Below are 57671 nucleotides of genomic sequence, written 5' to 3' on the forward strand. Positions count from 1 at the left end.
GGAAGATGGCCCCCGAAAACAGAGTAGTAGTACACCCTGGCTGGTTAGCCTGTTGTTGTTACTCAGTATTTTAGCCGCAGCAGGACCCAGCTTTGAAAAACACACCGTACCCGTTTTTAAAAGCAAACAAGCCCGGGTACTGGTCATGGATATGTCGTACTCAATGTATGCCACAGATATTCAGCCTAACAGACTTACCCAGGCCCGTTTCAAAACCCTGGATATGATTGGTCAATTTACCGAAGGTGATACTGCACTGGTTGCCTATGCAGGGGATGCCTTTGTGGTGTCGCCATTAACGGATGATATTAAAACACTAGAAAACCTTGTGCCCAGCCTGAGTCCTGAAATTATGCCCAGCAAAGGCGCTAACGTGCTGGCAGGCCTGGATCAGGCCAAGATCTTACTCGACCAGGCCGGTTACGCTGACGGTGAAATTATCCTGATCAGCGATGAGGTAGAGCAAGACGAACTGGCGGATATCTCAGATTTATTTAATGGCACAAATTATACCCTGCACGTGTATGGTATTGGCACATTGGAAGGTGCACCAATCGGCCTGCCCGAGGGGGGCTTTTTGAAAGACCGCTATGGACAAATTGTAGTTCCTAAACTCTACCCTGAGCGTCTGTCAGCCCTCGCCTCGCGTCAGGGAGGCCGCTATGCCACTTACACACACAGCGACAGTGACATCAAAACATTTGCATCGAATAAAGTGACAGACTTGGATAGCAATGAGCAACCAGGCGAGGCCCTGTGGCACCTGGATGCAGGTAAATACCTGCTATTTATCATAGTGCCGTTGGCGCTGTGGTTAATGCGCTCTCAGCCACTTACGCTGGCAATTTTAGTCGTGGCACTGATACAGCCGCAAGTCGGATATAGTGCTGACTGGAGCAACTGGTTTAAAAATCAGGACCAGCAAGCACTTGAATCATACCAACAAGGTGACTTCAAACAAGCGCAGAGTGCTCAGGATCCCGTTTTAAAAGGGAGCGCTTTATACAAGGCCGGTGAGTACGAGCAGGCAGCGGAACAACTTAAACACGCGACTTCAGCCATTGGCCAGTACAACTATGGCAATGCGCTGGCCAAATCAGGGCAACTGGACGAGGCCATTGCGGCCTATGAACACGCTTTGCAACTGGACCCTGATTTCACACAAGCACAGGACAATAAGAAGCTTGTTGAAGATCTAAAAGCCCAGCAACAAGAGTCACAACAGCAAAATGGCGATCAGTCTGACAACAAGGAACAATCTGGCAAGCAAGAGGATCAGTCTGGCGATCAGCAACAAGGTAGCGAACAACAACAAGATGGCCAGCAGCAAGGTGATGATCAACAAAGCGACCAGCAACAGGAAGGCGGGCAGCAACAAGGTGGTGAACAACAAAAGAGTAACCAGCAAGGTGGCGAGCAAATTGACAGTGACGCGCAAGACCAGCAAAGTTCGAACTCAGATCGCGCTGGACAATCAGACAACGAGAATGCACCTGAACTGGCGCAATCTGCAGCACAGAATGAGCAACAGGCTGAGCAGGCCGCTCAGTCTGTACAACAAGCTCAGCAACAGGCTGCTGACGGTGAGGAACAGTCTGAGCGTACACAGCAACTGCTGCAAAGTCGCCCACTGACACCAGAAGAGAAAGAAAAAGCGCAGCAACTCGACCAGTTACTTCGCAAAGTGCCGGACGATCCGGCCATCTTGCTACGCAACAAAATGTTATTAGAATCACAACAACGGGTGCGCCAGCGTCACCCGCGAGGAGTCGAAAAATCATGGTAACGCGATTACTGGGATCCGTGATCTTACTTATTACAATGATGCCTGTCTGGGCCGTAGACCAACTCAGCGCAAGTGTAGATAAAAACCCGGTGTTGGTCGGTGAATATTTTACACTGACCATAGAAGCCAACGGCAAGGTCTCGGGCCAGATCCCTGACACTAGCGCGCTGAGTGGCCAGTTTGTCACCAGCCCAATCAGCACCAGCTCCAGAACCAGCATCATTAATGGCAGCATGAGCAGCACTACCAGTTGGCAAATGCAGCTGTTGTCACGCAAAGCAGGCGAATTTACCATTCCCAGCTTTGAGGTGGCGGGCCAACAGTCCCGTCCTATCAAACTCAAAGTGCTTGCCCGCGAACAAGATGGCGAAGCGCAGCAAAATCTCTTTATTAAAACGACCCTCAAGCCAGACACATTGCATGTGCAGCAAGCTGCGCTGTACACAGTGAAACTCTATATAGGTCAGGATCTGCTTGATGGCCAGCTCAGTGCGCCACAGATGCAAGAGGCACAAATTGCACAGCTGGGCAAACAAAGTGAAGACTATGAAATCGTTAATGGTCGACGTTATATGGTGGTGACTCGAGAGTATCTAGTCCAACCACAAAAAAGCGGTACCTTTACACTTGAGCCGCCCATCTTTAATGGCCAAATACGCGAAGGCTACCGTCGTCTGGCTGTATCGGCGATGGGCGAAAGCATTGAGGTAGAGGTCAAGCCAATCCCTGACAACTACTCAGGCACCTGGCTACCCAGTGAACTGGTCAACCTCAGCGAAGAATGGCAGCCAAGCGACCAAGCCGTTGTGGTTGGCACACCAATCACACGTACTCTGACACTCACAGCACTCGGAGTAACTAAAGAACAACTGCCTGACATAGAGGTGCCCGATGTGGATGGTTTCAGGACTTATCCAGATGAGACTGATCGCAAACAGATGACCCGTGATGGTCGGGTGATCTCTCAATTGATCGCCTCCTACGCCCTGCTCCCTCAAACGCCGGGAACGTACACTCTGCCAGAGATCAAAGTGCCGTGGTTTAATACCGTCATTAACAAAGTGCAATATGCAACCTTGCCATCACGCACCATTGAGGTGAAAGCCGATCCAAACCAGATATCCGTTGCACCAGCACCCGTTTTCGAAGCCCCCAGACAAGCAGACATCGACCCCGAGCCAAAGGTTGTTGTCCAGAATGCAGAAAAAACCTGGCTTGACTGGGCACTGCTTGCGTCGGGCTATCTATTGTGGCTCGTTACCTTAGTGATTTGGTTTCTGACTCGACAGTCAAAGCCAGCCAAGGTGAAGGCACCCGAACAGACAACAGCAACACCGGACGAAACACAAGCAATGCAGCAGATCAAGCGTGCTGTCCAAGCCGCTGATTTGGCCGCCTGCTATCAGGGGCTAAAAGCCCTTGCCCATGCGCAAGGCCATATGCAACTTCATACCTGGCGTCACCAACTTAGCCAGGAGTTGCAAAACGAAATTGCAAAGTTGCAAGGCGCGCTCTATAGTGCCAAGCAGGAGAATGTCGATCTGGTGTTGTTGCATCGCCTTTTGGCGGCACAACATAAGCAGATTAAAAGCTCTAAAAAACAGCATCTTGAACCGTTGTATTAATTTTTATTCGGTTTGATGAAATAACTTTGCTAGAGACAAGGTCTTATTAGCATGACCACAAAACAAAAACGTTACGAAAGTCTGGTCCAGGTCTACAATAAAGAGCTTTATCGCTTTGCTTATTGGTTGTGCCAGGACCCGACCATTGCTGAAGATTTGGTACAGGAAACCTTTTTGCGCGCCTGGCGTTCACTTGACGCTTTGCAAGATGATAGCGCCGCCAAGTCCTGGTTATTAACCATATTGCGGCGTGAGAATGCGCGTCGCTTTGAGCGCAAACAATTTGATTATGCCGATGTTGAGCAGGACACGCTGATTGATACCAGCAGTGCTTCTCCCGACTCACAGACTGAGCAAATGATGATCCAAAAACAGATCAGCTTATTGTCATCTGAGTACCGTGAACCACTGCTATTACAAGTTGTGATGGGCTGCTCCGGCGAAGAAATCGCACAGATCCTGGAACTCAACAAGAATACTGTGATGACCAGGCTATACCGTGCCAGAAACCAATTGAAAGAGGCTTTAACACAAGTGACCGAAACAGCAAAAGGGGCATCAAACTGATGGATGAACTCGAATTTCGCCGCCGCTTGTTTGCCGATCCCAATGATAAGGATGTAGTTGCTCAGGCAGACACCGATCCGGCCAAACAGCGTCTCGTTAAAGAAATGCAAGACTTTGACGCGACACTGCATAATGCGTTAGATATTTCTGTGCCTGATGATTTAGCACAGAAAATTCTGGCCAAACAGCAGGCAGATACAGAGACCTCGATGCAGCAAACCGCCGAGGTCAAACAACTAGCCTGGTATAGACGCTTCAAAGCGCCGCTTGCCACGGCAGCATCGGCTTTACTGGCAGTATCCTTATACTTCGCCACGTCAGTCCATGCTCCCTTGCACGCAGGCGAACACGCCCTGGAACACGTTTATTATGAAGCAGAGGCGCTTGCACTGACTCGGGAGGTGAAACTTCAGGAGGTCAACGAGAAACTGGCAATGTTTGGTGGCAAGCTTGAAGCTATGCCAGGCAAAGTGACCTACGCGACATTTTGTAATTTTAAAGGACAGCGTAGTTTGCACCTGATCTTCCAATCAGATCATGGGCCAGTCACTGTTTTTATTGTGCCAACCGATAGCAATGATGCAAAGAGCAACAACGAACGTTTTGCTGATGAACGCTTTAGTGGCAGCATCAAACCCGGAGATCGCGCTGACACCATTTTAGTGGCAAATCTCGACACCCCACTGGAGCAATACCAAGCCGCCGTGACTGAATCATTGCGCTGGTTGTAAGCACCACTTACAGATTAATCCCTCAGCCCCAAGCAGGTTATGGGTGCTGAGGTTTTGTCATTTTCCAATTTTTGCGAACAAATAGCTGACAATAAATTCAGTTAACGCAGATATTTTCGAGCAATTAGCAAGAATATTTCGACGCTAATCAAAAGCTCTGAAAACCCATTGTATTTCATAGCCTTACAAGTTCCTTAAACCATGTTGCTGGAGTAGGCTCTTGAAATCGCTTCGCTTCACCGCATTGATTAACTACAATGCGTTCAGAACTAAAACTCAGAGGAACACCATGAAACAGTTTGTTGTTTTAATGACACTCATTGCCGTTCTGGTATCTACCAGCTTCAGTGCAGAAGCACGGAAAAAATTCGGCAGCAAGAAAAGCGCAGGTAAAACCCACGCAACCAGCACCACAGCACAAAAAAAACAAGTCGATACTAAGACTCTGGCACCTAATACCGCTAAACCTAAGTCCAATAAAAAAGGCATCATGGCAGGTGTACTGGGTGGCTTGCTTGCCGGAGGCTTGATCGCCGCCATGATGGGCGATGATTTTGAAGGCTTCCAGTTTATGGAAATGATCTTGTTTGCCATCCTGGCTTTTGTGTTGTTCAAAGTGATCAAATCCTTTATGGCCAAACGCCAACAACCCCATATGGCGGGTATGCCGCAAGGTGGTAATTTTGGTGGTGGCAACTTTGGCCAAAACAATGGTGGGCAACCGCAAAACCAACAGCCACAATTTCGTCAGCAACCACAATCAGCCCCGGTGAGCGGTGGATTTGGTCAGCAGCAGGAACAGGTTCCCTTTAATCTACCTGCCGATTTTGATGTGAATGGCTTCTTGCAAGGCGCGCGTGATCACTACCACACAGTTCAGAATGCTTGGAACCAGAGTGATTTTGCAACCCTAGCCGAATACCTGAGCCCGGAGCTGGTTGAAGAATTCAAGCAGGACCGCGCACAACACGGTGACGTAGCAACCGAAGTGATGTTTGTTGATGCTCAGTTGGTACGTGCAGAAACCACACCGGTCGCCTGGGAAGTAAGTGTCATGTTCAAAGGTAAATATCGTGACCTTGGCGATAAGCAGGAAGAGCCAATTCACGAAGTTTGGCACCTGGAAAGAAAGACACAAGGCGATGCGCCTTGGGTTATCGTCGGCGTGGAAGATTTAATCGACTAATTCGACATCTGTGCTACCAGCACCGCCTGGTAGCACTCTTTATTTCACTCAATAGCTCCCCTCACCTGACCTAGCAAACGCCGACTGACAGGCACCCGATTACCGTCACTAAGATAAAGAAACGCGTATCCAGATTCCGCTTTATCCTTATTCAACGCAATTCGCCTGACATTATCTAAGTCAACCAGGTAAGATCTGTGGACCTGCATAAATGTGCCAGGTAGTTTATCAATCAGGCTTTTCAGTGATCCAGAATACAAGCGCTCACCACCTCCATCCAGATGTAACTCAACATAATCGCCAGCAGCGCGGCACCATAACACCTGTCCGACATCAATACGTTCAGTTGCACTACCAAAAGTCAGCATGAGATACTGCTGCGTGCCCGTTTTATTCAGTTGGGCAAGTTTCACCTGCAACTTGACAATGGCCTGTTGATCCGCCATGGCCTGTATCTGAAGTTCGCCCAGTTGGCAAATATGCACCCCCAATAGTACGCCCAACAACAGGGTTACCATAACGTAGAAAAGCAGACTGTGGAACGATTGCAAGCTCAACATTGCTGCCATAACAAAAACACACAAAGCAGCAGCAAATAATAAGGCTTTGCCGGTACGATGCCGATAATAGTACCAGCACACAACCCCCACCCCGGCAAGCGCAGGAATAGTCACGGCCAGAGTCGTTTTTAGGTCAAACCCGGGACTAAAAAATACCAATATAGAGGTGAGACTCATACCCGCCGCCAGAACGCTCAGCTTTGCTTTGATATCGAACTGACACAGACGCAGTAAATATACCAGTAGCCCAAAGCCAAAGGTCATGGCACAAACTAAGATCAGCACTAATCTGACGTCATGCAAAGGATACAGGTAACTGAACCAGCCACGCAGTTGTTCAACGGCTAGCTGAACCACTGCGATACCAATTAACCAAATCAAGCCGGAGGGGATCTTTGCCCGCAAAGGGCTTAACCTCAGTATCAGTAAATACAGTCCCCCAAGGAACAGGATACACAACACACTGAGTTGCATATACGGCTCAATGCCAAAGTAATCCGTGCTGTTTTGATACTTGCCAAGCGCCGCCAGATGTAAAGGGGAAGATAGACGCAAGATACTCTGGTGGGAAGACAAATGTATGACCACCCGGTTTTCGCCGGCTTTCATTAAACCCGGGGGCACATAAAAGCGGGTGTCCATGCGCCCGGCAAGCTCATGTTCGCCATCCAGCGAAACACGACCATTAGTGCCCAGCAGCCTGCCATTGAGGTAGACCTTACTGGAAGCTTTCGCAAACAAGTAAAATGCAAGTGGTTCAGCGCCTTCTTGCCAGCGTTCAGACAAATGCAGCGAAGCTTCTATCCAGATAGTCCGCCCCTGTGGGTCAGCACTAAAAAACGACTGTGTTGTGCACGCATCATCTTCAAAATTTGGTATTACGTCACCACCCGGACAGACACGTACCTGTTGATAATTTATGTGTGCCCAGTCTAGTGCTAGCGAATTCGCTGATACTAATAATAGCAGCGTACAAAACACGACTCGTAAATGCTGGTAACCACAATACTGCACACTTCCCCCACCTCGACCTTTGGCCGTCTGAATTCAACCGTTTATCGATATTACTATTAAAATCAATATATTTGATAGAATATCGCATGATAGTTCAAATGCAACAAGGTTAACTGGAGGCACAATTAACAAACAAGAACAGCACTATGATAGACTTCAAATACAAGCACTTTCGCAGTTACTTCATGCGCGTACTGCTATTCCTTAGCACAATAATGACCTTAGGTACTTTCGCTCAGGAGCAGCCCCCTCTGATGTATGACAACGAGCAGGCTATTACTTTCAAAACCCAGGACAACCAGCAAGTGGCAGCCTTTTCAGGGTTTATCACAGTTCCGGAAAACCGGAACCAGGCTGACAGCCGGGATATACGCATTCATTACGTACGCTTTCCTGCCACTACTAAAACACCTGGCAGCCCTATCATCTACCTAGCCGGTGGGCCTGGTGGCTCTGGCATCAAAACGGCTGAATATGCCAACTTTCGCTTTCCTTTGTTTATGGCCCTGCGTGAATTTGGGGATGTGATTGCACTGGATCAGCGTGGTACCGGTAAATCCGATGCTCTACCAGCATGCCAATCGAGCATTTCCACTCATTCAGCTAAGCAACAAACAGATGTGGAAGTGGCGCACTTGTACCAACGCGCTGCGCTTGAGTGTGCCACATTCTGGCAACAGCAGGGAATTGACATTAAAGGCTATACGACAGAGCAAAGTGCCAAAGACCTGAATGACCTCAGACGTCATCTAAAAGCTGAAAAACTGACTTTATGGGGGATCAGTTATGGTACTCACCTGGCATTGGCCGCAACCAAAACCATGCCTAACAATCTGGATAAGCTGGTCCTGGCCAGTGTCGAGGGACTCGAGCAGACAGTTAAACTCCCGGCTCAGACAGACGCTTACTTTGCCCGCGTTCAAAAGGCAATTAACACGCAACCCAAAAGCAAAGAACTCTATCCGGATGTTGCAGGGCTAATCCGAAGAGTCCATAAGCGCCTCGAAACGGCACCAATAACCTTGCATATCTCTGACGATAAAGGAAAGAAAACAGATTTTCTGTTTCAGCGCTGGCATATGCAGCGTCTGGCATCAGCAATGATAGCCGATCCACATCGAGGCCTGAAACGCCTGTTGGCACTTTACCAGGCTTTGGATATGGAGGTCATTGAGCCACTGCAGCACATCGCCAACAGAGGTTATTTTAGCGAAGCGCAAATTAACTTCAGACTGATGCCATTAGCCATGGACATTGCTTCAGGGATTACACAACAACGACTGGAACAAGTGAATCACCAAAGCGGTTCAGCTTTGCTTGGCCCGTATCTAAACTTTCCAATGCCACAACTTCAGGGCGTGCTCGACAGACTTGACTTAGGTGATGGGTTTAGAACCTCTCCAGTATCTGATGTACCAACATTAGTACTCTCAGGTTCACTAGATGGGCGCACTTACCCGCAAAGCCAGCGTGAGGCTGTCAAACACTTCAGCCGTGTTACGCAGGTAATTATAGAAAACGCAGGTCACAATTTGTTTATGCGCTCACCAGAGGTCACACAAACCATCCGCAGGTTTCTGGCCGGCGAGTCTGTGAATGAACAAAAGATTAGTGTGCCGCTACCGGATTTACTGATTAAACGCTAAACCATTAGTTTACATTTGGAAGGCCATTTTAATCTGCTTATCAATGCAGCTGCTTTGATAAGCCAACACCTCAGCGTCACAATAAGGCGCTGAGGCTAGCAATTGTGGGCTATCAATCCCGACACGCACCGCCTGTGCAACCCCAGTTAGGCTCACTGGCAACACACTGCCTGTAGTTAGTAATTTCAATATGCTTACCACCTGCCACCTGAGGTGTCTGATTAGCAAATAAACGGTTATTGCCAGACAGGTTTTTCAGTTTATTTATTTTAACTTTCATTTTTTGTTTCCTTGTTCATTTAATCGCCACATTTACGTTAGCCCTTAAATCCAAGGAGCACAACACATTAAATAAACCAAAATGCAACAAAGTTTATATACTGAAATATCTACCTGCTGGCACGTGCCGTTTTTTTATATTCACCCGGTGTCATTCCTGTATGTGCTTTAAATGCCTTATAAAAAGACGAGCGCGCGTTAAAGCCGACCGCCATAGCAATGTCCAGTACTGTCTTATCATCAGCCAGCAACAGCTTAATCGCTGCGTCAATCCGTGCCTTATTGATATAGTCAAAAAACGATTGCCCCAAGGTCTGATTCAGGGTTTGAGACACATAATTGGCTGATACTCCGATAGACTCAGCCAGCCTGTAGAGAGTCAGATCGGGATCCAGGTGAAGTTGCTCAGCCACCACCGCGCGATGGATCTTCTGTGCAATGCGCTTTGACTGCTCATCGCTCAGCGCTGAGTGCTGGTATTTAACATCGCTGCGATCCTTAGCCACAACACCATGCTCATCGCCTGTCACATCAAACTGCTCGGTGAAACCATAGATTTTGTCAAAACCTGGTTTTTGCCGTAATGACCAAAACAGCACAAACCAGATGCTGATAGTACTCAGCACTGCGACGCCCCCTTCACGCAGTAACGTGGGTTGCGCACTTAAATCCTGAAAGAGTGTCAGTGCCAGCCAGCACCAGGTAAATAACATCAATATTAGTACCACAATCAACCAGTTCAGTTCGCGTTCCTGGGTATTTGAAAATACCGCTTGCAACTTACGCCTGTAGTTCATCACCTTGCGCCAGGCCTTGAGTACATAAAACAAACTTTGCACCGGCCAAAACAGCATCAAGGTAATGATCAGCCAGACTGTAAAACGTGCATCGGCCGTCAGCTCGACATCACCCTCTGCAAAGAAAATGGCAAATAACTCGGATTCAGGCAATTTCATCAGACTCATTGACAGAACACATGAAAGGCAGGCAGGGATAAAATGCCACATACTGGCGCGATTAAATTGCCAGGGAACGGGTGATGTTAAAGCTTGCGTGTATAAATAAAAGCAAGGAAACAGCAGCAACCAGGCAGGAACGATAGCTGAAATATAAATATATTGGGCTGACGGATAATGTGTAAAGACAAACGGACCCGACAAAATAATAAACAGCGAAAAAAGAAACAGTACCAACGCCCGATAGCAATGCCTGCGCCTAGCCCTGTCAATTAACACAGTTAAAACCAGTCCCACAGCACCGAGTAAAAAGGTGTACAAAAACGCTAATTCAGCCTCAAACAAAACCACTCAACCCCATGAATTAAATACTTATAATTATTATTCATGTCCTAACCTTTAGTATCGGACGACAATCTTTGACTAGTCAGTATAAAGTGCAACTCAACCACATCGCAATATACAGGATCATAAGATGGAACAGATTACATTCACCATGCTAGCGCACATAATCACTGGAAGTTTGGCCATTGCCGCCGGTGCAACCGCTATCGCGGTAGCAAAAGGAAAGTCATTACATGCTTTAGCAGGTACCTGGTTTGTCTACACTATGCTGGTAATGGCTGTCAGCGGCACAGTGATCGCGATATTACAGCCTATGATCATCACCGCCATCGCAGGCACCTTTACAACCTACCTGGTTCTGTCAGGATGGCTGGCTGTCAAATCTGCACCTAGTACAAAGGGAAGGTTTGACTACACATTACCTGTTTGCTCGTTGCTGATTGTGATTGCCTGTGTTTACTTCAGCAATCAGGCGGGCACCAGCCACGCTGAAATAAAACATGGCATCAGCACCTATGACTACTACTTTTTTGCACTACTCGCCGCACTGTCGTTTATTGGCGACATGCGCCTGGTGTATGCGCAAGGGCTTGGCTCCACAGCGCGATTGATGCGCCATTTATGGAGAATGTGCTTTGCCTTGTTTATATCGGTCGGCTCATTTGTATCGCAAGGTGCCGCCAAGATACTACCACAGTCCTTAGTCGGCTCTGGCGTGTTAGAGCTACCAGGGCTGGTCATTTTGCTTATGATTGTTTACTGGCGCCTCAAGCTCAGTTTTGGCAACAAAATACGCCAGTGGCGTGCCAGTCGCGCTGCTCAATCGTCCACCTGAAGCATGTGCTGTCGGCATAGTTCAGTGGCCGTTATGCTTTGCCGACAGTGTTGCGTGATAACCTGGTTTTCTGCTTTTCTTATTAACTCTGTCAGTTCACCGCTTTGCTTCATGCCACGCAATACGGCGTCCACTTCTTCGACCCAATGTTGCTGATCCTTATGAATATAGTGGTAGAGTGCGAGTTCACGAAAACTGCGCTGATGGGGTATGACATTTTCAATCCCCGCCTGCGCCAGCATCACCAAACCATCAATGCGATTGGTCAGTGCAACGTCAGCTAATCCCTTGGATACCAGATTAAGCGCCTGGATAGTAGTGTCTGTGTCCTCGACTCGGGGCATCCCCTCAGTGATGTTATTGGTGTGTTTTACACCACGTACTTTTGCAATTCGGTACTGGCTTAAGTCTTGTTCACTTTGGATGTTAACTTTGCCATCATTGCGAATAAATGCCATTGTCTCTAACGTATAATACGGCGTAGGAACACGGATGGTGTGAGGGTTTTCGTTACCGTAGCTAAAAATGCGCATGATTTCACCATGTCTTTTTCCGCTGCGTACCAGCTGCTGTGCACGCTTGCCCGGATAAGGTGTAATGACAATTGACACGTTCAGCTTTTGATAGATTTCAGGTAAAACCTGTCGGCCCACTTCCTGCTCAATCAGATAATTAATTGACACAAACTGCAAGGACCCGGCAAACGTGTTGTTGCATAACAACAGCAACAATAACAGGGACTTCTTCATCTACCTATCGAGCTTTTAAGGTTATGTTTATTAAATTATTTTAGTATCACTAAGGTAAATATCAATGGTTAGTTGTACAAGTATCCGAATTTCCTTTATTGCAATAATGAAAATCCAAAAAGTAGTGGGATTGAGCAGGTACAGTCCTCTGCATAATAAATTGATGCAGAAGCTCAGCACCAAGGCGTCCCATTTCAAAGGGCTTCTGTCCGATATTGGTCACTGATAACCCTCATTGTAGCGCCTTGAGCTGGCTGTTTTCAGTATCAGCGGAAATAATCACCCGCTTCTTATCGGCAATAAGGGATTTGAACTGTGCCATGCGAGTGATGTAATCAGGATTAAACTGCGCAAACCCGGCAACAGCCAGAAAAATCGGGGGTTCGGGGTATTTCATCATAGTGACGAGCTGATCCAATGCATCAGCCCGTCTGCCAAATGTAAACAATGGACAGCGATGGTGTTCAACCCAGCCGTTTTCACCTGATAGTCTCTTGGTGCTTTGACCGGACAACGCATAGCGAACACCCGCAATACGTTGGTTCAGGTTTGGGGTCGTCTGGTGCCCTGATTGCAGGCATATGTGCTGCTGTGGTTTGACTTTAAAACGCTTAGCCTCTTCACCCAGCGCTTTACCGAAATCAAAATTATTAGTGCCGACGTACGCAAGCCGATAGGACTCGTGCTCTGAAAGCAGATCGGAGTCAAAAGTGATAACCGGGATGGCATGTTTTGCTGCCAATTTGAGCGCGCCATCAACAAGAAACTGAGAATCCGTGGTGGAGATAAGTAATCCGTGAATGCCTTTTCGGATCAGCTCTTTGACGATCAATACCTGTGTTCTGACGTCCTGATAATCATCCGCACCATCATAAATGCAATGCACATTTGGATAGTCCCGGGCAAAGCGCTGACAGCCTTTGTGAGATTGCTGATAAAAGCTGTCGTTTTTGGTCTTGCCCACAACGGCAATATTGATTGGCTCCTGCGCTTCGGCGGCACCATAAGACAGCCCCTGCCAGCACAGCAAGATAACCAATAGAAGTGAAAAATGAGCAACCTGACTGAGCATGCAAGTGCCTGGTCCAATATCTAACGACTTGTTAATAGTGTACTCAAATCGCTCTAAAAAACAACAACCTTTGGACTCCTGTCAGACTCAGAGCGGGTGATAAATCAGCGTAAGAACTGAGTATCAAAGACCCGCTTTTAGCTCTGACATTAGATTACTTACAGCTGAATGCCAGAGTAATTTGATAAGGTTCACCCATTGAATCTTCTGCAATACCACCACCAATGCTCATGGCTGCGCCCACATCATCAACGGCATTTTCACCCAAAATCCACATCGCCGTACCAGCTGTTTCAACCGCCGTTGCGATATTACGCTTTTGCAGATATTCCTGCTCGGGCATAGACCCCATGTAGGTAATATCCTCATTTTGAATATAAGCGTAACCACGCTCTTGCTCATCGCAATAATGGTTTGCCTGTTCAAGCGCTTCCTTGCCCGCAGCCTCTCTGGTTTCTGCGGTCAAGTTCACATAGTGCTTGCCATCCGCTGAAGGACGGACGTTATTGTGATGCGCGCAGCCGCTTGCAAATACAGCGACCAAAGAGAATGCTATCCAGTTTTTCATAATATTTACCCTGACTGTGTTTATTTTATTCGGGTAAAGTGTATAAAGTCTTTGCGTACCTTTCAGTGAGAGAGTGTTTGAAAGTGTTAAGCCTGAACAATACCATGACCATCAGCCAGCACCTGACATGGCTGGCCTGACTTGAATCGCTCAAGCAAAATCGGGTCATACAGTAAGGTATCGCTCCTGGATTGCCCACCGTATTGATAAGTCACCAGCATATGAGCCTGATGGCAAACCAGCGGATTAAGCAACCGTTTATCATTAACAACCACAAGCCCAATGATTGGACACATACGACAACGCTGTTTATACCTCCTTGTCGATTTCCACATCTTAGCTTTGCTCCAGCACCAGTTTCGCGGCCAGCAAATCACTGAGCGCTGTACCAACCGATTTAAACAACGTAATTTCACCGCCATCCTGCCTCAGGAAACAGTTTTTCCGAGCCATGTCGGCCAGCTCTCCTGCAACTTGATCTGCACTAAACACCCCTTCCGCAATAGGAATAAGCAACTCTCCAGCCTCATTCAGAACATTGGTTTTACTGTCAACATATACCCGGCTGGCAAGCAATGTCGCAGTATCAATCTCCCGTGCATCTTTATGATGATTCCCAATCAGGTCTATATGTGTTCCCGGACTCAACCAACGCCCGTCAAACAACGGGATGTGGCTACCAGTCGCAGCACAAATCACATCTGCTGAACCTATAAGCTCGGCATTACTCTGTCCGAGCACGAAGTTAACCTCAGGAAAGGCCTGTGACAGAGTCGCTTTAAGGGTTGCCCCTTTATCTGGGTTTCGGGCAACCAGCGTCACTTTTTCGTAGTTCCTCACAGCCAGATGGGCACGCACCATGTAGGGTGCCAGATTCCCTGCACCAAATATCACCAGATGCCTCGCATCTTCTCTGGCTAAATAAGATGCCGCGAGCGCAGAAACAGCAGCAGTGCGCCATAAAGTCACCTGAGTGCCATCCACCAGCGCCAGAGGCTCACCATGCTCACGATCAAACAACATTATTTTTGAATACAGGCTGGCTTTACCATGTGCTTCATTGCCCGGAAAGTAGGTAAACGCCTTAACACCTATCACTGAGTCATTCCATGCTGGCAGCACAGCAAAAGCGTCATGATTAGTTGCTTGTGCATCCAGCTCAAAAACGCTACGTCTGGGCATGATATGGGCGCTCGCAAACCCTCGTTGCAGTGCAGCAATCAAAGTGGGAAAACTGAGTGCCTGCTGCACCTGCTCTCGCTCTATCATTTTCATAGTGCCTCCTTTATAACTCAAAATCTTGGGGAGCATGAGTCAACAACTCATAGCCAGAGTGCGTAATCACAATATCTTCTTCCAGTCTTACCCCACCAACACCCGGAATATAAATCCCTGGCTCAATAGTGATCACATTGCCAGGTTCCAAGCGGTAATCGACTCCCGGTTTAATGAAGGGCTGTTCATGCAGAAAAAGTCCAAGACCGTGGCCCAGCCCTTCTCCCGCATACTGAGCAAAATCACTGTTTATCATAACCGCGTGCGCTGCTGCGTTGAGTACCTGACAATCCTCGCCTGCACAGGCCCTTGTCAGTGCTGCCTGCTGGGCGCTTTGTACCGTATCAAATATGCTGCGCTGCTCCGCACTGGGTTTTCCGTACACATAAGTACGCGTCATATCGGAACGATAACCATCAACAACGGCGCCAAAATCAACCAAGATCAAGTCGCCATGCTGGAGCTTCTGTGTCGAGGGGTTGCCATGGGGCAAGGCACTACGTGAGCCAAATAGGAGAATGGTGTCAAAAGATACTCCCTCAGACCCCAGCTTTTTCATACGATAATCCAGTTCCAGGGCCAGGTCGCGCTCACTGACCCCTTCTTTTACGAGTGGCAAGGTATCGGCCAATGCCTGATCAGCGATTTGAGCGGCCTGACGAATGCTAGAAATCTCCTGCTCAGTTTTAACTTGCCGTAATTGTTCTATAAAGCCTGTGCTGGGCGTTAACACACGACCACAAAGCTCACAGCTGATCTCTTGCCACTGGCTTACATCAATGTGTGCAGCATCAAATGTCAGCGCCTTAAGCTCTGCGGATAGGCGGTTAAGGCACTGACCCAGGCTTTCAGTGTCTCTGCGCCTTAATATGACATCGGCTTGCTGCGCTTCTGCCTGCGCGCGCTCATAGTAGCGATAGTCTGTGATCAGCTGACACTGCTCATGGCTGATCAATAGCGTTGCAGCATGCCCGCTGAACCCACACAGGTAACGAATATTTTCATAGCCGAATACCACCATAGCCTGGTACTCGGATGACCTAAGCAAATTACGTAAATTGGTTTGTCTTTGTAGATACTGATTCATCGTAGAATAAACCCTTGTTGAATTGGATCCTCGGGATCCAAGCAAAATCTATGTTCTGCGGTAACATATGCCTCGCCTGTTACTTTTGGCCGCACCGCATCCCGGCCGTCATATTGGCAAAACGCATCGATACTGACATCAAACCCAGATGCCAGTATCCCTTCAATATGGATAGTCTCGCCCAAGGCAAGTGCTCCCTGCGCGGCCAGTAATGCGGCTCTGCCGCTAACACCTGTACCTGTGGGGCTGCGATCTAGCGAACCATCAGCAAAAATACACACATGACGACTATGGCAATGTGGCCCGCTCACCTGAGAGTTGGAATAGAACACGACACCATATAAGAAACTCAAGGACGTATCTTCGGGGTGTTCAAGTTGAATCTTGCCTGTTAATGCACGTTTTATTTTCCTACCCAGACAAATGATCTCTTCACTATTTTTCAGGCTCAGAGCCAGATCAAGTTGATCGGCGTCGATATAGGCATAATAAGCACCACCAAATGCAATATCACAGTACACAGTGCCCAATCCGGCCAGTGTTACCGGCACATTCAGCTGACAAACGAAAGACGCGACGTTGTAAAACCCCACCTGTTTTTTGTCACCAGAATAAAACGCGCAGATCTGCCCCGCAGGCGTATCCATCTTCAACTGTTGCTCACCCACAGTCTCTGGGCTCTGGGTTCTTACCAGCTCAGTCAGTGCAATCACCGCATGACCACACATGGTGGAATACCCCTCATTGTGCATAAACAAGACACCAAAGGCGCTGTCTGCACGCTGCGGCTCAGTCAGCAACGCACCATACATATCTGCATGTCCTCGTGGCTCAAACATCAGCATTTTGCGCATGTCCTCATAGTGCGTCAGGCAATACAAGCGTTTGTCGACCATGTTATTCCCTTTTGGCTCAGGCAAACCTGAGGTAATAATACGCAGCGGTTCGCCAGCCGTGTGCATATCCAATGCTGTTATTTGCGTCCAGTGTCGTGGCATCTGCCACCGGTTAAAATCTAGTTTCATCACTTCTCCATAAAGAAAAGCCGGGCACGAAGCCCGACTAACCAGGGAAACAAACGATCAGAAAGTAAAACGAGCAACCAGGGAAATGTATCGCTCCTCCTGACGACGGGTCACCAGACCATAATCTGGGTTCAACTCCAGCTCCTGACCTTCTACCGAGCTATTTCGAGTTCTCGTTTCGGTGATGTCCAACGCGGCATCGTTATTCAGCAAGTTGTATACTGTGGCTTTGAGCATCAAATCATGACCTGAAACCTCAGTGTTATAAGTCATTGATAAGTCAACATTAGTCAACCAAGGTAAGGTATCAATGCTGCCACGGGGTGCCGGGTTTCCGTGCTCGTCGTAATGGCTAACATGACCGTAATCCCGGCTCACACACGTATCCCAGGGACTGCCGCTTTTACAGCTATCAACATTACGGGGGTGCAAAGATAGGTAATTGGTCGGGCGACCTGAAATGGCGCGCGCAACCATTCCCAGTGTAAACTCATCAGTCAGCTCATATGCACCGGCAAACTTAAACGCATGGCGGTGATCATTAGGCAAATTGCCGTAACCATTGTCCATTAGATCTGCGTAATCATAAGACGTTGTCCAGCCGGGGTCTGCTTGGTTATTGTCGGTTTTGACCAACCCCTCGGTGTTACCATAACTATGTGACCAGGTATAAGATGAGTTGATCCTCAAACGATCTGTGATGCTGCCTTCAAGTGTAAACTCCAGCGCCAGATACTTACGCTTAGCTTGCTGTAATGCCAGCTCCTCTGCACTCAGGCTAATTTCATCCACCTGACCATCGCCGTCGAAGTCGTAGCTCATAGTAATGGCTTCGCCCGGGTTATTCAGCACATAGTAGGAACTTTGCCCGACATTGTCTGAAATACCCATTTCAGCCAACTTTTTAGCTAGTACAGGACCCACATCGGTATCTTCTACGCTACGACCCAAATCCCGATAAATGGCACGAATACCAAGTGCCATATCGCCGAACACTTCTTGCTGATAACCCAGCGTGAATTCATCTGAGTACATAGGCTTTAGGCTTGATGAAGCAATCAACCCGGGTTCCGTAATGCCGCGCTGACGCCAGTAACGATCACGAAGCTGTGCACCTCGGCTGGGAGAGCCATCTGCGCCCAGTACTGGCAGTCCATTGGCATCCACTTCGTCCAATGCATAATACTCAAACCATTCAATGGAAGAAGACCCTTGTGTCACGTTCATATTGACCGAGACGGGCTGGAAATAACGACCATAAGTTGCAAAGATTTTTGCACTGCCATCACCATGTAAGTCATAAATGGCCTGCAACCGGGGTGCAAACTGATCTTTCATATCAATGAAAGCACGTCCATCGGAGACCGTGTTTTCAAATTCACTGTATCTGAAGCCCAGATTCAGTACCAGATTATCCGTCGCCTGCCAGCTGTCGTTTACATAGAATGCCAGTGCAGTCGAATCAGAATCCACCTCTCTGGTGCGCACCCGACGCTCAATATAATCCGTGCCCTGTGGCGCACCAGAAATATCGTCTTCTGATGCGGTTAAGATAGTCCACCACCCCTGTGCCTCACCTAAGCCATTTTGACCTTCATAATAGTCAACCGTGATCTTGCTGTAATCCAGACCAAATGACACCGAGTGCATTTCGAGATCCCAGGTAAAGTCGAGTTTAAACTGATCGCGCACGAACTCTTCTTCTGTGACACTGCTCGCGGTATGAGACGACACCGTGACAAAACCATCACGCTCATCCCACACACCCGGCTCTGTGGATGCGACCACGTTTTCGACATTTTCCGATACCCGACCCAATACAGCAGAGACTGAGAAAAAGTCATTGATATACCCGTTGTAATTAAGACTGTATACTTTGCCGCCGTCTTCACCGGGGGCAGCAACACCACGTTGCTCCCCTATTACATTGGTTTCCCAGTCATATCCATAGGATGTAGTATCCCAGGTCCGTTTATTGTTCATCGCTGAAAAGCCCAGGGAGTGGTCTTCACTGATAAACCAGTCTAACTTAGCAAACCAGCGATCTTCTTCGCGATCACGGTCGTTGTAGACAGTTTGTCTTGCCCAGGTATGGTTTTCTCTGCGTGGAGCTAGTAATCCATAGAAGAACAGAGAGTCTTCAATCAACGCGCCGCTGGCCCATACCTGAATTTCCTTAAAAGATTCGTCGGACTGCTGGGTATTGGTGTCATAACCCACAACACCATTACTCTGGTAAATAGAGTCATGCTGGTCTCGCAAACTATTGGGGTCATAACGCATTTCGACACCCAGTTTGAAATCGTTATCACCGGATTTAGATACCGCATTTACAATACCACCGAGGGCCCCGCCAAATTCGGGGCTGACACCCCCTGTTTTAACCTGAGTTTGCGCAATGGCTTCCCAAGGCAAACGAATGGAGCCCAAGCCAGTGCGAATACTGGTGACATTCAGACCATTAAAATAATAGCCATTTTCAGCAGAAGAGGAGCCGCCAAAGCTAGACGCACCTTTAAAGTCTGAACCTCCAGGTTCTGCAGTGCCGGGAGCCAGCAATGCGATACTTTCAAAACCAGTATTAACGGGCATGGCTTTGATTTCTTCATCTGTGTAAGTGACACCCGCAGTTGATGAAGCCATATCGACCCGGCGAATGGCAGTACCTGACACAGCGATACGCTCAATATCCGTGGCACCGACGCGATAGAGTTGCGCATCCAGTAGCACTGACTGGCCAATGTTTACTTGGATCTGTTCTTCCATAACCGACTCAAAGCCATCTTTGCTAATCGTTACCTGATACTGACCAACAGGCAAATTACGCAGGATATATTCGCCCTGAGCATTGGTTGTTGCGCTGAAGGTCAATCCCTTCGCTTTATGTGTAAACACCAGCTCGACTTCATTGAGCTCACTGCCCTGCCCACTGACGATATTACCTCTGACCAGACTGTTACCGTCCGCTGCAAATACAGGCACCGCGCTCCCTATTGCGAGCGCTATTGCACTCGCAGCCAGAGTATGACGGATCGCCTGCGTTTTATTTTTATTGTTACGCATTTCTAATTCCTGTTGAGTTCCCATTGATGATTTGCCTGTAATAGGCCTATTCACCCTACAATGAATTTATATTGTATACAATATTTTTTATTCCAAAATACTTGAACTTGTCATCTTCAATATTTTTAACCACACAGCTATACAGAGGCTTGCCAAATACAAGACTCGGCTCAGAGTCGACTTCACACCCTGTTATCCGTCGCACAGCTAGGATTCTGTGATAACGAGTATCGAGGAAGTACTTGAGTAATTGGAACAACGAATAGAATTGGAAAGTTACGATGTGTCTAACAGTAGCCAAGCGGCATAGTTCTGTGTTTATACCGACTTCGTAAGCAAATATTGAGGGGTTATTGCTTTGTAGTCATGATTTTTGAGAGATTTAGTGAGTATTCACTTTGGAGATTCAGGCAGGTACTTTTAATTTTGGTGAAGTAATAATTTGTCAGTACACAACCAACACTGTTCAAAAATAGCAGTGCTGGTTGAAGTTTAAATCAATAGGTAGTCTTTATTAGTGTTTGTGTCCTTCAGCACCCTGACATTCAGTATCGGAGTTTGTGAGTCCTCCTCCCGCCACATTTGGTGTCAAACCTCTTTCCAAGCCTTTGTTTTCACTTGCTAATTTTTTTACTGGCTTTTTCTTTAAGTTAAGAATCATTTTAAGTCTCCTTGTATTTAACTCAAAACCACACTAAACAAAAGTAAACATAAAGGAGTCGCTATATGAATTAATTAATAAGGTAAAAACTTCCTCATCACCTAAAAATAAGGTGGCAAATAGCCACCTCAATAATTTAAATTTGTGATGCCACCCAGCGGTCAACATCATCTTCTACAATGGCCAGTGGCCTTGCGCCTTTAAGCAAAATGACATCATGGAACGCTTTTACATCAAACTTATCACCCAGCGCCTTACGGGCTTTATCACGTAATTCAACGAGTTTGATCATACCCAGTTTATAACCAAGCGCCTGTCCTGGCCAGGCAATATAGCGGTCAATGGCCGACGTCACATCGCTCATTGCCGAGCCTGTTGCCTCCGCAAAATACTCTATCGCCTGCTGACGCGTCCACTGTTTATAATGCAGACCCGTATCAACCACCAAGCGCGCGGCGCGATAGGCTTCAGCCTGTAAACGACCCAGATCACCGAACGGATCGCCTTCGTACATGCCCATTTCGTAGGCAACGAGTTCAGAATACAGCGCCCAGCCCTCAATATAGCCATTGAATGACGCATTTTGACGCATCAGACCTATGTCCGTTTGCAACATATTCAGGGCAATCTGGAAGTGATGACCGGGAACCGCTTCATGATAGGTCAACGTTTTCATGCCAAAGCTGGGTACCGCTTTCATGTCTTTAAGGTTGATGGCAAACACTCCCGGTCGGCTACCATCTAAAGAAGGTGCACTGTAATAGCCACCCGGTGCACCGGCTTCAACTTCTTTGGGAATACGACGAACCTCAACTTTTTGGGGCGGCAATGTCGAGAAGTATTGCGGTGCCTTTTTATTGATGGTCTCAATTTCACCCCTTAAAAAGGCTAACAGGGCTTCTCTTCCAGCATCACTGTCTTCGTATAAAAAACGTGGCTCATCGTTGAGCTGCTTCATACGATCGCCCACAGAGCCCGTAGTATAGCCATTTTCGCGTAGGATCTGATCCATACGCTCGGTGATCCGTTTAACTTCGGCCAGACCAATATCATGGATCTGCTGCGCGCTGAGATCTGAGTCAGCCAGATAGGTAATTTCATGCTGATAGAAAGCTTCCCCGCCTGGCTGAGCCCAGATCCCGACTTTTTCAGGCGCTTTTGCTTGTAACACTTCCAGATCAGCAATCACACGGCGATATGCTGGATAAACCTTCTGGTCAATTAATACTGTAGCTGCACTAATGAGCTCGGCTCTTTGTGCTTCAGAGATTGACTTAACCTCGGATAACTTGGACTCGAATGAGGTAACCAACGGGTGTTTCTTGCCTGAATGTGCGGTGAAGTTATTCAGGTAACCGAATGTATTCGGGAACAGGACCTTGGGCAGGATAATGCCTTTTTCCGCATCGTCTGCCAATTTATTCCGGACTTGATCTGTCAATGTTGCAAACGCTTCTAGCCTGCTCAGGTAATTTTGTGCATCCTGCAGGTTTTCAACGCTGTGCTGATCTTTAAGTAGATTCGGAATGTCTACCAGAGGTCCGGAAAGCTGGTTAACGATATAAGGGAGGTGCCCGCCCCAGGTATCAATATAGCCGCCACTAAATTGTGCATCACCAGCATAGTAGCGCGCCAGCACCTCGTTCACACGCAGGTGCAGGCGATCATCTTCGCTCATGCTATGTGATTGCAGCCGTTGTAACTTTTGTGCGGCGTTATTCATATCAATTTGCAGTGCCTGCATGCCAGATGCTGAGTAATCAGGTAACCTGTCGGCATAACTACCGTATTGCTCAGCAGGCAACTTTAACGAGGTTGCCAGCGCGGGCTGATGATTAATAAAGGTTTGTGTATATGCGTTAACTTGCTTGTCGATGTCGGCACGGGATAATGGTGCAGCGGCAGTGGCTGCTGAATCGGTCTGATTGACCCGGCTATCCTGAGCACAGCCCGTCAGAGCCATCGCTATGGCGAGCGTGAGCGCGTTCAACTTATTCATTTCAGAGCTCCAGTTTTTTATTCTGTATAGTGTCGTGATGCTGGTATACCATATTTGTCTACAATATACAGCTGATTGAGATCAGAGATTAAGGGCACTCACTTATTTTCAAGTACTTAGCCCTTATGTTTGTTCAATATATAACGCTGTACCGCCTGATTATGCTCTTTTAGAGACTTGGAAAAATAATGGCTTCCGTCACCTTTGGATACAAAATAAAGGTAATCGGTCTGTGCGGGCTGCGTTGCCGCTATAATGGCGTCAAATGACGGCATTGCGATGGGTGTTGGAGGTAAACCTTTAATTCTGTACGTATTATAGGGCGTATACTCGCGCAAATGACGACGTTTAATGTCACCGTCAAAACTATCTCCCAGCCCATATATCACTGTTGGATCAGTTTGCAATCGCATTTTACGGTTCAGACGATTTACAAAAACAGACGCTATCAATGGCCGCTCCTGTGCTTGACCGGTCTCTTTTTCAATGATGGACGCCAGGATCAATGCTTCATAGGCTGAACTTATGGGCAGATCCTGTGCACGTTGCTGCCAGGCCAAAGCCAGCTGGGTTTGCATACGTTCACTAGCATGCCTGAGCAAGGTGGACGCTTTATTATAAGCATGATAATGATAGGTCTCGGGATACAGCCAACCTTCCGGGTGAGGGCCCGGAGTACCAAACAAGCCGTCTACATCTTCCCCTACGTTCGGAACAAAATCCATGTCAGTCAGGTCAAAATCGATAAAAGGGGCCGCTTTGAGGTTTGCCAATACCTGCTTAAAGGTTTGCCCCTCTATAATCGTGAACATAAAATCGGCCTGTGCACCGGTGGATAACTTTGACAGCGCGCCCAGCACGCTCAAGCCTTGTAATTCATATACACCCGCTTTAACGTTAACCCGCTCAGGGAACAATTTCCCGTAAACTTGGTAAGGCAGGCAACGCTCAATCCAGTGCACTTCTTGCCAGCGCTGACAAATTGCCGCAAAAGTATCACCCCGTTTAACCTCAAAATAGCGAGTATCACTCAGCAAAGGCGCATCGCGAACTTGCGACACATACTGTGCGCCTGTCAGCATAACAACGACCAAGCCAGACAACAAAAGTAAAATCAGTTTTCTCATCATGCTTTAACAACAAGCTCCGCAGCCAATGCCTGTGCCTGACTCAGACTAAATTGCCGATGCGCTATCTGACGCACTGGTACAAGGCCCATCAGGCTGTTACACAGATAAACAGCATCCGCTGCACATACAGAAGTTAAGTCCAACGTAGCCGTTTTTATGGTGTTATGCTGTTGCAGGCTTGAGAGAAACACGCCCTGGATCCCACAACGAGACAAATCCGGGGTATACCAACGCTTATCTTTACAGATCAGAATATTAGCGGCGGAGCTTTCAATCACCTCCCCCTGTAAATCCATGACCAATACGTCATCAGCGTGTTTGGTTGCGGCATTTTGCTTAATGAGGACCTGTTCAAGGCGATTCAGTGTTTTTAACCCGGCTAACAAAGGTTGGTGGCCCAGGCGAACATCAGACAAGGCAAGACACACGCCGTTTTCACGCCAATCGGCATAGTGAGCAGGATAAACCGATGAAGAGACCAAAGTAGTTGGTCTTGGTTCGTCAGGTAATCCGTAGCCTCTGCCGCCCTCGCCTCGGGTGATCACCACCTTAAGCACCCCATCATTTAGCTTCGTCGCAACGCTTTCGCAGTGTTCTGACAACGCACTCAGATCAAGCGCCGGGAAATACAACGCGTTTGCACACCGCTCCAGACGTTGTAAGTGTCCTTCCCACCTGTCCAGCTTGCCTTCATACACTCTGACCGTTGTAAAAAAACCATCGCCGTAATTTAATCCCCGATCCCGGCTGTATACCTGCTGCATCACTCTTTACCACCTCAAAAATATTAGCCCAACTGTACCATATTCATTGTTGAGACAACGTCAAAAAGGCATAAAAAAACCCGGCTCTGCCGGGCTTTTATGATTTATCTACTATCAGACTTTCTTAAATAGCAAAGAGCCATTTGTTCCGCCGAACCCAAATGAGTTACATAGCGCATAGTCCAACTTGGCATCACGTGCAGTATGTGGCACATAATCTAAGTCACACCCTTCGTCTGGGTTGTCCAGGTTAATAGTCGGTGTCACTTTTTGGTGCTGTAGTGATAAAATACTGATAATAGACTCTACAGAGCCTGCAGCCCCCAACAAATGACCCATCATTGATTTAGACGAGCTCACCATCACATCTTTTGCAGCATCACCGAACACAGACTTAACCGCAGAGGTTTCAGCTTTGTCACCCGCTGACGTAGACGTACCATGTGCATTGATGTAGCCAACTTGCTGAGCATTGACACCCGCGTCTTGTAAGGCATTTTCCATCGCCAATGCAGCACCAGCACCGTCTTCAGGCGGCGATGTCATATGGTATGCATCACCACTCATGCCAAAACCAACCAGTTCTGCATAAATCTTAGCGCCACGCGCCTTAGCATGTTCATACTCTTCCAGTACAATCACACCTGCACCATCAGCCAGCACAAAACCGTCACGATCTTTATCCCAGGGGCGAGACGCGGCTTGTGGGTCGTCATTACGTGTAGACAGAGCGCGGGCTGCGCTAAAACCACTCATACCAATTGGCGTTGATGCTTTCTCGGCACCACCGGCAACCATGGCATCTGCATCACCGTAGGCAATCATACGCGCCGCATGACCAATATTATGCAGACCTGTCGTACATGCCGTAACGATAGAGATATTAGGACCTCTAAGACCGTGCATAATCGACAAATGACCCGATATCATATTGATAATGGTCGAAGGTACATAAAATGGAGACAGCTTTCGTGGACCACTGTTAAGCAACTTAACATGGTTCTCTTCAATCAGTGTCAGGCCCCCGATCCCAGAACCCACAGCAACACCAACACGATTGGCATTGTCTTCTGTGATTTCCAATCCGGAATCTTTAAGCGCCTGTACGCCCGCAGCAACACCGTACTGAATGAACAAGTCCATTTTCTTGGCGTCTTTCTTTGACATGAATTGAGTCTCGTCAAAATCATTGACCAGACCCGCAAATTTAGTACCGAACTGAGTAGTGTCAAAGTGCGTGATATTGCGAATACCACTTCGGCCTTCTAACAAGCCCTGCCAGGTTGACTCAACGTCATTACCTAACGGCGTCAACATACCTAAGCCAGTTACTACGACTCGACGTTTAGCCACGGTTTCCTCCAAAAGGGATTTTCGAAATGATGGGGGGTATAAAGAATCAGGGCAGCGAACGCTGCCCCAATTTAAAGCCGTTAATTACTCAGCGTGAGCAGTAACGTAGTCGATCGCTGCCTGAACAGTAGTGATTTTCTCAGCTTCTTCGTCAGGAATCTCAGTGTCGAACTCTTCTTCAAGAGCCATTACCAGCTCAACAGTGTCAAGAGAATCAGCACCCAGATCGTCTACGAAAGACGCTTCTGATTTTACTTCTTCTTCTTTAACACCTAGTTGCTCAACGATGATTTTTTTTACGCGTTCTTGGATGTCGCTCATTCTTCTTTCCTTTATTTAAACGCTATCGCGTTAATTTCAGATTGCGGCGTAGTTTACGGCGCATCATACTGTGATTCAAGGATTGACCATGACTTTTTTTTCTGGTCAAACCTGTTACTAAATATTTTTTACTTTTATCGCCTATTTTACTAGCAATTTCAAGTAAGATTGCAGCAAGATCACAAAAACTTCAATCTCGCTGACAATTGTTACACCATGTACATAGCGCCGTTTACGTGTAAAGTTTCGCCTGAAACATAAGCACCAGCGTCTGATGCGAGGTAAACAGCTGCTGCTGCGATCTCTTCTGGCTTACCAAGACGTCCTGCCGGCACGTTCGCGAGTGTTGCCGCTTTTTGCTCGTCAGTTAGCTCATCAGTCATGTCAGTTTGGATAAAACCAGGTGCGATCACATTCACAGTAATACCCCGTGATGCGACTTCACGAGCCATCGATTTCGAGAAACCAATAACACCCGCTTTCGCAGCGGCGTAGTTTGCCTGACCTGCGTTGCCCATAGTGCCCACTACTGAGCCGATATTGATGATACGACCCGATTTTTTCTTCATCATAGGACGCAAAACAGCCTTAGACAATCGGAAAATTGAGCTCAGATTGGTATCAAGAATCTCATCCCACTCTTGATCTTTCATCCGCATCAATAGGTTATCACGGGTAATGCCGGCATTGTTTACCAGCACATCTACATCACCCAAGTCTTGTTTAATCGCCTGTAGTGTTGCTTCAATTGAATCTGCATCGGTTACATTTAGTTTGTAGCCTTTACCATTATCACCCAGGTACTCAGAGATTCTGTCTGCACCTGACTCACTTGTTGCAGTACCAGCTACTTTTGCACCCTGTGCAACCATCGCGTTCGCGATTGCTTTACCAATGCCTCGGCTTGCGCCCGTGACAAGTACAACTTTACCTGTCAAATCAAATAAGTTTGTCATATATAATTCCGTCAATTACTTTGCAGACGTGATTGCGGCCGCATCATTGACGGCGCTGCACGCTACAGATTTATCAATTCGCTTGGCCAGACCGGTCAGTACTTTACCTGGACCAAATTCGTAAGCCTGTGTGATCCCTTCTTTCGCCAATTGCTGAACAGTCTCGGTCCAACGAACCGGGCTGTATAACTGACGAACAAGTGCATCTTTAATTGCTTCACCACTTTGCTGCTGCGCAACATCAACATTATTGATGACAGGGAATGTCGGCGCCGAGAACTCAATCTCTGCCAGATCTGCAGCCAGTTGCTCTGCAGCCGGCTTCATCAGCGCACAGTGAGAAGGCACGCTTACAGCCAATGGCAATGCGCGTTTAGCGCCCGCTTCTTTACAAGCAACAGATGCACGCTCAACCGCTTCTTTATGGCCGGCAATGACCACCTGACCCGGTGAATTATAGTTAACCGGGGCTACCACTTGCTGATCAGCCTGCTCTTCACAGATTGTCGCAATGACATCATCGTCCAGACCAATAATTGCCGCCATAGAACCCGTACCTGCCGGTACTGCCTGCTGCATGTACAGGCCGCGTTTTTCTACCAACTTAACTGCCGTGGCCAGATCAAGCACACCTGCACACACCAGCGCTGAATATTCACCCAGGCTGTGACCAGCCAATACCAGCTCAGCGTCGACCTGTTCAGTCTGCCACTGGCGGAAAATCGCGACACTGGCAGTCAACAATGCCGGCTGAGTGCGATGTGTTTCGTTCAATTCGCTTTCAGGACCATCAACGACTAATTTAGCTAAGTCGTAACCCAGTGCCGCAGAGGCTTCTGCAAACGTGTCCTGAACAACCTGAGAAGTTTCTAATAATTCCGCCAGCATACCAACGCTCTGAGAGCCCTGGCCTGGGAATAGTAAAGCAATCTTTTGTGACATAGTGTGCTCTTTTGATTTCTATATCCTGCCGTTTCCTTAGCAACACTATTTGGATGAAACTAGGATCTGGCAGATGTCTCTTCAATCGGCGCCATTTCTTCAAAGGTCGCCTGGATCTTATCTGGAATACGTCTGTCGATCTCTCTGGCCGCTTCTTCGATAGCAGCCATAAATGCCTTCTTCGACGCATTTCCGTGACTTTTCACTACAATACCGCGCAATCCTACCAGACTTGCGCCATTATACTGGTCGGGGTTCACACGTTTATACAGTTTTTTTATGACGGGTCTAAGTAAAAATGCCAGACAGCGGTAAAAAAGGTGCTTTTTCAACGCTTTTGTAAACCTAAACATGATAAGTTTGGCAATTCCTTCACAGGTTTTCAATGCGACATTGCCAACAAACCCTTCACAGACAATGACGTCTGACTTACCCGAAAATATATCACTGCCTTCACAATAACCCTGATAGTTAATGACTGGACAGTCCTGCATTAATTTAGCAGCTTGCTTGATACCATCATGCCCTTTGATATCTTCCAGTCCAATGTTGAGCAAATGTACCTTGGGTCTGTCCAGTTTAAGCGCCGCACCCGCAACAATGGATCCCATAATTGAGAACTGTAATAAAGTTTCAGGATCACACTGAACATTAGCACCTAAGTCTAACAGGTATACGGGTTGTTTCTTTTCTGTGGGTACAGACGTAATAAGAGCTGGTCGTTTGATGCCCGGTAGCATCTTCAATACATAATGGGCCATGCTGAGTAGTGCACCTGTATTACCCGAGCTCACGCAAGCTTGTGCTTGTCCGGCTTTCACAAGATCCAGTGCAACGCGCATAGAAGAGTTGCGTTTGTTACGCAGCGCCTGAGCAGGTTCGCAAGTATTGGTGACGACTTCATCACAGTGTTTGATGATTAAACGTGGATGAGACAGCGCATTGGCTTTTTCCAGTGCACTTTCAAGAACTGTACGGTTGCCACATAGCAACAGTATCAAACGGGGATGTTTTTCTACCGCTTCGATTGCGGCGGGTATTGATGAACGGGGGCCGTAATCGCCCCCCATCATATCTAACGCTATGGTTAGATCAGCGTGCATAAAGTAATCTCTTACTTAGAAATTACTTTTTCGCCTTTGTAGTAACCGTCAGCAGTTACGTGGTGACGACGGTGAGTCTCACCAGAAACTTGATCTACAGTTAGTGTAGGACCGTTAATAGCATCGTGTGAACGACGCATGCCACGACGTGAACGTGACACTTTACTTTTTTGTACCGCCATTAGCCTATCTCCTAAGAATCTTTCTTAAGTTGTTTTAAAATTTCAAATGGATTTGGTTTGCTCTCTTGTTCTTCTATGTCACCAAAGCTAACTGGCTTATCAGAAAAAGAACAAGATCCTTCTTCATGCTTAGGAACGATGGGGATCGCCAGTATCAATTCGTCTTCGACAATTTGCCGGAGATTCATCTCACCTTCTTCATCCAACTCCACAACATCATAGCACTCAGGAAGTTCGTCCGACTCTGCACCTAATCCGACTGGCGAATACGCAAAGTCTTGTTCCAAATCCAACCCTAGTTCATCGTTACAACGTTGACACAACACAGTGACTTTGGTCTGTACGCTTCCACGCACTACAACCAAACCTTGCTGGTCTGTTTCGCAACGAATAGTTACCGCTATTTCACCTACTTGATCTTGCACAACTTGCTGCAAACGAGGAAGTTCTTCAAGCGCTATCACACCGTCATAACTGGCCCGGCGTTGTGCCGCTTTGCAAGGATCAATGGTGATGGGAATTTTCACCTTTTGCATAGGGGCTGCATCATATAGATAGTTACTGCTTTAGTCAAAGCAAAATTAAACTTTCATATTGTTTTTAGCCGCGTTGTGATTATCCTATGGGAAATTTTCTCAAACGCGGTCCCGGTACTTATGAAATCACCACTAATCTTAGCCTCCAGCTCACCATTTAGGCAGCAAATTTTGGCAAAATTATGCCTGCAATTTGACAGTTTTTCACCTGACATTGATGAGTCGGCACACCCACAAGAAACACCAGCCGAACTGGTGGCCCGATTAAGTGAGGCCAAAGCGCAAACAGCGCACCAGTATTATAGCAATGGATTGGTGATCGGTTCAGATCAGGTGGCTTTATTTAACGACCAGATCCTCGGCAAACCCCATACTGTCGAAAATGCCCATAAGCAGCTTCTACAATTCAGTGGACAGGTCGTGACGTTTCTGACCGGGCTCTCTGTTTACCAACTTGAAACACAGCGAGCCATCACGAAAGTCGTACCATTTAAAGTTCACTTTCGGACACTAAGCGAAGCTCAGATAAAACATTATGTTGCTAAAGAACAACCGCTCAACTGTGCCGGCAGTTTTAAAAGTGAAGGGCTAGGCATTTGTCTATTCGATAAATTGGAAGGAGAAGATCCCAATACCCTGATTGGCCTTCCCCTGATTGAGCTGACTAAATCACTGGCTGAGTTCGGCGTTGACGTACTCGGACAATAAAAAGTCACTCAGCTGCGCATAGTTATGGCACAAGGCCAGTGGTGCATGCTGTTTTAATTGCGTTTCACTGGCTGCGCCTAATGTCACAGCGACAGCCGGTACATTTGCATTGCTGGCCAGTTGCATATCAATGCCCGTGTCACCGACCATAATTGCATCGCGGGCATCGACTGCAAGCTCGGTTAGGATCTGCTGCAACATATCAGGATCCGGTTTTGACTTAGCATCATCTGCCGTTTTAGTCAGACAAAAGTAATTGCTCAGTCCACTATGTGCCAGCAAGTTATTTAACCCCACCCTGCTTTTTCCCGTTGCAACTGCAAGCAACACACCTTGTGCTTTGAGGTCAGCCAACAGTGTTTCAACGCCATCAAACACCGTAAAGGGTGTTGTGTCTTCCTTATATAGTCGTTTATAACTCTTTGCCAGCTCTGTGGCCTTGTTTTTTTGTTCGGGAAACAAGGTCGCTACGGCCGTTTCAAGCGACAAACCAATAATGGACTTAGCAGCATCATCCGAGATAGGAGGCAGTGCATGATATTGTGCTACCTTATGTAAAGTATTAACAATTTTAGGCACAGTATCCATTACCGTGCCATCCCAATCAAAAATGACCAGTTTACGCGCCATTATTGCCCCTTAGCGTTTTCAGGCAATGTTCCAGCGCTTTATCCAATGGTGCCTCGACGTGCAATGTAGTTTCGTGTTTAGGGTGAAGAAACCTCAGTTCCCGGGCATGCAGGAATAATCGACCCAGGCCCAACTGCCGCATTTTACTGTCAAACACCTGATCACCATACTTATCATCACAGGCTATTGGGTGGCCCTTACATTGAGTGTGCACCCTAATTTGGTGAGTACGACCCGTCACGGGTGATGCCTGGACTAGTGTTGCGCCTTCAAAACGCTCCAGTACGCGAAATCGGGTATGAGAGGCTTTGCCCTCTTCATGGTCTACACGTACCACGCGCTCGCCAGATTGCAGCGTATTTTTCCGCAGCGGTTCGGTGACATTTTTATGTTTAGCAGACCACTCACCACAGACCAGTGCCCAGTAATTCTTTTCCATGGTTTTCTCTCTGAGCTGTTCGTGCAACCCTTTTAGAATTGCACGGCGTTTTGAAATCAATAAACAACCAGAGGTATCACGATCTAATCGGTGCACCAACTCGAGGTTTCTTTCATCCGGACGCAATGCTCGGATGGCCTCTATCAGCCCATAGCTCAAACCACTGCCACCATGAACCGCCATGCCGGAAGGCTTATTCATAACTATCAGATACTTATCTTCATAAAGAATGGCGTCCTCTAACCCAGCGACTTTATCCAGGTTCTTTGGTACAAACTCGGACTTTTCCGCCACTTTAACCGGTGGAATGCGCACTTCATCATTCAGTTGTAGTTTATAAACCGGCTTGACTCGCTTTTTGTTAACCCTGACCTCCCCTTTGCGAAGAATTTTGTAGATTGCGCTTTTCGGGACCCCTTTGAGATGGGTAAGCAAAAAGTTATCTATACGCTGACCGAGTTGGTCTTCTGTTATGGTTACAAAACTTACCTTTAAGCCGGTTTTTTCTGACATTGCCTAATCACTGAATTGAGTAATAATTTAGTTGCTATCACGCGGGTATTAGTGGGATAATCGGCCCGCCTATCTTTGCGAGCGTGCTTTTTATCGCATTGATGCCGCTGTGATGCACATCTTGGGTGGAGGATCATACAGATTAGAGCTGAGATTTCCACAGCTTTATCGACCCGACCCAGTGACAAATACGTGCGTTTAATCTTAAATGAAGCGTGTAATAGTTCATTGTATTGATTAAACACAGCTAAATAACCGAAATTAAAAGCAATAATTATTAATGTCTTGTGTAGATTAGTCGGGTTAGGTTTAGACCCGTGCGACATCCGTAAGCCGAGTGAAACACTCTATAACCCGCCACTTAAAAGCAGTGTGGCATAAGCGTTATATGCGGAAGTAAATGATTGTTCCCGTCTCCCAGTCGTGAGACTGCATTATAAAAATAGGAACACTAAACACCTGAACTAAGGTGCACAGGCAAAGTGTAAAAAATTAAGTAGAGTAAAAATATGAAACGTATGCTGATCAATGCGACGCAGCAAGAAGAAATGCGCGTTGCACTGGTTGACGGCCAGCGTCTGTACGATCTCGATATCGAAAGCCCTGGTCATGAACAAAAAAAAGCCAACATTTACAAAGGTAAAATCACTCGTATAGAACCTTCCCTAGAAGCCGCTTTTGTCGATTATGGTGCTGAGCGCCACGGTTTCCTCCCTCTCAAAGAAATTGCCAAAACATACTTCCCGTCAGGCTACACCTTCAATGGTCGTCCAAACATCAAAGATGTGATCAAAGAAGGCCAGGAAGTCATTGTTCAGGTCGATAAAGAGGAACGAGGCCAAAAAGGGGCTGCGCTAACGACTTTCATCAGTGTCGCTGGTAGCTACTTAGTGCTGATGCCAAATAATCCACGTGCCGGCGGCATTTCTCGCCGCATCGAGGGGGATGAGCGCATCGAGCTGAAAGAAGCGCTGAGCCGTCTGAACCTGCCAAAAGGTATGGGTCTAATCGTGCGTACAGCAGGTGTTGGCAAATCGTTTGAAGAGTTAGAGTATGACCTTAAAGCGCTGCTTGTGCACTGGGAAGCGATCCAAAATGCAGCAGACAGCGGTAAGGCACCATTCTTAATTCATCAGGAAAGTAACGTCATTTTCCGCGCTATTCGTGATTACTTACGTCGCGATATCGGTGAGATTCTGATTGATAAAGCACGTGTATTTGAAGAAGCGAAAGCCCATATCGAGCGATTCAGACCTGACTTCATTAACCGCGTTAAGCTATATCAAAATGATGTTCCGTTATTTACACACTATCAAATCGAAAGCCAGATAGAATCGGCTTTCCAGCGTGAGGTACGTCTGCCTTCTGGTGGTTCTATTGTTATAGACCCAACGGAAGCACTTACCTCTATCGATATCAACTCGTCAAAAGCAACCAAAGGCGGTGATATCGAAGAAACGGCGTTAAATACCAACTTAGAAGCTGCAGACGAAATTGCCCGCCAATTACGTTTACGTGACTTGGGCGGCCTGATAGTCATCGATTTCATTGATATGACGCCTCCTCGTCACCAACGTGAAGTGGAAAACCGTCTGAAAGACGCCGTACGCGCAGATCGAGCTCGAGTGCAGATAGGTAAGATTTCACGTTTTGGCCTGCTGGAAATGTCTCGTCAGCGTCTGCGTCCGTCATTAGGTGAAGCCAGCCAGCATACATGTCCACGCTGTGATGGTCAGGGAACCATACGTTCAAACGAATCGATTGCTTTGTCCATCTTACGTCTGATCGAAGAAGAAGCCATCAAAGAAAACACCGCTCAGGTTAATGCACAAGTACCGGTGAAAGTGGGCTCTTACCTGCTTAACGAAAAGCGCAGGGCTGTACAGCGCATCGAAAAACGCCACAACTGTGATGTTGTGATCATCCCTAACCAGCACATGGAAACGCCTCACTATGACGTTGTCCGTCTGCGCAAAGATGATGTGCCAGAAAGCGTCAGCTATGATCAGGTTGTAACGCCTGAAGTTGAAGTTGTCGCCGCACCGATTGCTACACCAGTGGTTAAAGAAGAACCGGTTCTGAAAGGCGTAGCCATGCCAACAGCTCCAGCACCAGCACCACAACCAGCGCAAGAGACAAAACAACCTCAGACACAAAAGAAAGAGGAAGAGGAAGCGGGCCTGCTAAGCCGCATTGGCAAATGGCTGAAAGGTCTGTTTGGTACTGAAGAAGAGCAAAAAGAGGAAGAGCAGCCAAAGCAGCAACCTCGCCAACGTCAGGACAACCGCCGTCGCAATCAACAACGTCGTAAAAATCGCAACCGCAATGACCGCCGTAACGATGGTCGTAATGACGGCCGCAACGATGAACGCAATGACAATCGTAAGGCTGAGCAAGACAACAGCGATAATAAGGCACGCAAAGAAGATCATAACGACAACCAGGAACGCAGCGAAGGTCGTAACAAACGCCGTCGTCAAAACCAGCGTCGTCGTAATGATTCTGATAAAGCGAAGCAAAATACAGAGCAAAGTTCCGAACAGAAGCAGGACAATGCAGAACAAGCAACGCAGGAAAAAGCGAACAAACCTCGTCGCCAACGTCGTAACTTGAAGAAAAAAGTGCGTATTGATGGAGAGTCAAAAGCAACCCAAACCGCTAATGAAGCAGTTGAGGCTGAAGCTGTAAATGATTCAACGCAAAAACCTGAACAAGCACAACAGCCAGCTGCGGAACAAAAAGCAGAAACTGTCGCAAAAGAAGTGACCCAAGACGCAGTGGAAGCTCAAGTAGCAGCGTCTGGTGTCCCTGCTGATGAGGAGGCAAAACTCACTCAGAACCAAGCTCAGGATAGCCAAAAAGGTGAAGAAACAGCGGAAGAAGACAAAGAGCAACGCGAACAGCCACGCACTCGCTCTCGTCGCTCTCCACGTCACCTTAGAGCTGCTGGCCAGAAACGCAAACGTACTGAGAATAAAGATGCAACACCTGCATTTGTACCAGTCGCGGATCAGGCTGCTGCGGAGTTTGAAGCTGAGCTTAATGCCACGGCTGAGCAAACCGAGGAAGCGCCTGTTGCTGAGCAAGCTGTAGAAGCACCTGCTGCTGAGCAAGCTGTAGAAGCACCTGCTGCTGAGCAAGCCGTAGAAGCACCTGCTGCTGAGCAAGCCGTAGAAGCACCTGCTGCTGAGCAAGCCGTAGAAGCACCTGCTGCTGAGCAAGCCGTAGAAGCACCTGCTGCTGAGCAAGTTGCAGAAGCACCTGCTGCTGAACAAGTTGCAGAAGCACCTGCTGCTGAACAAGTTGCAGAAGCACCTGCTGCTGAGCAAGCCGTAGAAGCACCTGCTGTTGAACCAGTCGTTGAAGCGCCTGCTGCTGAGCCTGTCGTTGAAGCGCCTGCTGCTGCTGAGCCTGTCGTTGAAGCGCCTGCTGCTGAGCCTATCGTTGAAGCGCCTGCTGCTGAGCCTATCGTTGAAGCGCCTGCTGCTGAGCCTATCGTTGAAGCGCCTGCTGCTGAGCCTATCGTTGAAGCGCCTGCTGCTGAGCCTGTCGTTGAAGCGCCTGCTGCTGAGCCTGTCGTTGAAGCGCCTGCTGCTGAGCCTGTCGTTGAAGCGCCTGTCGCTGAGCAAGCCGTTGAAGCGCCTGCTGCTAAACAAGTTGCAGAGACAGCTGTTGAAACCACTCCACTAGTGAAATCCACTGAATCAGCGGTATCGGTCCGTGTGCGTTATCAACATGTTGCTGAAGCACCAATGACAAAAGCTGCTGCTGATGAAAGCGCTGATATCGCCATTACCGTTCTGGCAATGCCAGACTCCATGCGCGAGAAAGTGAGCGACAGTGGACAGGGCTCTGGCTCTAAGTCTCCGACAGCAAGAGCAAGCTCAGCTATGGCATCACCAGCCAGTTACGAGTAGGTTTTGTACTAAACCTTCTAAAAGGGCCGCAAATGCGGCTCTTTTTGATCCTTCCTGACTCATACGTTCAGAGTAAACCTGTCATGTCAGCCTGCATAGCTAAGTTGTTTATTTTCTAGCAAGAAAACCTCTTGATAGCCCCCTTTCACATCCAGCCGTCATTCTGGCATCTATCTATTAAGAAGATGAAAGTGTGCGGGCTGACAGCTAATGAGGAACCCTTAGGCTGTATTGTCGAGATTAACTCTGTAATTCATTAGATACTCAGTATGCTATCCACTCAAGAGAACGAAAGTGTCGGGGCAGAAACAGGTGAGCTGTTGTACACTGCGACTTCACTGCCTTCCACATTGACCAATTTCTTTCTGAGCAACGAAGCACTCAGGCAACTAAAATGAACCGCTACTCTAAGCTGGGGCTCACTTTAAGATAAAAGATGTCCAACAAAATTAGAAGCGTGTGAAACGATATCGGGGTAAAGGTAGATTCAGGAAGTTGTCCGAACGAAGAAGCGTTAATCTAGATACCTGGACGGCGTTGAAACTATGTGAAGAGAAAATAAATGGCTGTATTTAGAGGATAAACGGAATGGCTACACCAGTGCTATTAGCACTGGCATACCAGTATCAGAGTTAGATATACAACTTTTCAGTCACCAGCACTTTTTTCAGATACCTACGTGTCTCATTGTAGGGCAAACCTTGCTGTAGTGCTTCCAGAACGCGCTCAGGTGACAAGGAGTTAATCACTCTAGCCGCACGCTTGATATTTCGAGATCCGTCAGCATTAAACACACTGGCGACATTACCGGCGCCCGTATTATAAGCCGCTATCATACAATACTTACGACTTAGTGGGTCCTTTATCGCGCTAAGATATCGATCGTTGAGAAGATGCAGATACGCTGTGCCTGCTTCAATATTGTTATCAACCACATACAGATAAGGCGGGCTCATTGGCTCATCCAATTCATAGAGGAATCGATTTACATCAACGCCTGCACTGGTTGGCACGATCTGCATTAAACCAAATGCAGGAATATGTGATTTGGCGAGCGGATTAAAGTGACTTTCTGTATGCATCACTGCCAGTACCAGACTGGTATCGATCTCAAAGCGTTCGCTTTGCTTTGCAATTTGACCTTGATACTCAGAAGCGCGCTTGTGGGCCAGACCATTTTTCGGCATTTTGATCCGAACCTGAGTGATCTGCTGCGGTTCTGTTTTAGAAATTTGTTTAACAGACTTAGTCAGGTTTTTAATGCGCTTGGTTGCCAGCTCATCCAACTCCGCTTTTTTTGTTTCCAACTGCTTATTTGCTGCTTCAACCAATTGCGGTTCCGATTGCAATGCCCCAGCGCTTCATCGGCCTGTTGCTCTGCTAACTTTTTCTGTTCCTGTGTTTGCTGCTTGATCTGAGCTTTTGCTGCAATGATGGATTTAACGCGCAGTCCATTATCTATTGCAACCTGCTCACGTTCACTGGTGCCACTTGCCAGTGATTCGCCGCTCAAAAAAGACTGAAACAGCTTACGTTCAGATTGCCTGAACCTCTCGATAGCCTGAGAAATCTGCTGATCCGAGACATGTGTTCCTGCATGATGCCGCACACTGAGAACTAACTCATTGTTCTGGAAATCAACTTCCAGGCGTTCCCGGTTATCGTCTGAATAACCAACAAACTGGCTTTGGTCAGACACTTTCGCCTCACCCCACTGCTGGATCAGTTGATCGCGAAACGCATCAAACTCTTCAAAATGCGCCTCAACATAGTCATTAAATTCTTGTAAATGTTGCGCCTTGTAGCGCTCAAATTCCGTTTGCTCCTGGGCGCTGCTGTCATAGGTTTGCATTGCCGCTTCCAGTTCATTAAACAAACTGGATGTGCTGGCAACCGCTGCTGCGGCGGCAAACTGAGATGCAATCGTCAATGCAAGTATGGTTTTCACAGCCCACTCCTATCAATGAAAAGCGCACCTTTTTAAGGTGCGCATACAATTAATTGGTTAATCTGGCGATTTCTTTTTCCAGATCTTTTTCAGCTTTAAACGCTTTGAATTCCTGATAGAGGAATTGCTCATCTTGCGGATTAATTTGCTTTTTACTTTCTTTTACCAAGTCTTTGAACAAGCTTTTCGTCAATGCCGGTGATAATGTCGTCAGGGCACAGAAATAATCTTTGCCGCCAATCTCAACTACATCGGCTTTAATTACACGAGAGCCATTAAGCGTTTGCTTTGTTAGCTGCTTTGATACCGAGCTAAACGTTGCACCGACCGTTGTTTCTTCATTCGCATCAGTACGATTAGAGAAAGTCTTATCCAACCCTTCGATACGCGTTTCAATTTGCTGTGCCAGCGCTAACCTTGCATTAGCGACGGCCATTTTCTGGTCAATTGAGATATTGCCTGAAAACTTCACACAATCCGCAGCAGCGATGCCATTTTCAACAGCTGGGTTTAATACCCAATCTGGTATATTAATCTTCGACTCAGAGGCAGTTTTTTCTCCAGTCGAGCTACAGGCTGTTAACATCCCTGCTACGAGCATAGTAGTAATAAGCGGTTTGATCTTCATGATATTGTCCTTCGAGCTATTGATTGCTAAGCGATGATTTAAATTTAACAAAAGCCTGATTGCTTTACAGTAATAAATTGTAAAAACGATTTTTTACAATATTCAGCTTCAAAAAAAGCAAAATAATCTTTAAGTTAGTGCAAATATATCCAACTTCTTTGATATAGTCACCGTAAACTTTATTACAAGCAAAGGAAGCGTAATGCTATCTCTATTCAACACTTTGCATTATCGAGCTTGGTTAACAGTGACCCTGATTGTGGTTCTGACTGGATGTAATACAACACCCGCCAACAAAAATGCAATTTTACTTGCTCAGCAAGGTCAGTTTGAGCAAGCCAAATCGGCGATAGAAACAACCTACTCTGCATCAGGTAAAAACAAGTTATTGCGATACCTTGAGCTCGGTACATTGTATCACCTCGAGCAACGATACAAATTAAGCAATGATAACCTTGACCAGGCAAAAGCCATTATTGAAGAGCAATATACTATCAGTGTTTCAGAGCAAGCGCTGGCACTGCTCAGCGGCCCGACTTACACCACTTTTTCAGGTAAAGAGTTCCATCGCCCTCTGATCAATGTATTTAAAGCACTGAACTATAACGCGCTCGCAAACCAAAACCCTGCTCAAAGACAGTACTACCTGGATGCTGCTCTGGTTGAAATGCGTCAGCTCGATACCTATTTGTCGACACTCACCGACGAAACGGGTGGTTATGATGGCAAACCAAGTGGCGATGGTCTGACCGACCGCGTTATGCGTATTTTACAGCCGCTTCTGGCTCCTAACGATCTGTTGAAAAACGTGGACTACAAAGATGATGCATTTGCCCACTATATCAGTGGCATTTTGTATGAAAGCAGCAACGAACTGGATGCTGCCCGTATTCAGTACCAAAGAGCCGCCACTGCATTTGAACAAGGTTTTGCTAAACAATACGATTTAGACAGCACTGTGACACAACAAGCTTATGCTGATTTAGCTCGCGTCATGCGTAAAGCGGGTGGATACGGCAATGAACTTCGCGCTATTGAAAAAAAATGGGGCGATAGCATTGGCGCCACACAGCAATCAGGCCCCCTACTCACCGTCGTTCAAAACGCAGGGATTGGCCCACAACGCAAAGAGTTTAATTTATTACTAAAGGCTGACCATGATGCCAAAGCGCTCGTTGTTACTCCCATTCTCTGGGGGACTTCTTCTGAGCGAAAAGCGCAAATGTGGTGGTTTCAGATGCTATATGCCGATACCAGCTTATTCGACATGATGCAGAATTATGCCACTGGCGATCTGGGGGACGTTGCAATGGGCGCATTGACTAAGCGTTTACCATTGGGCGATTCTCTGTGGCAAAGTGCGAAGGCTACCGGGCTAATTGACGCACTTGAACACGGTAGTCGCATTGCGGTGACTTACCTGGAGCCGTTTGAGCATAAAATAGAAAAAACGGAACTTTGGATTGATGGCCAAAAAGTGTCGGAGCTGGGCAACTATCACTCTGTCAGCCTGCTGACTTTGCAAAGCGCACTTAAAAATGCCAACAGAGAAATGCAAATCGCACTGACTCGAGAGGTCGTTAAAGCAATGACAGCGCACAAAGCAATTCAAAGCACCGGTCTGCAGGCATTTGATGGTTTTGCCAAATTAGCAACCAGTGTTGTCAACGCAGTCACCGCTAGTGCCGACTTGCGTCAATGGCAGTCACTTCCGTCTCATATAAAACTGGCACAAGTGCCTGTCAATCAAGGTACTGTCAATATTACGCTTAAGACTAAACTGCGCTCAGGCAGAGTCATAGAGCAATCTGACACATTAGACATAAATGAAACTATGACGCTGTGGCATACTCGTACTTTTATTGAAAGTGCCAAATCCGCAGCACCATCCACTCTGTTTACAATGGAATAATTGTTATGAACTGTAAAACCACACTTTTAAAGCTAACTCCTTTGGTTGTTGCATGTAGCTTAGCCATCACAGGCTGCTCCTCAACAAAAGTACAAAGAGTAGATGCAAATCAAGAGGTTGCCCTTTCTGACAAGTGGAACGGCAAGGACTCGCAACTGGTTGCAGAGGCCATGATCAACGATATGTTGAGCTTTCCATGGGTTAACGATCACTTACAAAAAGAAGGCACGCGTCCTGCTATTATAATCCAGTCAGTACGCAACAAATCACATCAGCACATCGCAGTTGATACCTTTCTGAATGACCTCAAGCGTTCAATATTACGCAGCGGTCAGGCGGACTTTGTTGCGAACAAAGATGTTCGTCAGGAGATCCGCGACGAAAGAAAAGACCAGGAGCTGAATGCCAGCCTGGCAACACAGAATGAAATGGGTCAGGAACAAGGCGCAGATTATGCTCTGTCAGGCACCATCAACTCTTTCGTTGATCAGCAAGGCGGCGATCGCGTAACTTTCTATCAGGTTGACCTGAGATTGATCGATATGACCACAAACCGTGAGGTATGGAATGGACAGAAGAAAATTCAAAAGCTGCAGGAGCGCTCGCGCTTTGGCTTCTAATCCCTTGATAGCAACGCTGCTGAGTGTCGCGGTACTCAGCGGCTGTGGCGCGAACAATGCCACTCAGGTGCCTGTTGACAACAAACCGGCATGGATCACTGCTATGCCAAGCTCAAGCTATATGATTTATGGCGTTGGCAGCGCGCAAAATACCGGAGATCTGCAACAGGCAAAACTGGCGGCGCAGGAATCAGCCCGACTGGCACTGGCTAAGCAATTAAATGTTACCATCTCAGCCAACACCAGAATTGAGCAATCAGCCAGCGAAAAGTCGATGCAGTTTCATGTTGATGAGCTGATTAACTCTCAGGTCCCTGACATTCATTTGCAAGGTGTTAAAATTGAAGATGAATACGTCAGTGCCGATAAGCAAACAGCGTTTGCACTGGCCGCCTTTAATCGCACCGAAGCCGCAATGCAAACGGAGCTGACCATTAGGGCTTTGGATGAAGATATTGCAGCCTTCTCAGTGGCTGCCAATGGCAGTAAATCACAACAGCTGAAACAAGCCGTTGCACTTAAGGAGTTATTGGTCAGACGGGATAAGCAAAACCACTATCTTACTCAGCTTCAGGCTGCCCCTCTGCCCTTACCTGCATCTGTTCGCGATAAACAGCAACAGGCCGATGCGCTTATTAACAGCATCAGCTTTAGTATTGAAAGTGATCATCAGGCACATCGTAAAGTGCGTGACATCCTGGCAAAAGCGCTCAGCTCTCAGGGGATCAAGGTCACCACAGGTGAGGCTGATTTTGCGCTAAAGTTCACTGTTGACTGGCAGGATATGAACAAAGCAGGTACCTTTTACAGTGTGGCAGAAAGCTACCTGGTGGTGATGGAAAATGGCGAAGAACAGGCGCACTTTAATACCAAGGTGAAGGCAGCGTCGAGCTACAAGGACACTGCTAAGAGTAATGCGATGACCAAATTAGCCAACAAGTTGGGCACCCAGCTGGCGCAGTTTGTGGTTACAGGTAAGTCCTGAGCAAAGCAGATATTTAACTGACATAAAAAGGGGCTAACACAGGTTAGCCCCTTTTTATTTACTCACTTTCTTTCTGGTAAAACTTTTCCAGCTGATCTTTAAGGTTTGGTGGTACCCCTTTAATCGTCAAAGTGTCACTTTGCGGATCATACAGCACGCGCTCCCCCAGATGCTTGCGCTCAAACCCGACACTGACACCGCCACCCAGGCCTGAAAATTTGACCATAGTCGTGACGGTCTTTTTATCGAGCGGAAATGACTCTTCCAGTTCATAACCTTGTTGCTTATAAAAGTCTTCAAACTGAACATCAGATGATTTAGATACGGTATCAGACAAAGACTCCACATCTGCATCTTCGCCACTGTTAATACAGTCATTACAATAATCAAAGACTTCTTTGCGAATTGCATCTTTCTCATCTTTACCAAATTGCTGCTCGGCCAGATAGTCTTCCACAGCATGTAGCATAGTTTGCGACTGCTGCTTAGGGTCAATACCTTCGGCACACCCCAGAAAATCAAGAAAGAAGTCGGCTACTTTTCTGCCAGCTCGGCCTTTAATGAAAGAAATATATCTATTTTCATCTGCCTGCGTATCCCACGCAGTTAAGTCAATGCGCGCTGCAAGCTGCATCCGTGAGATATCCAAGTGTCTCGACGCAGCTAAGTCCAGATCAGACGTAATCGAATAGTGTTCTTTAATGTTAATCATGGCTATCAGCAAGTAATCGCTGGCAACGTATTGATAATGACAAAACACCAGGTAACCTGTTTCATTGAACGCATATTTGTTCAACTCTTCTTTCAGAACTTCCGTTGCTTGCTGCGTTAGATGCCAAAATGCCAGCTCATTATTGCGGTAGCTTTGCATTGCCGACGCGACACGGCTATCTTTGTCGGGATCAAAGGCACAAAAGCCTTTCCCAGGCTTGCCATTATATGCATGATGAAGTTGCTCTATGAATACGGCTACCCGGTCATTAACCTGCATTTCATCTTCACGCAAATGAATTTGTGTTTCTTCGTCTTGCTTGTCGACATAGTGTACAACAAGCTTGTTCACCTCAATGCTCATCTTTGTTTTTAACGCCTCTGGTGTTAGAATAGAGAGAATTATAACTCTTTTTATTTGAACCAACCGATGCCTATCCAGTCTAAATATTCCAACGAACAAGTAGAACAAATTGTCGACCAACTGTTAAACGTACTGACAGAGAATCAGGCAACCGTTGATTTAAGCTTAATGTGTTTGGGAAATTCTATCACGCACATCATCAAAGAGCATGTGCCAGAACAGAAAAGACAAGCGGTTGCTGAAAATTTTGCCAAGGCGTTGACCCAGTCGGTAAAGTAACTGAATGAATCTTTCTGCGCACAGCCCTTTTTCATCAAAGGCCAGTCAGCTGTTGAGTTGGGGCCATTGGTTTACCTTTGCCAACATCGGCTTAGTATTACTCATTACATTAAGCTATCTGGCCGCAGACAAAGCGCCAACAACGGCGCTTGGCTGGCTATATATGCTGGTAACCTGGCTCAGCCACACCAGCTTTATTACCTTCTGTGTATTTGTACTGAGTATTTTTCCGCTCAGTCTGATCTTCCCTTACCCCAGGCATATCCGGGGAATGGCCGCCTGTATTGCCACCTTAGGGATCACCGTACTAGGTGTTGATGCCTTTGTCTATTTCCAGCTTGGCTATCATTTGAACCTGCAGGCGCTGCCCGAAATCCTTTCTCTGTTTTGGAAGACCATCAGTAGCTCCCCTGCCATAAATAGCCTGATTGTGCTCGCCATGATCGCCGCTATTTTAGGGTTTGAACTGATTGTCGGTAATCACGCCTGGCGTCACCTGGAGCGTTTAAAGTGCTACTCCTTTCCTAAATTCGCCAGCACGATACTGGTTACTTGCTTTGCAACCAGCCACATTATGCATATCTGGGCAGATGCAAATAGTTACTTCGACATTACAATGCAAGACAATGTACTGCCACTGTCTTATCCAACTACAGCCAAAACACTCCTTGCCAGACACGAGCTACTCGATATGCAAGAGTACAACCAGGCAAGATCGCTGAATGTCGGACCCAACGAAGTAAACTATCACCCACCAGCTTCACTGGGGTCGTGTCCAGCTCAGGATACACCGGTTAGCCTGAAGATAGTGAAAACACTGTCAGAGCAAACTGAGCAACAGCTAATGCAACTTGGTTGGTATGGTTCAGAGCAGCTGCTGGTTCCTACGTTGCGTGAGGATTTCAGGTTTAACCTGCTGTATGGTCTTCCGGCCTACTACAAACAATCTCTGATGGACAATAAAGCGCCACCAGTATGGTCTACCCGCCTGTCCTTATCAGTCTCCGGACTGCCTAAATTTGCTTATATTAATACTGTTGAAAATGCGAATGTACGGGTGTCGTATAGTGAGCAAAGCCCACTTATTGCAGAGCACACGTCACCGACTATCATCATCATCGAGCCAAACAGCTCAGATATAGTGACCACAACACGCTTTTTTACCAATATCCCGGCGTTTGAAGGACACTCTGAGTTAATGCAGATCAGCGATGTTATGACAACTGTTGCAGCAGACCATTTCCAGTGTAGCACACTCGCAACGACAAGTATGCTGGGCAATAATGTTGCTACGGACACGCTCAATGAGGGAGTGAACTACTCACGTGGTGTGTTAGTTGCTTACAAAAAAGACCGTATTACACTGATTGCACAAGACGGAAGCTATAAACAGATTTCTGCAAAAGAAGGCTTTACCTTAGATCAAAAGCTGGATGTCCCCTTTTTAATTCAGAGTATTAAGCGGCTGAAACAATTCAATCAGACGCCTGCTATAAAGTAGTACGGCGTCTGTCGCAACACTTGCGATATCGAACAATTTTACTATCTTGAAATGTAAATACAGATTTCAGGGAAGCACACACTATGAAGATATTGATTATCATGTTTTCGCTGTTATTGCCTGCGCTATGCCAGGCAAAAACAACGTTCAGCTACTACAAATGTGTCACCGGTAAGACGGTTGTATACAGCCAACATCCGTGCGCAGCCAATGCTGAGCAACATACTTTGAGCCATTCTGATCCACAAGCACCAGCTCCCACTGGCCAGCACACCAAAACATTGAACAATATTGAGCGGCAGCAACTGGTCCTTCGGTTAAAAAAGACACTCAGAGCCAAAAAGCATCAGGCAGCAATCTTAGGTAGAAAGCGAGATGAAGCCACCCGGGATGAGCAGCGACGCATTTCGCGCATGATGGAAAAAAGTGAAAGAGCCAAAACACTTAAAGATGTGAAGCGTAATATCAAGTCTATCAATACAGCCTACCTCAAGGAAGTTAAGCTCCTGAACAAAGAAATAGCAAGCTTAGAAAAACGCCTTAAGCGCCTTGAATAATGGATGTTTTTATCATGACATGACCTCTGGTGATTAGCGCATAGTGGAGAGCCTGAATACAAACTTGAGAGAATGACACTTGTACGCTAAAGTAACTCGCAGATTGGGAGGTCCGATGAGTTACCAGATTCAAACAATTGCAGAGCAAATTCTATCCGGTTTTCATGCTCACTACGCGTTATTTCAGCAGATAACGGCGCGTGCTCCGCATGCCTTTGCACAGCAAAGATGGGGAGAAATCGAGCAGATCAGCAAACAGCGGATCACTCTGTACGACGTTCGTGTCAATGACACGGTTACAGCTCTAAAACTTCAAACATCGCTAGACACGCCTGATGAGGCTTTATGGCATCAGGTCAAGCACCATTATGCTGAACTCCTTTCTTTTCATCCCCAGGCAGAGCTGGCCGAGACTTTTTTTAACTCCGTCTTTTGTCGGCTGTTTCATCGACGCTATTACAAAAACGACTTTATTTTTGTTGAAACAACACTAACTAAGCCAACCACCTTGCCCATAGAAGCGGAATTTCGCAGCTATTTTCCAGTCATCTCCGGGTTAAAGCCCACTATTCGCAATATGATTTCACATATGGACTTACAGTGCGGCTTTCGCGATTTGGAGCAGGATATAAGGATGCTGGTCAAAGCGTTTATCAAACAAGCACCCAGTACGCACCACAGCCATCATGGCCTGCGCTTCGATATTCTTACAGCCCCCTTCTATCGCAACAAAGGGGCTTATATCGTAGGCCGCGTCGTGTCTAAATCAGGTGTTCAACCCTTTATTATCGCTCTTTTACATCATCCTCAGGGCGGTCTGTATATCGATGCGCTGTTAACCAAAAGCGCGCAAATGCGGATTATTTTTGGCTTTGCCCGAGCATATTTTCTGGTTGAAACCCACGCTCCTTCAGCCATGGTTGGTTTTTTGCAGCAACTAATGCCGAATAAAACAACGGCTGAGCTCTACAATGCCATCGGGTTTCATAAACAGGGAAAAACTGAATTCTACCGTGATTTCCTGTTTCACCTACAACACAGTGAAGATGTGTTTACCATAGCGCCAGGTACGCCGGGTATGGTCATGATGGTATTTACATTACCTAATTTTCCTTTTGTCTTTAAAGTGATTAAAGATGTTTTTGCCGAAAGCAAACCGTTTGGCAGAGATACAGTGCTGGCGCGTTATCAACTGGTGAAAAGCCATGACCGGGTTGGCCGTATGGCTGACACAATTGAGTATTCCGAAGTCGTTATTCCCAAACGAAAGTTCACTCCATCACTTCTGGATACCCTTAAAGCCACAATCAGTAACAGTTTGCGAGACGAGGGGGATTATCTGGTGATCAAACATCTGTACATTGAACGCAGAATGACTCCGCTTAATCTCTTCTTGCAAACCGCCGATGAGCCAACCGCTAACAAAGTCATCGAAGATTATGGCCACGCTATCAAAGAAATGCTCAGCGTAAATATCTTTCCGGGTGATATGCTGCTCAAGAACTTTGGAGTCACCAAGCACCATAGGGTTATTTTTTACGATTATGATGAAGTTCAATATCTTACCGACATGAACTTTCGACCTATGCCCAGTCCATCTTTGGAAGACTTATATAGCGGTGTGGCCGAGCCCTCAGCGGCACCAAACGACGTATTTCCACAACAGTTGTGTACATTTGTACTTACAGACCCTAAACTCAGAGCGGTGTTTGAACAGTCGCACGAAGCCTTACTGAAGGTGGACTACTGGCAGCAGGCTCAACGAGATATTCAGGCTCATGTAGTTAAGCAAGTTTACCCTTACCCGACCTCACAACGCTTCTATCGACACATAAAATAACAAAGGAACACAGTGAACATAAGCAAAATTGATCTGAATCTACTGGTCTATCTCGATACGCTGCTGCGAGAGTGCAACGTCACTCGTGCCGCAAACCAGCTAAGTATCACTCAGCCTGCGATGAGTAATGGCCTGAAGCGGCTTCGTAACCTGTTTAATGACCCAATCTTAGTACGCACCAGTGAAGGCATGGTCCCGACTGAACGCGCGCTAGAGCTCCAGCCCGTGATCCGCGGTATTTTAATGACACTGGAAGAAACACTGGCACCCAATCGTGAGTTTGAACCCGGCCAGAGCAAACGCGTATTCCGCATCATGGCCAGTGATTATGCAGCCAGCACTTTGGCACCTAAGCTGTTGAATAAGTTACATATGGAAGCGCCAGATACGACCCTCGATATACTCACTCCCAGTGATGTGACCTTTCACGATGTCGAAAATGGTAAAGTCGATATGGCAATTAACCGCTTTGAAAATTTACCTCAATCATTTCATCATAAGCGGATCTGGAAAGACAGTTTTTGCTGCCTGATTAAGTCAGACAACCCTATCAGAACGCATTTTAATCTGGATGCCTACTTAAAAGCGCGACATATCTGGGTCAGCAAAACGGGCTTTGGCGTAGGTGTAGGTATGGATCCGGCTGATGTGCAAAAACTAGGTTGGGTTGACGAAGCATTAGCGCACTTTGGCAAACACAGGAACATCGCCACATTTACACGTAATTACCATGTCGCAATCCACCTAGCGAAAGAGCAAAACCTCATCGCCACTTTGCCATCAAAAGCAGCAAACATATACAGCGATGACCCAAATTTGGCTATTTTAGAGCCTCCGTTTCCTATCCCACCTTTTGAACTGGATATGATCTGGAGCCCGTTATTACATCGCGACGCCAGCCATATCTGGCTAAGACAAAAAATTGCCGAAGTCGCAGAAGCCCTGAAATAGCACGTTACAGATGGTCAGATATAGGGATGAAAACCCTATATCTCGCTTTCTAACATAGCCAGTGCACGTTTCTCACTGTCACACACTTCCCCATTTGCTTCACTGATGCGATGCGCAATTGACACAGCAAGCTCACGCATGGGCTTATCAACAATATGACTCAATCTATGTTGAATAAAACACTCTGTCTCATCCTGTTTAATCGCAATTAAGCACTTACCCAGCGCATCATCCATGTAATCTTGCAACGTAATGGCTGAATTCCAATGCAATGTATTTGCCCAGTCACGGACAATGTCCATTTCTTCGGTTTCTATTTTTTCGTCAATGCAAACAAATAACAAAGCGATATCCAACAAGGATTCTTTTTGCAATTGCTCCACACAGATGCCCATGTCAAAGTGGTTCAATAGTTGTTCAAATTTCATCTTAGCTCCTTGTAATTGATATAACGCCAACTTACAACCCTGCACAGAGACCGGCTCCAGCATGCCTGCCCCTTGCTGATGTGCCTGATCCTATGGAGGCGCATGCCCTATGGGCAAACACACTCCATAGCATTCAAACATATTCTACAAACTCAAGGTTGTCACTTAAAAAATAGTCAATTAGCGTGCCCTGAACTAAACTTCTCTTAGTGCACACAGGAAGTCATTATGTCTTGCCTAAACCGCTTATACTTGAAACTGCTACTTATTTTAGGCCTTTCTTTCTCTGCACACGCCCGTATTTCGATTTCGATTGAGCAAGACATTTATAAATACGCCAAAGAAATACTGGCCGATCTATCCATTTCTGAATTCACTGAGGAGATATTCAATCATCCCAGGTGCCAACGTGATGTTGTCGAGTTTCTCATCGCACAACGCGCACTACTGGAAGGTGGCTTCAAGCATACCTTTAGCTTCACGCTTGGAAATTATGATGCAAGAAACTTAAAACTGCTTGAATCAGGGTTATTGCTCATGAGCTTTGATACTATCTGGCAGTCTCAAGCAAACACCATAGCTCACAAGGCATATATTTCTCCCCCTATCATTCACAAAGGAGCATACTTTGCGGGGATTTATACATCTGCCTCTAACAAAGCTCGATTACGAGACAAAATTTCTACAGATCTTAGCCAAATAAGTATCGTGAGTAGTAAAGCATGGTTGGTTGATTGGGTTACGCTCACAGCGCTTGCACCTCAGCAATTACATCATGAAGATGACTGGATCACTATGGCCAAACTGGTGAGTAATGGGTGGGTGGACGCAATGCTGGTTTCCTTTAACAACACCCAGCCATTTTACTATGAAGGTCAGGGTTATCGGATCGAAGCCATAGAGGGCGTTAAAGTCGCACTCCAGGACAGCCGACATTTCGTCGTGTCCAAACTTCACCCGCAAGGGGAAGAAGCGTATAACGCACTAAAACGCGGTCTGGCCAAATTGAAAGCAAAAAATTTCATCTATCAGTCTTATCGACAGTGCGGATTTATCAATCCTTTGGTGGATGATTGGCATACACTTTAACCCTAAAATCGCAATTGTTAGTTTTAATTTGGGGTATTCATATTTCTTCCATTTTCTTCTCCTAAATTTCCTGCCTCTCGGGAATACCTCAAATTAGGAACAGGTAATGAATGAACTAAAACTGGAAATCAATACGACTTTTTATTGTGTAGTTGGCGCTTTCGTTATTGCGCTATTAGCATTGGCAGGGCTGTTCACCGAACTCAATCTGTCTTTTCTGGCAACGATGCAAATCACCATTGCCAGTGTCGTTAGCATCGCATTCGCCATCAATTTTTTACTGAGCATGGCAGGTCACAAACGCGTTACGCTGTGCAATCAGGGTTTGTCGTTCTTTAGCCTGACAGGTCGCCAACGTTATATACCGGCTGAAAACATTCAGTCGATTGAATTTGTCAATTATATTGGTTTGACTATGACTCAGGTTAAAACGAACAACGGGATCATCAAGCTACTGGCATTCAGGGTACGCAAAGAGCAGCAACAGCACCTGAAAAACCTGGGTTACCTGGCGTAACCCACTTGCCCAAGGCTCATAATCTAATTAGCATGCAGATATCAAAACAGAAGAGACATGTTATGACTGAACAGTATTCTATCGGACAAACCGGTAAGCCTTGGCAAGCAGGCGAAAAACAACAATGGTTCGCTCAACAAACCAAAAAGCGTGATTATTTCGAAGACATTGAGCCTCAAATCAATGCCCTCAGTGCAGACTATCAAATTGAACAATATGGTGTGCTAGATTACGAAACACACTTTCCTTTGTACGCATTAAAGTCTGCCAACTGGCGCGCAGATTTACCTGTAGTGCTGGTTACGGGTGGCGTACATGGTTATGAAACCAGCGGTGTTTTAGGCGCACTGGCATTTGCGAAAAAACATGCAAAAACTTATGACGGTAAATTCAACCTACTCATATTACCTTGTATTAGCCCATGGGGTTACGAGACAATAAACAGGTGGAACCCGGCGGCTGTTGATCCAAATCGATCATTTTATGCCAACAGTCCAGCTCAGGAGTCACAGCTTGCGATGGAGTACGTCAATCCCCACTTGGCATCAATCATCCTGCACATTGACTTACATGAAACAACAGATACGGATAACAGTGAGTTTCGTCCAGCCCTCGCTGCTCGTGACGGTAAAATCAATCATAACTGGAATATTCCGGACGGTTTTTATCTGGTCGGCCACACGCAAAAGCCTGAAGCAGCCTTTCAGCAGGCAATAATCAACACAGTGCAAACGGTTACACATATTGCCGAAGCGGATGAGCATAATGCCCTCATAGGCGTGCCAATTGAGCAGTTCGGTGTTATCAACTATGATGCAACCAGTCTAGGTCTGTGTATGGGTATGACAGACGCAGCGTACGTTACAACCACAGAAGTCTACCCGGATAGCCCGAACACGACGCCACAAAACTGTATTGATGGCCAGGTTGCGGCGATTGAAGGCGCAATTACGTTTCTGTTAGCCCAAAAGTAATTCAGGCCATTAGCTCTCCATGCTCGTGAATGATCTCAAAGATATCTCTGAAAGAGTGAGCTTTTTGAAATATATTCACGGGCACATGCAGCGCACGGGCAATATCAGAAGACGATATCATGCCCCTCAAGCCCCCTTTTTCGTCCATCAACAGAACATGTTGCTGACCAAGCTCCCTGAGTGTCTGTAGCACATCCCCTATCTTGGCGCTTGCTACTGTCGAAAAGCGCATTGCGTGCAAATCCTGCTTTTTAGTCATCACATCCTCAACGGTTAAGTCACTGCGCGCAACTTGACGTTTCTGTGCAATGCTTAATACCCGCCGACCAGATAGATCCTTGGAATTGACCACCCCAAGAAAGGTGTCATCATGATCAACCACCAATTTTGACCTTACATGACCATTAAGCATCATATAAACCGCATGATCTATATCTACATCTTTCAAGATCATTTGTGGCTGACGTCTGGCAAAATCAGTGATCACTTTGACCGCAGGACTCGACAGACTCAATGGCTCCGCATCATAATAATCACAAAACTGATAGACCCCTTCTAACTTTAATGTTTGTAGCGATTTATACTCACTCATATCCCCTCCACTATCGACACTGTGGTCGAACCATATTGAAAATATGGTTCATCGTTGCATTTTATGCAAGGGACTAATCCGCTCGGTGTAATCCACTGTAATGGCAAGATACGAATTGACTCGTTACACTGATACTGTTCGCAATTGTCTTTGCCCGGACACAATAATAGTCTGTCTTTTAGGCTGTTATTATTGTGAATACTTCCTGAAATAACATACCCGTTTCGGCGGGTCCTTTTTATAAACTGAAGGTAACTAAGGAAATAGTCCCTTCAACAAGGTAGAATCTCCACCGAAGTGCAAATTCGTGTGCGTCACTTATACGGAAAGTTAGGAAAATCTTATGGCATATTTAATCGATGAACAGAAACTGGAAAAAATTTACCTAAAAAGTTATCACACTTTTGGACGTTATAAATTTAATGTAGATACCTTCGTCGATAAGCCTGGCATATCAAGGCACCATGCCATCATTGAACATGCAAACAATACTTGGTTGATCCGCGACGTCAGCACCAATGGGATCTGGATCAACGACAAGAAGATTGATAAGAACCTGCCTTATCAACTCTCCGAAAATGATAAAATTGACTTTGCAGCGCCCGGGCAGAACTCCTATGTCGTGGCAAATTTAAATGCCAATTGTCAGTACCTAGTTTCACAGACGAACGCCAACCAGGTGATCGAACTTGAAAACCAAATACTGCTGCCCAATGACGAAGAAGCCAGTCATATCGTCTACTTTGATGCCTTATTGAATTACTGGTTTCTCGAAGATTTAAATACCTCGGACCGGCAAGCACTGATTGACGGAGGTGTGGTCTCCTTATTTGGCCAACAATGGTTGTTCTACTGCGCCAACACCTCAACCATGACTAAGCACCTTGACAATCAGCCGATTGTAAAGCCCATCGCACTCAACTTTAGTGTTAGTCAGGATGAAGAAAAAACCGATCTAACACTGGAGCTGGAAGGCCAGGAGATTGACCTGGGATGCCGTACTCACCACTACCTGATGCTGCTGCTGGCAAGAACACGCATTGACGACAAGCAAAATGGGATGGACACAGAATCTCAGGGTTGGCTTTATCGTGAAGACCTGGCCAAAGCGCTTGGCGTGCAAACCAATCATATGAACATTATGGTGCATCGTGCCCGCAAACAACTGACCGAAGCGGGCGGCGACAAAGCACCCGAGTTAGCCTATGTGCTGGAAACCAACAACGGGAAAATTCGCCTCAATTGTCAGAATATCACCATTGTCAAAGGCTGCCAGCTGGAAACCCGTATTTCAATCTAACGCACGTGTTATTCAGGGCCGGTACGGACCGGCCTGATTGTTTACTGATTGTTCCAGTGTCTTAAAGCATCCAACTTTGTTAAGCAATTCCATCATGACAAATAATGGCCCAATCAATAGTCCCATCAGATCATCCGCAAAAGCGGGTTTCTTCCCTTCATAATAGTGTCCTATAAACTGAATAACCCAGCCAATCACAAATAACCCGAGCCCCATGACATAAAACCAGACAACGTCCAGGCCGGCATGTGCGACCGCATCGAATGCTAAAGTAACAGCGCCCTGACAAATTAACAGAAAGGCTATCATCCAGCTACCAAGCGTAGGCGACAAATATAAGTAGTACATACTAGTCAGCAAAATTAAGCCGCCAGACAAGCTCAGTTGCGTTTGAAAAACGCTTCCCAATGGCCAGAATGTCATCCAGACAACGGCAAACACAATCAGTGGGACGCCAACAAAGTGGGTCGCAATGTTGCGCTTATCTCTGTGATACAAGGCGTAATTGACCAGGTGTTGCTCAAGTGTTTTCATCTTTCTTGTTCTTTTGAGTAATTACTTTATTTTATAAAGCAACAATCTGCTGAAAAAGTCAACACTGTACCAATATGTGGACTATACAACGTCCGAGAAGGAAAAATAAAAATGCCGCCAGGCGACTGGCGGCATAAATCACTGGGTTATCAACGGTGATGAACACTGTCTGTCATCTCCGTTATCTACTACTGTAGACCAAAGAAAAAAACAAACAAGATGAAAACATAAATTTAACCCAACCGTAACCTATCCGACATTCCTGAATGCCGTCCGGCTTGCGCTTGCATAGACAGTTGTAGTACTTGTGGCTGACAATTGAGTTCCAGATGTCGCTTTGCGCGGGTAATTCCTGTGTACACTAACTGGCGATTTACCCCCTTTCCAGCGCGTTGAATAGGCGGCAAGATCAGCGCCGTATAATCAAACTCCGACCCCTGTGACTTATGAATCGTCATAGCATACACCAGCTCATAACTGGGTAGCCTCGCCGGGTAAAAGTGCCTGACCATATTTTGCTCGTCGATAAAGGTCGCGTAGAGCTGACCTTGCTCATCAGGCAGTAGAATGCCAATATCACCATTAAAAAGTTTTAGCTGATAATCATTTTGCGTGATCATAATCGGCATCCCGGCATAGAAACGGTTATACGGCGATATCAATCCACGCTGAGCAAGCTTCTGCTCAATTCGCTTATTCAGCTCAGAGACACCATAAGGGCCCTCTCTGACAGCAGCCAGCAGCTGATATTGACTAAACAGCCCATGCACCTCCTCAGGCTCTCGTTTGTCCGTAATGGCCGTCAGGTATCGACTGTAATGATCAGCCGCTCGTTCCAACAGCGCATTGTATTGCTCCACACTCAACCCATAAAAACTCAAATCGCTGAAGCCGTGGTTAATCACCTGTTGCAGTTGCTCGGGCAGGTTGTGATTCACCGCACTCGCCAGCTGGCCGATCCCACTGTCACTTTTAAAGCGGTGGCTTTGTTGTAAAAACGCTGTGGCATCAGCCAGTGCATAACGCGTTGCCTTGCCTTTTAACACAGCCTGGCCCGCAAAGCACACCTGATTCAAAAACGCAGCACGGCTGGCAGTATAGGCGGGCTGTGACCCCAGCTTCAGATGCTCACACAAATCACTCAGAATACTGCCGGTATCCACCGACGCCAGTTGATCTTTATCGCCCAACAGGATCAATCTTGCATGGGAAGGTAGTGCCCTGACCAGCTTGCTCATCAAAGCCAGGTCCACCATTGACGCTTCGTCTACTATTAGTAAATCGATGTGCAACGGGTTTTGTTCGTGATGAACAAAGCGATTGGTATGTGGGATCACGCCAAGCAAACGGTGCACTGTTTGCGCCTGTTCGGGGATCAGACTGGCCAGTTCGGGGGCCAACGACAAACGCCCTTTAGCCCCAATAATTGATTCGCTGAGTCTGGCTGCCGCTTTTCCGGTAGGTGCCACCAGCTTAATGCTCAGTGGCACTTCGGTATACAAAGATTGTAAAATAGCCAGTAACTTAGTCACTGTGGTGGTTTTACCGGTTCCCGGACCTCCAGTGATCACACAAAACCCGCTCGATGCCGCCATCGCACAAGCAACTTTTTGCCAGTCTACCCCCTCTGCATTGCCACTGGGGAAATACTGATCCAGCAAACCACTTAATTGTGATTCATTCAGTTGGATAGGTTGCCGGGCCATCTGTAAAAAACGGCTACTCAGATACGCTTCATATTCTGCTAATCGCGCCAGATATAACCGCCCTGAAAATAACCTTAAAGGCTTGTTTTCTCCTACCGCTTGGTGCGACTGCAACGCACAGAGGGCAGCGTCCGGACTATCAAATGGCGTATAGGGTAAATTATGCGCTGCGCCTGACATGCCCGTAAAGACTGTCACCTCTTCAGCACTTAACGAAAAAGGGTTCTGCCAGTCGATGTCTGCCAGCAACAGGCAGGTATGCTGACTCTGTTCAGCCCGTTGCAGCAACAAAACAAGATAGAATACCGCGTCAAACTGCTCCTGACACAACAGCTTTGCCAGGGCGACGTCGGCAGCACGCACGCGCCGGGTATGTACCAGCAGCGCAATATATGCCTGATGATCGAGAACATCAGACTGAAATTCAAACATCCCCTGCGTCATTTTTGTTCTCCCGCATCAAATAAGGCGTCCAGTTGTAATAACGTGCTTTCATCCAGTTGCGTAAAGAAGCAGCCGGCACCGTCCGGTAACGCACGCAAAAACAAATAATACACGCCGCCGAGGTGCTGCTGAGGGTTGTAATCTGCGAGCCGGTGTTTTAATAGTCGATGCAAGGCCACAGAATAAATCAGATATTGAAGATGGTACTGGTGCGAGCTCATCGCCAGAGCCAGATTGTCGGCCTGGTAGTCTGCCGCCGTGTCGCCCAAATAATTTGATTTATAATCGAGGATAAAATATCGTCCCTGCCAGACAAAAATCAGATCGATAAAGCCTTTTAGCATGCCCTGCACCTCATCAAAACGTAGGTGGCTGGGTACACCGGTAATTTGCGCAACCAACTTGTTGAGCCGGGTATAGGACAAACGCTTCAGGGGTAACTGAAACTCCATTTCAACCAGACAGTCAGATACTGACAACTGACCCAGTGTCAGATCTGATGAAGGCATTAAGGGGGCATGTAAACACCCCTCAATCCAGTGCTCAAGTGTCTCCTGCCAGACAATATCCAGATGATATTTCTCCAGGCAAGTCTGAGTTGCCTCAGCCAGAGTCAACTTGTCTGGCCGGGTGGGTGCGTGTGGCGCCGTGAAATCAACCTGCTCGAAAATTTCGTGTAAACAGCTCCCCGCCCGGGCGCCTTTAACAAAAGTGTAAGGTGTATAACGCTTGATCACATTGGGTTCAGGTAAATCTATTTTGTGATTTTCATCTTGCGCCCCCACAGGCCGCTCAGCACTAGTCTCGTGATAACTCAGCTGACTAAAGCTGGTCATTCTCCAGTTTTGTTCAATCACCACTTCGACGGCTCGACTCTGCAAACGCTGAAGCGACTCTGTCTGCTCTGGCTGATATACACAAGGTACAACCTGCAATGATTGATAAACCATCCCCTCATGGCCTGAACATAAGCTGCGAAGCTGTTCATGCCACTGTGTAGCTTCAATAATTTTATCATTGCCAAACAACACGTGCCCCAGTGCACACTGTTGGATCCCTGGTTTTTTGCTGCGCCCCAGTGGCAAGTTATACAAACCCAGGCTGCAAAAATGAATCGCCCGCGTTAATGCCACATAAAGCAACCGAATATCCTCTGCAAGACGTTCCCGATTAGCGCTTTGCTGTGCGCTATCGTCGCCATCCAGATCCAGCACCAACTCTCCATTGTCATGGTAAATCGTTTCGCTGGCCTCCCGGTAGGCACTGGC

General features: G+C 46.9%; 54 protein-coding genes (2 of these 54 running past the window's edge). 21 read left to right on the plus strand and 33 right to left on the minus strand.

Annotated elements, in window-relative coordinates; all coding sequences use genetic code 11:
* The 5 genes from AT705_RS05375 to AT705_RS05395 form a co-directional block, all read left to right on the plus strand.
* Positions 1-1786, plus strand: partial view of a vWA domain-containing protein gene (locus AT705_RS05375; protein ID WP_058795810.1) — the 3' portion only. The gene continues 140 nt to the left of window position 1, outside the view; only the last 1786 of its 1926 coding nucleotides appear in the window; its start codon lies beyond the left edge, outside the window; its stop codon occupies positions 1784-1786.
* Entirely contained in the window at positions 1780-3411 is a 1632-nt protein-coding gene (locus AT705_RS05380; RefSeq protein WP_058795811.1) for a BatD family protein, read from the plus strand. Before AT705_RS05375 ends, AT705_RS05380 begins: the two co-directional genes overlap by 7 nt.
* Positions 3412-3462: 51 nt before the next feature.
* Positions 3463-3978: a sigma-70 family RNA polymerase sigma factor gene (locus AT705_RS05385; RefSeq protein ID WP_010382077.1), complete on the plus strand. Its 516-nt coding sequence runs from the start codon at positions 3463-3465 to the stop codon at positions 3976-3978.
* Positions 3978-4709, plus strand: coding sequence for a DUF3379 family protein (locus AT705_RS05390; RefSeq protein ID WP_058795812.1), 732 nt, complete (start codon positions 3978-3980; stop codon positions 4707-4709). Before AT705_RS05385 ends, AT705_RS05390 begins: the two co-directional genes overlap by 1 nt.
* Positions 4710-4998: 289 nt before the next feature.
* Positions 4999-5895 carry a Tim44 domain-containing protein gene (locus AT705_RS05395; RefSeq protein WP_058795813.1) on the plus strand — a complete coding sequence of 299 codons (897 nt, stop codon included), beginning with the start codon at positions 4999-5001 and terminating at the stop codon, positions 5893-5895.
* 44 nt (positions 5896-5939) lie between these two features.
* Here AT705_RS05395 and AT705_RS05400 read toward each other — a convergent pair whose 3' ends face one another.
* The gene (locus AT705_RS05400) at positions 5940-7469 is read right to left on the minus strand and encodes a LytR/AlgR family response regulator transcription factor (RefSeq protein ID WP_058795814.1); all 1530 of its coding nucleotides are present in this window, start codon (positions 7467-7469) and stop codon (positions 5940-5942) included.
* A 146-nt stretch (positions 7470-7615) separates the two neighbouring features.
* On the opposite strand from AT705_RS05400, the gene AT705_RS05405 reads away from it, so the two are divergent.
* Positions 7616-9115, plus strand: coding sequence for an alpha/beta hydrolase (locus AT705_RS05405; protein ID WP_237113787.1), 1500 nt, complete (start codon positions 7616-7618; stop codon positions 9113-9115).
* A 112-nt stretch (positions 9116-9227) separates the two neighbouring features.
* Here the strand turns inward: AT705_RS05405 and AT705_RS25175 are convergent, their stop codons facing one another.
* Entirely contained in the window at positions 9228-9395 is a 168-nt protein-coding gene (locus AT705_RS25175; protein WP_157576677.1) for a hypothetical protein, read from the minus strand.
* Positions 9396-9504: 109 nt separating this feature from the next.
* Complete coding sequence (locus AT705_RS05410; protein WP_167551976.1) at positions 9505-10350, minus strand: helix-turn-helix domain-containing protein; 846 nt, start codon at positions 10348-10350, stop codon at positions 9505-9507.
* 475 nt (positions 10351-10825) lie between these two features.
* On the opposite strand from AT705_RS05410, the gene AT705_RS05415 reads away from it, so the two are divergent.
* Positions 10826-11530, plus strand: coding sequence for a hypothetical protein (locus tag AT705_RS05415; RefSeq protein ID WP_058795816.1), 705 nt, complete (start codon positions 10826-10828; stop codon positions 11528-11530).
* On the opposite strand, the gene AT705_RS05420 is transcribed toward AT705_RS05415, so the two are convergent.
* The 19 genes from AT705_RS05420 to yceD form a co-directional block, all read right to left on the minus strand.
* Positions 11515-12279 carry a substrate-binding periplasmic protein gene (locus AT705_RS05420; protein WP_058795817.1) on the minus strand — a complete coding sequence of 255 codons (765 nt, stop codon included), beginning with the start codon at positions 12277-12279 and terminating at the stop codon, positions 11515-11517. The two genes, AT705_RS05415 and AT705_RS05420, sit on opposite strands and share 16 nt — an antisense overlap.
* Before the next feature lie 232 nt (positions 12280-12511).
* Complete coding sequence (locus AT705_RS05425; RefSeq protein WP_237113788.1) at positions 12512-13351, minus strand: substrate-binding domain-containing protein; 840 nt, start codon at positions 13349-13351, stop codon at positions 12512-12514.
* A 154-nt stretch (positions 13352-13505) separates the two neighbouring features.
* Complete coding sequence (locus AT705_RS05430) at positions 13506-13919, minus strand: hypothetical protein (RefSeq protein ID WP_058795818.1); 414 nt, start codon at positions 13917-13919, stop codon at positions 13506-13508.
* Positions 13920-14005: 86 nt separating this feature from the next.
* Positions 14006-14215 carry a hypothetical protein gene (locus AT705_RS05435; protein ID WP_058795819.1) on the minus strand — a complete coding sequence of 70 codons (210 nt, stop codon included), beginning with the start codon at positions 14213-14215 and terminating at the stop codon, positions 14006-14008.
* A 40-nt stretch (positions 14216-14255) separates the two neighbouring features.
* Complete coding sequence (locus AT705_RS05440; protein WP_058795820.1) at positions 14256-15194, minus strand: ornithine cyclodeaminase family protein; 939 nt, start codon at positions 15192-15194, stop codon at positions 14256-14258.
* A gap of 10 nt (positions 15195-15204) precedes the next feature.
* Positions 15205-16281, minus strand: a complete 1077-nt coding sequence (locus tag AT705_RS05445) for a M24 family metallopeptidase (RefSeq protein ID WP_058795821.1) — start codon at positions 16279-16281, stop codon at positions 15205-15207.
* Positions 16278-17306, minus strand: coding sequence for a proline racemase family protein (locus AT705_RS05450; protein ID WP_058795822.1), 1029 nt, complete (start codon positions 17304-17306; stop codon positions 16278-16280). The genes AT705_RS05445 and AT705_RS05450 overlap by 4 nt, the downstream gene beginning before the upstream one ends.
* A 57-nt stretch (positions 17307-17363) precedes the next feature.
* Positions 17364-20369, minus strand: coding sequence for a TonB-dependent receptor (locus AT705_RS05455; RefSeq protein ID WP_058795823.1), 3006 nt, complete (start codon positions 20367-20369; stop codon positions 17364-17366).
* Between the two features lie 514 nt (positions 20370-20883).
* Positions 20884-21030, minus strand: coding sequence for a hypothetical protein (locus tag AT705_RS25180; protein WP_157576679.1), 147 nt, complete (start codon positions 21028-21030; stop codon positions 20884-20886).
* 136 nt (positions 21031-21166) lie between these two features.
* The gene (locus tag AT705_RS05460) at positions 21167-23029 is read right to left on the minus strand and encodes a DUF885 domain-containing protein (RefSeq protein WP_058795824.1); all 1863 of its coding nucleotides are present in this window, start codon (positions 23027-23029) and stop codon (positions 21167-21169) included.
* A 116-nt stretch (positions 23030-23145) separates the two neighbouring features.
* Complete coding sequence (gene mltG / locus AT705_RS05465) at positions 23146-24156, minus strand: endolytic transglycosylase MltG (protein WP_058797909.1); 1011 nt, start codon at positions 24154-24156, stop codon at positions 23146-23148.
* Complete coding sequence (pabC, locus tag AT705_RS05470; RefSeq protein ID WP_167552002.1) at positions 24156-24923, minus strand: aminodeoxychorismate lyase; 768 nt, start codon at positions 24921-24923, stop codon at positions 24156-24158. The genes mltG and pabC overlap by 1 nt, the downstream gene beginning before the upstream one ends.
* A 114-nt stretch (positions 24924-25037) precedes the next feature.
* Positions 25038-26276: a beta-ketoacyl-ACP synthase II gene (fabF, locus tag AT705_RS05475; RefSeq protein WP_010382118.1), complete on the minus strand. Its 1239-nt coding sequence runs from the start codon at positions 26274-26276 to the stop codon at positions 25038-25040.
* 84 nt (positions 26277-26360) lie between these two features.
* On the minus strand, positions 26361-26597 hold the full coding sequence (gene acpP / locus AT705_RS05480) for an acyl carrier protein (RefSeq protein WP_010374019.1): 237 nt from the start codon (positions 26595-26597) through the stop codon (positions 26361-26363).
* A 209-nt stretch (positions 26598-26806) separates the two neighbouring features.
* Positions 26807-27553 (minus strand): 3-oxoacyl-ACP reductase FabG, encoded by a 747-nt coding sequence (fabG, locus tag AT705_RS05485; protein WP_010382120.1) that lies wholly within the window; start codon positions 27551-27553, stop codon positions 26807-26809.
* A 15-nt stretch (positions 27554-27568) separates the two neighbouring features.
* A complete protein-coding gene (gene fabD, locus AT705_RS05490) occupies positions 27569-28495 on the minus strand; it encodes an ACP S-malonyltransferase (protein WP_058795825.1) in 927 nt (308 codons plus the stop codon).
* 59 nt (positions 28496-28554) lie between these two features.
* Positions 28555-29598, minus strand: coding sequence for a phosphate acyltransferase PlsX (gene plsX / locus AT705_RS05495; protein ID WP_049863246.1), 1044 nt, complete (start codon positions 29596-29598; stop codon positions 28555-28557).
* Between the two features lie 11 nt (positions 29599-29609).
* Complete coding sequence (gene rpmF / locus AT705_RS05500; RefSeq protein ID WP_010382129.1) at positions 29610-29780, minus strand: 50S ribosomal protein L32; 171 nt, start codon at positions 29778-29780, stop codon at positions 29610-29612.
* Between the two features lie 11 nt (positions 29781-29791).
* Positions 29792-30316, minus strand: a complete 525-nt coding sequence (gene yceD, locus AT705_RS05505; RefSeq protein WP_058795826.1) for a 23S rRNA accumulation protein YceD — start codon at positions 30314-30316, stop codon at positions 29792-29794.
* Between the two features lie 120 nt (positions 30317-30436).
* On the opposite strand from yceD, the gene AT705_RS05510 reads away from it, so the two are divergent.
* A complete protein-coding gene (locus AT705_RS05510) occupies positions 30437-31024 on the plus strand; it encodes a Maf family protein (protein WP_058795827.1) in 588 nt (195 codons plus the stop codon).
* On the opposite strand, the gene AT705_RS05515 is transcribed toward AT705_RS05510, so the two are convergent.
* Positions 30986-31654 (minus strand): HAD-IA family hydrolase, encoded by a 669-nt coding sequence (locus AT705_RS05515; protein ID WP_058795828.1) that lies wholly within the window; start codon positions 31652-31654, stop codon positions 30986-30988. The two genes, AT705_RS05510 and AT705_RS05515, sit on opposite strands and share 39 nt — an antisense overlap.
* A complete protein-coding gene (gene rluC, locus AT705_RS05520) occupies positions 31644-32606 on the minus strand; it encodes a 23S rRNA pseudouridine(955/2504/2580) synthase RluC (RefSeq protein ID WP_058795829.1) in 963 nt (320 codons plus the stop codon). Before rluC ends, AT705_RS05515 begins: the two co-directional genes overlap by 11 nt.
* Positions 32607-33115: 509 nt before the next feature.
* Here rluC and rne point away from each other — a divergent pair.
* Positions 33116-36523, plus strand: coding sequence for a ribonuclease E (rne, locus tag AT705_RS05525; RefSeq protein WP_058795830.1), 3408 nt, complete (start codon positions 33116-33118; stop codon positions 36521-36523).
* A 632-nt stretch (positions 36524-37155) separates the two neighbouring features.
* Here the strand turns inward: rne and AT705_RS25660 are convergent.
* From AT705_RS25660 to AT705_RS05535, 3 genes are read right to left on the minus strand one after another with little or no spacing between them, the layout of a single operon-like run.
* Positions 37156-37830 (minus strand): transglycosylase SLT domain-containing protein, encoded by a 675-nt coding sequence (locus AT705_RS25660; protein ID WP_237113789.1) that lies wholly within the window; start codon positions 37828-37830, stop codon positions 37156-37158.
* Entirely contained in the window at positions 37773-38471 is a 699-nt protein-coding gene (locus AT705_RS25665; RefSeq protein ID WP_237113790.1) for a hypothetical protein, read from the minus strand. The genes AT705_RS25660 and AT705_RS25665 overlap by 58 nt, the downstream gene beginning before the upstream one ends.
* Positions 38472-38520: 49 nt before the next feature.
* Positions 38521-39099 carry an LPP20 family lipoprotein gene (locus AT705_RS05535; RefSeq protein ID WP_046005920.1) on the minus strand — a complete coding sequence of 193 codons (579 nt, stop codon included), beginning with the start codon at positions 39097-39099 and terminating at the stop codon, positions 38521-38523.
* Between the two features lie 202 nt (positions 39100-39301).
* Between AT705_RS05535 and AT705_RS05540 the strand changes: the two genes are divergently transcribed.
* The 3 genes from AT705_RS05540 to AT705_RS05550 are packed head-to-tail and all read left to right on the plus strand — an operon-like array spanning position 39302 to position 42616.
* Positions 39302-41011, plus strand: a complete 1710-nt coding sequence (locus tag AT705_RS05540; RefSeq protein ID WP_058795831.1) for a hypothetical protein — start codon at positions 39302-39304, stop codon at positions 41009-41011.
* Between the two features lie 5 nt (positions 41012-41016).
* A complete protein-coding gene (locus AT705_RS05545; RefSeq protein WP_049863255.1) occupies positions 41017-41631 on the plus strand; it encodes a penicillin-binding protein activator LpoB in 615 nt (204 codons plus the stop codon).
* Positions 41621-42616 (plus strand): LPP20 family lipoprotein, encoded by a 996-nt coding sequence (locus AT705_RS05550; protein WP_058795832.1) that lies wholly within the window; start codon positions 41621-41623, stop codon positions 42614-42616. Before AT705_RS05545 ends, AT705_RS05550 begins: the two co-directional genes overlap by 11 nt.
* Before the next feature lie 58 nt (positions 42617-42674).
* Here the strand turns inward: AT705_RS05550 and yejK are convergent, their stop codons facing one another.
* A complete protein-coding gene (gene yejK, locus AT705_RS05555) occupies positions 42675-43691 on the minus strand; it encodes a nucleoid-associated protein YejK (RefSeq protein WP_058795833.1) in 1017 nt (338 codons plus the stop codon).
* 66 nt (positions 43692-43757) lie between these two features.
* On the opposite strand from yejK, the gene AT705_RS05560 reads away from it, so the two are divergent.
* The 5 genes from AT705_RS05560 to AT705_RS05580 all read left to right on the plus strand — a co-directional run bounded on the left by AT705_RS05560 (position 43758) and on the right by AT705_RS05580 (position 48819).
* Positions 43758-43970: a DUF1414 domain-containing protein gene (locus AT705_RS05560; RefSeq protein ID WP_010382154.1), complete on the plus strand. Its 213-nt coding sequence runs from the start codon at positions 43758-43760 to the stop codon at positions 43968-43970.
* 4 nt (positions 43971-43974) lie between these two features.
* Complete coding sequence (locus tag AT705_RS05565) at positions 43975-45471, plus strand: DUF3413 domain-containing protein (RefSeq protein WP_058795834.1); 1497 nt, start codon at positions 43975-43977, stop codon at positions 45469-45471.
* An 83-nt stretch (positions 45472-45554) separates the two neighbouring features.
* Complete coding sequence (locus AT705_RS05570) at positions 45555-46028, plus strand: DUF4124 domain-containing protein (protein ID WP_058795835.1); 474 nt, start codon at positions 45555-45557, stop codon at positions 46026-46028.
* 115 nt (positions 46029-46143) lie between these two features.
* Positions 46144-47868, plus strand: coding sequence for a bifunctional isocitrate dehydrogenase kinase/phosphatase (gene aceK, locus AT705_RS05575; RefSeq protein ID WP_058795836.1), 1725 nt, complete (start codon positions 46144-46146; stop codon positions 47866-47868).
* A 12-nt stretch (positions 47869-47880) separates the two neighbouring features.
* Positions 47881-48819 carry a LysR family transcriptional regulator gene (locus AT705_RS05580; RefSeq protein ID WP_049865864.1) on the plus strand — a complete coding sequence of 313 codons (939 nt, stop codon included), beginning with the start codon at positions 47881-47883 and terminating at the stop codon, positions 48817-48819.
* A 35-nt stretch (positions 48820-48854) separates the two neighbouring features.
* On the opposite strand, the gene AT705_RS05585 is transcribed toward AT705_RS05580, so the two are convergent.
* Positions 48855-49247 (minus strand): hypothetical protein, encoded by a 393-nt coding sequence (locus tag AT705_RS05585; protein ID WP_049865868.1) that lies wholly within the window; start codon positions 49245-49247, stop codon positions 48855-48857.
* A 228-nt stretch (positions 49248-49475) separates the two neighbouring features.
* On the opposite strand from AT705_RS05585, the gene AT705_RS05590 reads away from it, so the two are divergent.
* The 3 genes from AT705_RS05590 (at position 49476) to AT705_RS05600 (ending at position 51827) form a co-directional block, all read left to right on the plus strand.
* Positions 49476-50336 (plus strand): hypothetical protein, encoded by an 861-nt coding sequence (locus AT705_RS05590; RefSeq protein ID WP_058795837.1) that lies wholly within the window; start codon positions 49476-49478, stop codon positions 50334-50336.
* 106 nt (positions 50337-50442) lie between these two features.
* Positions 50443-50853, plus strand: a complete 411-nt coding sequence (locus AT705_RS05595) for a hypothetical protein (protein WP_049865862.1) — start codon at positions 50443-50445, stop codon at positions 50851-50853.
* A 62-nt stretch (positions 50854-50915) separates the two neighbouring features.
* Positions 50916-51827, plus strand: coding sequence for a M14 family metallopeptidase (locus AT705_RS05600; RefSeq protein WP_058795838.1), 912 nt, complete (start codon positions 50916-50918; stop codon positions 51825-51827).
* Position 51828: 1 nt separating this feature from the next.
* On the opposite strand, the gene AT705_RS05605 is transcribed toward AT705_RS05600, so the two are convergent.
* The gene (locus tag AT705_RS05605) at positions 51829-52419 is read right to left on the minus strand and encodes a CBS domain-containing protein (RefSeq protein ID WP_058795839.1); all 591 of its coding nucleotides are present in this window, start codon (positions 52417-52419) and stop codon (positions 51829-51831) included.
* Between the two features lie 343 nt (positions 52420-52762).
* On the opposite strand from AT705_RS05605, the gene AT705_RS05610 reads away from it, so the two are divergent.
* Positions 52763-53719, plus strand: a complete 957-nt coding sequence (locus AT705_RS05610) for an FHA domain-containing protein (RefSeq protein ID WP_010382174.1) — start codon at positions 52763-52765, stop codon at positions 53717-53719.
* A gap of 12 nt (positions 53720-53731) precedes the next feature.
* On the opposite strand, the gene AT705_RS05615 is transcribed toward AT705_RS05610, so the two are convergent.
* The 3 genes from AT705_RS05615 to recB all read right to left on the minus strand — a co-directional run.
* Positions 53732-54253: an Mpo1 family 2-hydroxy fatty acid dioxygenase gene (locus AT705_RS05615; protein WP_058795840.1), complete on the minus strand. Its 522-nt coding sequence runs from the start codon at positions 54251-54253 to the stop codon at positions 53732-53734.
* 233 nt (positions 54254-54486) lie between these two features.
* Positions 54487-56403: an exodeoxyribonuclease V subunit alpha gene (gene recD, locus AT705_RS05620; RefSeq protein WP_058795841.1), complete on the minus strand. Its 1917-nt coding sequence runs from the start codon at positions 56401-56403 to the stop codon at positions 54487-54489.
* A protein-coding gene (gene recB, locus AT705_RS05625; protein ID WP_058795842.1) for an exodeoxyribonuclease V subunit beta crosses the window boundary here: on the minus strand, positions 56400-57671 show its 3' portion. It continues 2268 nt past the right edge of the window; only the last 1272 of its 3540 coding nucleotides appear in the window; its start codon lies beyond the right edge, outside the window; it ends in the stop codon at positions 56400-56402. The genes recD and recB overlap by 4 nt, the downstream gene beginning before the upstream one ends.

The sequence above is a fragment of the Pseudoalteromonas rubra genome, assembly GCF_001482385.1.
In the GTDB taxonomy this organism is placed as follows: Bacteria; Pseudomonadota; Gammaproteobacteria; order Enterobacterales; family Alteromonadaceae; genus Pseudoalteromonas; species Pseudoalteromonas ardens.

Bases quoted from the DNA above. Each gene is read 5' to 3' on its own strand.
- rluC (WP_058795829.1), bottom strand. From the start codon at position 32,606: ATGTCAGAAAAAACCGGCTTAAAGGTAAGTTTTGTAACCATAACAGAA.
- AT705_RS05515 (WP_058795828.1), bottom strand. From the start codon at position 31,654: ATGGCGCGTAAACTGGTCATTTTTGATTGGGATGGCACGGTAATGGAT.
- AT705_RS05535 (WP_046005920.1), bottom strand. From the start codon at position 39,099: ATGAAGATCAAACCGCTTATTACTACTATGCTCGTAGCAGGGATGTTA.
- AT705_RS05510 (WP_058795827.1), top strand. From the start codon at position 30,437: ATGAAATCACCACTAATCTTAGCCTCCAGCTCACCATTTAGGCAGCAA.
- aceK (WP_058795836.1), top strand. From the start codon at position 46,144: ATGAGTTACCAGATTCAAACAATTGCAGAGCAAATTCTATCCGGTTTT.
- AT705_RS05410 (WP_167551976.1), bottom strand. From the start codon at position 10,350: ATGAAATTGCCTGAATCCGAGTTATTTGCCATTTTCTTTGCAGAGGGT.
- AT705_RS05560 (WP_010382154.1), top strand. From the start codon at position 43,758: ATGCCTATCCAGTCTAAATATTCCAACGAACAAGTAGAACAAATTGTC.
- AT705_RS05610 (WP_010382174.1), top strand. From the start codon at position 52,763: ATGGCATATTTAATCGATGAACAGAAACTGGAAAAAATTTACCTAAAA.
- AT705_RS05570 (WP_058795835.1), top strand. From the start codon at position 45,555: ATGAAGATATTGATTATCATGTTTTCGCTGTTATTGCCTGCGCTATGC.
- AT705_RS05605 (WP_058795839.1), bottom strand. From the start codon at position 52,419: ATGAGTGAGTATAAATCGCTACAAACATTAAAGTTAGAAGGGGTCTAT.
- AT705_RS05435 (WP_058795819.1), bottom strand. From the start codon at position 14,215: ATGTGTCCAATCATTGGGCTTGTGGTTGTTAATGATAAACGGTTGCTT.
- AT705_RS05395 (WP_058795813.1), top strand. From the start codon at position 4,999: ATGAAACAGTTTGTTGTTTTAATGACACTCATTGCCGTTCTGGTATCT.
- AT705_RS05445 (WP_058795821.1), bottom strand. From the start codon at position 16,281: ATGAATCAGTATCTACAAAGACAAACCAATTTACGTAATTTGCTTAGG.
- AT705_RS05585 (WP_049865868.1), bottom strand. From the start codon at position 49,247: ATGAAATTTGAACAACTATTGAACCACTTTGACATGGGCATCTGTGTG.
- AT705_RS05440 (WP_058795820.1), bottom strand. From the start codon at position 15,194: ATGAAAATGATAGAGCGAGAGCAGGTGCAGCAGGCACTCAGTTTTCCC.
- rne (WP_058795830.1), top strand. From the start codon at position 33,116: ATGAAACGTATGCTGATCAATGCGACGCAGCAAGAAGAAATGCGCGTT.
- AT705_RS05450 (WP_058795822.1), bottom strand. From the start codon at position 17,306: ATGAAACTAGATTTTAACCGGTGGCAGATGCCACGACACTGGACGCAA.
- AT705_RS05545 (WP_049863255.1), top strand. From the start codon at position 41,017: ATGAACTGTAAAACCACACTTTTAAAGCTAACTCCTTTGGTTGTTGCA.
- yejK (WP_058795833.1), bottom strand. From the start codon at position 43,691: ATGAGCATTGAGGTGAACAAGCTTGTTGTACACTATGTCGACAAGCAA.
- acpP (WP_010374019.1), bottom strand. From the start codon at position 26,597: ATGAGCGACATCCAAGAACGCGTAAAAAAAATCATCGTTGAGCAACTA.
- AT705_RS05455 (WP_058795823.1), bottom strand. From the start codon at position 20,369: ATGCGTAACAATAAAAATAAAACGCAGGCGATCCGTCATACTCTGGCT.
- AT705_RS05425 (WP_237113788.1), bottom strand. From the start codon at position 13,351: ATGCTCAGTCAGGTTGCTCATTTTTCACTTCTATTGGTTATCTTGCTG.
- AT705_RS05385 (WP_010382077.1), top strand. From the start codon at position 3,463: ATGACCACAAAACAAAAACGTTACGAAAGTCTGGTCCAGGTCTACAAT.
- recD (WP_058795841.1), bottom strand. From the start codon at position 56,403: ATGACGCAGGGGATGTTTGAATTTCAGTCTGATGTTCTCGATCATCAG.
- mltG (WP_058797909.1), bottom strand. From the start codon at position 24,156: ATGAGAAAACTGATTTTACTTTTGTTGTCTGGCTTGGTCGTTGTTATG.
- AT705_RS05430 (WP_058795818.1), bottom strand. From the start codon at position 13,919: ATGAAAAACTGGATAGCATTCTCTTTGGTCGCTGTATTTGCAAGCGGC.
- AT705_RS05540 (WP_058795831.1), top strand. From the start codon at position 39,302: ATGCTATCTCTATTCAACACTTTGCATTATCGAGCTTGGTTAACAGTG.
- AT705_RS05565 (WP_058795834.1), top strand. From the start codon at position 43,975: ATGAATCTTTCTGCGCACAGCCCTTTTTCATCAAAGGCCAGTCAGCTG.
- fabG (WP_010382120.1), bottom strand. From the start codon at position 27,553: ATGACAAACTTATTTGATTTGACAGGTAAAGTTGTACTTGTCACGGGC.
- AT705_RS05420 (WP_058795817.1), bottom strand. From the start codon at position 12,279: ATGAAGAAGTCCCTGTTATTGTTGCTGTTGTTATGCAACAACACGTTT.
- AT705_RS25180 (WP_157576679.1), bottom strand. From the start codon at position 21,030: ATGATTCTTAACTTAAAGAAAAAGCCAGTAAAAAAATTAGCAAGTGAA.
- AT705_RS05615 (WP_058795840.1), bottom strand. From the start codon at position 54,253: ATGAAAACACTTGAGCAACACCTGGTCAATTACGCCTTGTATCACAGA.
- AT705_RS05380 (WP_058795811.1), top strand. From the start codon at position 1,780: ATGGTAACGCGATTACTGGGATCCGTGATCTTACTTATTACAATGATG.
- rpmF (WP_010382129.1), bottom strand. From the start codon at position 29,780: ATGGCGGTACAAAAAAGTAAAGTGTCACGTTCACGTCGTGGCATGCGT.
- yceD (WP_058795826.1), bottom strand. From the start codon at position 30,316: ATGCAAAAGGTGAAAATTCCCATCACCATTGATCCTTGCAAAGCGGCA.
- AT705_RS05405 (WP_237113787.1), top strand. From the start codon at position 7,616: ATGATAGACTTCAAATACAAGCACTTTCGCAGTTACTTCATGCGCGTA.
- AT705_RS05595 (WP_049865862.1), top strand. From the start codon at position 50,443: ATGAATGAACTAAAACTGGAAATCAATACGACTTTTTATTGTGTAGTT.
- AT705_RS05590 (WP_058795837.1), top strand. From the start codon at position 49,476: ATGTCTTGCCTAAACCGCTTATACTTGAAACTGCTACTTATTTTAGGC.
- plsX (WP_049863246.1), bottom strand. From the start codon at position 29,598: ATGCACGCTGATCTAACCATAGCGTTAGATATGATGGGGGGCGATTAC.
- AT705_RS05600 (WP_058795838.1), top strand. From the start codon at position 50,916: ATGACTGAACAGTATTCTATCGGACAAACCGGTAAGCCTTGGCAAGCA.
- AT705_RS05415 (WP_058795816.1), top strand. From the start codon at position 10,826: ATGGAACAGATTACATTCACCATGCTAGCGCACATAATCACTGGAAGT.
- AT705_RS05460 (WP_058795824.1), bottom strand. From the start codon at position 23,029: ATGAATAAGTTGAACGCGCTCACGCTCGCCATAGCGATGGCTCTGACG.
- AT705_RS25175 (WP_157576677.1), bottom strand. From the start codon at position 9,395: ATGAAAGTTAAAATAAATAAACTGAAAAACCTGTCTGGCAATAACCGT.
- pabC (WP_167552002.1), bottom strand. From the start codon at position 24,923: ATGCAGCAGGTATACAGCCGGGATCGGGGATTAAATTACGGCGATGGT.
- fabD (WP_058795825.1), bottom strand. From the start codon at position 28,495: ATGTCACAAAAGATTGCTTTACTATTCCCAGGCCAGGGCTCTCAGAGC.
- AT705_RS05390 (WP_058795812.1), top strand. From the start codon at position 3,978: ATGGATGAACTCGAATTTCGCCGCCGCTTGTTTGCCGATCCCAATGAT.